Raw genomic sequence first — 56,097 nt, 5'->3', positions numbered from 1 at the left:
TCGCAACACCACCAGCGTCGCCACCAACCCCTCGCCAGGTATCAACGAGATGCGTTGCCTGAGGACACCTTTCGCCATCGGAACAACCCGATGGCGACGAGGGCGACGCCTATCACCAACATCGAGATTGGGCCCCACACTCTCAAGAGTGAGAGCACAAGTGCGTTTTTGCCAAGGGTGTGGGCGGCAGAAGCGACCTCCGAATCAGCGGTATGCAATTTGACTGTCGAAAGTGGGAGTACAGGGACATCCTTCCCGTCGACAGGAATCGATGCGTACATCCTTTGCGTCTGAACCGCCTTGAGCGGTGCACCGAACCGTCGATCTACTGCCACGTCTACGACGTTCTTGCTGGTAAAGTGAACATCCACCATTTCCGGAACTGACGACAGGCCGGCGGAAAGCGCTTCGCGAGAAGGCTCGGGCACTACGCCTGCCTGCAGAAGGGCAGCGACAGCAGCCTTCGGCAGCTGGCTGGGAAAGCTTTTGAACTGACCGAGAATGACAGGGCTCGCGATTGGCCCTCCCGCATCAACCCGGTATTCGTAGACATCCCGCCCTTCGAGCTTTGTCTCGGCGATGAACTTCGCTGGCTGCGCAGTCCGAGTAACCGGATCATAAAGAGTGGTACCGTCTTTCGGCGGATTCATGGGCCAACCGAGCACTACCCCCTCATGCTGTTCGAAGGTTGCTCTGTCGTCGCCGGACACCAGACCGCTTGCTTGTCCTTGACTGATATTTACGGGGGTATAGTCCACTCGACTGATTGCGTATGTGTGGACATCCGACTGCTTGGAGCCGTCGGGAAGCTTCATCAGCGCCTTGCTGGTGACGATTGCCGTGTCGCCATCGACAGTGTCGACCCGTAAGGAGCGATCCGCCGTGATAGGCATTTCCGGAGTCAACAGATGTGCGAGGTCGTTGGCCGCGAAAGCGGCAGGATCAACCGCTTGCATCGTGCCCTCATATTTCTGCGATTGATCAAGATCAGCGGGCAGCTTCATCAATCCTGGCAGCACCGCGAACCTGATGATGGCCGCTGCCAGAACGAGGACAACCCCCACCGCCAGGCACACAACGGATAGTTTACGGACAAGCATTGCCGAGCTCCTGATCTTGAATGGCTGCGCGTGACATCATGCGGCACGTCATCGGCCTCGATATTGTTTGAAAGTCACGGCGCAACGAGAGGCGATGAAAGGCCATCTCGCTAGAAATTCGCGCCGGACCAGTCTTATGACCGGGATCACCATATCTCATCGACACACATGAGTCGCCGGAACGCAGAAACTTTCCCATCGGTTTCTCGGAACGTTCAAGAGTCACTGCCAACGCCGTGACGGAAACTGCTCCTGCCGAGATACCCTGGCGGAGCACCGATGATTCCGTAATCCAGTGGCTGAATACGCTCGGAACTCCAGGTTCGGCAGCGTGCCGCAACGGCTATCTGCATCCAGGGGTAAACGGCGCTCGCAGCACACGCTGTTTACCCAGCCTGGATAGTGGACGTACCCGCACCGACCGCTCATGAATCAGCACTAACGCTACCCGCCGACGAAGCGAAACTCACCGCCCGCAGGCTGGTCGCGCAGATCATGTTCCTCGACGCGAAGCGGAGACCACATTGATTGCACGCGACACAAACTAAAATTCGTCACGCCACCCCTTCGAAACCGTCACGAAGAAGAGCGCGTACCTAGACGTCGGCCTCGGACAGCTCGGTCATCTTCGTTATTGTGGCGGGCCCCGACCACCCGCACGGCAGCGCACAGGAGCCGACGGTAGTCACCGTGACCCGACCGCTCGCGTCGTATCTCGCCACGATGAAAGCAGTTGCCGTGTAGCCACATTCGGGGCACACGCCGAAGTAGTTCAGTATTTCTCGCCTTCGTTCTTCCACAACGACGTCCGGCGACTCCGGGACAGCGTTGTCCGACCGAGTGTTCCCACGATGTTTCATACCCGTGTCCTCCACCCTCTCGAGATCACCCCCGCCATTCATACGCAGATAGCCTCGAACCGCCTCAAAGAAGGATTTCCGAGGCTCCGCCGCGCTTGCGTTCACCGGTTGTTCCCGAATTACAGAACAACTGTTCGCACGGCAAACGCGGGAGAGTACCGAGATCACAGGACGACTCAGTCACAACCTCGATCTCTTCCGAACGTTTGTACGCCCAGTCGGCGCAAAATGCCAGGGCTGCCGAGCGTGTGGCACGGAAATCGAGGGCCATACCTCCCAGCCAAATTCTGATCTGCACGTCATCGTCTAAAGTACGCATATCGAAGAAGCCATGGGTATTCACACTGCACTCATCGGCCTGTACCGCAAACGGCATAACGAGATAGCTTAGGGCAGCTACCGAAGTTGAATAATACGTTCACTGAACCGCCAGCCGTCGAACGTACGCACATACCTATCCGCGTACCGCGGAGATTCCCACAAAGTCCACGCATCGTTCACATTCTGAAGAAGGAGCATATCGAGGCTCCCGTGAGTCTCGCGGGAGCCCATCCAAACTGTGGGGGCGCCGCCGATGCGGAAAGTAGGCCGACACCGCATCCGCGGCTTCGTCAGTAGTGAACTGAACGTGCAATCGGCGTGACCTACGTGCCGCAGTTAGAGGTTAGGGAGGTTGGGCGCGACGGGGCACTTGCTGATGTCACCCGATCCGTCGTGCACCCATGCCGTCTGCTCGTCCAACTGCTTCGCTTCCATAGCGTCCGCGATGATGCGCTCGGCACGGCGTCGGGCGAAATCGACGGACGCAGGATTGGTGACGATCAGCTCGCGGCCAGCCAACAGCCCGTCGAACGCGATCCTCGCAACGTCGGCCGTCTCCTGTAGATATGGCGTGACGGCCGATGCGAAGTCGGGGGATGCCGCGATGAGATCGCGTATCTGCTCGGTGTGCACCCAGCTGGGGGCGAGCGTCGAAACGGCGACTCCGTCACCCTCGAGGTCGCGACGTGTCACCTCGCTGATCGCAAACTCTGCCTGCTTGCTCAGCGTGTAAGCGCTGATTGGCGCCACGTGGGGAGGAACCCCCAACGAATGCTCTGACCCGACATTGAGGATGTAGGCCGGGCGGTCGCTCGCGGCGCTCCGGCGCAGGTCTTCGGCGAAGGCCTGGATCATCCACACGTACCCGAGCACGTTCACGTCGATGATCTGGCGGAGTTCGTCGGCAGCGATGTCGGTGATCGCGCCTGCGGGGTTGCCGCTCGCGGCATTGTTCACGACGATGTTCACCGCACCGAAACGCTCGCGCGCGAAGGCGGCCAGACGGGTGACTTCATCGCGATCGGCGACGTCGACCCGGAACCATTCCGCCTCTCCTCCGGCGGAGCGGATTCGTTCGACGGCGTCGCTCGCGTCGGATCGCTCGGCGATGAGCACCCGCGACCCGCGCTTCGCCGCTTCCAACCCGAGCCCGAGTCCGAGGCCCCTTCCGCCGCCCGTGATGACGGTGACCGAGTTTCTTAGATCGTTCATTGCTGCCTCCTTGCAGGCGATGCTGATCGCAGGACGCGATGGCCGCAGGCGCATGCTATGACACCGATCACCCAAAATTCAACAGTTGAGTCAGTTATCGCGCAAGAAACGTCTATGTAGTGGCAAGACTTGAACTTCCTCCTTGACTCATGAGTTAATTACGACTGCCGGGTCGATCCGCGACCGGCAAGGACAAGGAGGTCCACGGATCATGCCTACTGTCGAATTCGTGCTGCCGGGCGGGGAGCGCCGCGTGGTGTCAGCCGATGAGGGGTCCACGGTCATGCAGACCGCTCTGAGCAACTTGATTTCCGGCATTGTCGGCGAGTGCGGCGGCGAGTTGTCGTGCGCCACCTGCCATGTCTTCGTGGATGAGACATGGATGCCCGTTGTCGGAGGTTGCGGCCCCGAAGAGACGGACATGCTCGAAGTGACAGCAGTCGAGCCCACCGAATTCAGTCGGCTGTCGTGCCAGATCCGCTGCACCGCCGAGACGGACGGCATCGTGGTGCACATTCCGGAGACGCAGTAATGACCATTGAGTCCCGAAGTCCAGACGTTGTCATCATCGGCGCCGGCCAGGCGGGGGTAGAGACCGCAGCGGCATTGCGCATGGCTGGCCACGACGGAGGGATCACCGTCATAGGCGAGGAGGCCGGCGCGCCCTACTTCCGCCCGCCGCTTTCGAAGGCCTTCCTGGCCGGAACGGCCGAGCCGGCCGAGCTCACCTTGCGTGGCACCGACTTCTACGAGCGCGAGCGTATCCATCTCCGCACGGGGGTCTCGGCCGCAACGGTGGACACTTCGAAAAGGACCGTCGTTCTCGCCGACGGGCAGCACATCCCGTTCGGCGCCCTCGTGCTCGCGACCGGTTCACGTGCACGGCTGCTCGTCGACGATTCCCTCGCGCAGGCGAGCAACGTGCTCTATCTGCGGACAATGAACGACGCAGCGGTGCTTCGCAATCGGCTCACCCCAGGTGTTCGGATCGCAATCATCGGTGGCGGGTACATCGGGCTCGAGATCGCATCGGCCGCGAAACAGGCCGGAGCCGAGGTCACTGTCATCGAGGCGGCGGATCGCGTACTCGCGCGTGTTACATCCGAGCCGGTGTCGGAGTTCTTCCAGCGGTTACACCGCGAGGAAGGGGTGGAAGTGATCACAGGGGCGCGCATTGGAGGCTACGGAATCGACGTCGCAGGCGACGTCTCCGCTGTGATGCTCACCGATGGACGCACCATCGAGGCCGATTTTCTTCTGGTCGGCATCGGGGTTGTCCCGCGCACTGAACTCGCAGAACAGATCGGCATCGAGGTCGACAATGGGATCGTCGTGGACGAATACCTACGCACATCGATGCCTGGCATTTACGCCGTCGGCGATGTCGCACGGTATCCGTGCCCGCAGCATGGCGGGTTGCGTCGGCTCGAATCGGCGCCGAATGCCTCGGAGCATGCCCGAACCGTCGCTCAGAACATTCTCGGGACGTCGACTCCGCTCACAGCCCTGCCGTGGTTCTGGTCGGATCAGTTCGGCCTCAAGCTGCAGTCCGTCGGGATGTCAGCGACCGCGGATACCGTGGTGAGCCGCGATCTCGAGGATCCACGCCGACTCGGCGTCTTCTATCTTCGGAACGGCCGGTTGATCGCAGCTGACCTCGTGGGCTTCGTTGCCGACTTCGCGGCCGCCAAACGTCTCATCGCAAGCGGCATCGCCGTCGACCCGGACCTCCTGGTCCGATCGGAGGTTCCGTTGAAGTCGCTGCTCAGCCCGGCTGCCGTATGATCGGCCGCGGCACCTCGTTGATCGGGGTGTAGATTGAAACGTCACCCGCTCCGCACCGAGACCCGCAGGGATGCCACTCATATGACAGCCTCCGCTCGTCGTCCTCGCGGTGAGAGCCGTCGCAAGGAGATTCTCGAAGCGGCGCTGCAGGAGTTCAGTCTTCGCGGGCTCCAGGCGGTCAACGTCGAGGACGTGGCGAAACGTGTCGGCTGCAACAAGTCGCTCGTCTATTACTACTTCGAGAGCAAAGACAAGCTCGGCGAAGCGGTCATGGATGAGATGATCACCTACACGCAGGCGTTGTGGGCGGACCTCCGATCGTATTCGTTTGCCGAGTGGGCGCGCACAACTACTGAGTGGTCTCGCTCGCATCCGCAAGATCCCTGGGTGCGCCTGCTGGTGCACGAGGGCCTCGCAGACGACGGACATGCTATCCGCGAAGCAGAACGGACGCGGAGCCTCGGTGAAGCTGTGCGGACGGTGGTGCGCGCGCAGGGGCGGGGCGAGATGGATTCGAGTCTCGACCCCGAGTTCGTCGCACTGCTCGTCCTGTTTCTCTCCATTAGCCCTGCCGTGGTACCGCATCTCGTGCGGATGATGACAGGCAGCTCCCCGGGCGAGTCCGCGTTCCACGACCGCTATGCCGTCTTCGTGGACGAACTCATTCGCAGGCTCGGCCCGATCCCGTGCGCCTGCGCGAACACGACCGACGCTACCGACGACGGCGGATCCGCACGCACCCGGAGCGCCCACTGATCAGCGGTGCCGCGTCGCGTCGTTGAGCGCACCCCGGCGACGGACAAGCCGTCGCCGGTCGGAGCAGCATCGCGGTCAAGACTCGCGATCCCGCCCATCAGGTCGATCCCGACGGTGACCGTAGCGTGGTCGGCGCCCGGATCGCGCAGTCGGCCGATCAATCTTCGATACTGTCCGGATCGTTGTCGACCCGTTGGGAGACAACGACTTTCCCGGTTTCGGCGACGACGATCGCGACCCAGTGGAACTCCTTGGCGACGTCGATTCCCACGACAAACTGCCATGTAACCCTCACTCGTTTCGGCGGGCGTGCGGTGCGCCCCCGCTCCGCCGGCAACGCCCTACACAGCGATGGGCCGCAGTGCCTAATCAGCGGTCGGAACAAGGGTGCGGGGCAGGGGGCCGAGCCTCCTGAGCCATCGAGGGCAGCATGCATGAAAGCCATCCCTGCCCCGCCTGCACACCCCGATCCTTCCGGACGACCGGGGGCACATCTGAAAGGTAGGGCAGTATGAACCACCGGGTATCCCATGGCGATCTCGACCAGCGACTGCTCCGGGGATCCGGCCGCCGCCGCCTCGGCGGCGACCAGGCGTTCGATGCCGTCGAGCATCATCGCGCGCGAGCTGTCGGAAAGGTGCGCAGTGTCATCAGTCAGCACTTCGGCGGAATCCGGAATGATGTTGGAGCGCGTGCCGCCGTGCAGCGCACCGACATTCAGCACGGGCGAGCCGGGCCGGGCCGTCTACCGGGCGGTCATGGACCGCAACCGCAGCAACAGCGATGCCGCCAAGGTCAGCGGGTCCACGGACAGATGCGGGCTGGAGCCTTGGCCGACGCCGTCGAGCACCACGCGGATCATATCGCAGGCCGCCATGATCGGCCCGCCCTTGCTCACGATCAGGCCCGCGGGCAACGGATTCACATGCTGGCCGAGCACGATGCGCGGGCGCGGAAACCGCTCCAGCAGACCGTCGTCGAGCATGTGGCGCGCACCGTCGCCACGCTCCTCGGCGGGCTGGAAGATCGCCACCACGGTGCCCGCGACGGGCTCGGCGGCCAGCCGCGCACGCGGGATCGCCGGATATCGGCAGCGGTAATGAGGGAGGGCAGGATTTCGACCGCGGGACGCCGTTCAGCGAACGGGATCTGGATTTGATCAAAGCCCTGTAGATCAATCCGTGCCCCCCGTGGGCCTTGATCGGCGCGTCCCCTCGGCCAGGACGCCACCGCGGTCGCGCGCCGTTGGCAGCAGCTCACCGCATCCGGCGTCGCCTGGATGACCGCCTACGCCCCGGAGCTCGCCACGGTCGTAAATCTGCGCGTGCGCTGTCGCCCCGACGTCATTGCCGCGCTGAGTGAACGGTTCTGCGCGTCCCCGTGCGTGCTCTCGGTCGAATACGTCACCGGCCGTTTCGATTTCTTCCTCACCGTGGCCGCCGCGTCGACGGGCGCGCTACACGATTTCGCGACGCGATGGCTGGCCGGGTCTGCTGGACCGGCTCGGTCAGCAGCGATCGCAGCACTGGACGGCCGGTGGTGACTTCAGCCTCACGGCCTTGGCCGCCACTCTCGCAGCTCGGCGACCGCAGTCGAGTGAGGAACGGCCTGCTCGGCGGTGGCCCCGCCCGAAATCGCGGAAATTCCCTCGCGAGTGCCGGTCACACGCAGATACGCCGTCGAATCGCGGCGTCGTGCGCTCATATCCACCGCCGCGACAATCAGCGCCGCCGAATCCGTTTCGGTGGTCCGCGCGGTGCGTAGCCGTTCGACGAGGGCGTGCTGCGCCAGCGTCGCCGACCGGTCCTGCCAGCGGCCGATGGGGATATTGCGGATATGGCGGCCCGTCGGGTCGAGCAGGTGGCCGCCGATCTTCAACGGCCACAGCGAGATCGCGCGATCGCGGATCGACAGGTCGCTGATCTCCGAGGCCAGCCGTTCCTCGAACGCCTGCAGATCCGGCATCGAGCGCAGCCAGACGGTGAAGACGAGATTGCGGGTGCCGGTCGCGGCCGAGCAGGACCGGGTCTCCCGCATGCCCGCGATCCGGGCGCCGACGTCGTTGATGCGCGCCAGAGGTACCGAACCCCAGAACGTCACGGTCAGTGGCCATCCCGAGGCGAATCTGGCCACCTCGCAGCTGAAGGCCAGGGCATTGTCGGCATCCAGGCGGGACAGCCTGCGCGAGACGGTGGTCGGGCTCATCCCGGTCCGTTCGGCCAGCGCCGTGACTGATTGGCGGGGGCCGTCGCCGAGTGCGCGGACCAGCGGCATGTCGTCGGAGCGGACGGAGCCGTGACCCGGTGCGCGCCGGGCGGACAGACCCAGCGCGTGAGCGTACTTGCTGCCCATGCGATCCAGCCGCCACCGGCTGCTGTCCTTGAACCGGGCGGTCGCCACCTGGGACCGGGTCGCCACGATGCCGTCCAGCGTGCCGAGCCGAAAGGTCAGGTAGCGGGCCAGCGTCTCCTGATCGGTGAACACCGCCCGGATCAGCAGATCCCGCGCGCCGGTGGTGTGATCGAGGGCGATCACATTGCCGTCCAGGGCGAGCTCGGCCGACACCTCGTCGATTCGTCCCGGCGCGCAGTCGATTTCGACGATGGCGGTCAGCGGCGCGATGCCGTCGACGGCCAGTGGATAGCAGCTCTGCCAGACCAGGCCCTCCTCGGTCAGCCGCGCCCAGCGTCGGGCGGCGGTGGAGCCGTCGACGCCGAGCACCCGCCCGATCTGCTGCCATTGCGCGCGCGGCGCGATCTGCAGGACAGCCGCGATTTCGTAGTCGATTTCATCGAGGGCGGTGAATTCTTGCAATGCAAAACCATTCTTTGATGAGTTTCTGTGTTTTTCGGGTCGCCGGGAACCTGGGCGGCATAGTGGTGCGACCGCGACCGGCACAGTGCCGCGCCCGCGGCTTCCACCTCGAAATATCGAGGGGTTTTAGGAATTTGGAAGGCAAGGGAATACCGATGATGAGGAAATCGACCGCTACCGCCGCGCTGGTCGCGGGCACGTTGTGTCTGACGGCCGGGGTCTCGAACGCCGAGCCGTCGTCCCCCGACCGGATCGACTTCACCTCCACCATTACCGACAAGAGGACCGTCATTCGCACCGACGGCGGTTCGATGGTGGTCGAGGACGGTGTCTTCAAGGTCAAGGCCGCCAACGGCGTCGTGCTCGGCGGGACCGAATTGTCGTTCCGGGTGGACGATTTCGTGTTTCCGATCGCGGCCGAGATCTCCGACCACACGGCCACGCTGACCCCGCAGCTCGACCTCGAGCACGCCGCGTACAAGCCGGTGGCGCTGCCGTACGAGGACCAGGCGCCGTGGAAGTCCCAATACGACCGTGAGCAGGCCGCCTGGTCCCGCATGGTCAGCACCATCACCATGGGTGCGACGGTCGGCACCATGGTCGGCGGTATCGCGGGCGCGGGCCTCGGCTGCCTGCTCGGCGGCGCGGTCGGACTTCCCCTCGGCGGCGCGCTGGGCCTGATGTTCGGCGCGCTGCCGGGCGCGGTGCTCGGCTGCATCGCCGGTATGGCCGTCACCGGCTTCCTCGGCACCATCGCGGGTGCGCTGTTCGTGACCGCGCCCGTCGCCATTCTGGCCGCGGCACAGTACTTCACCACCATCAACCAGCCCTTCACGCCGCCCACGGCCAAGTGACATTCCAGTAAGGGATCCCGATCCCGTTGCGCTGCTGGAGATCCCGGCCGCGCAATGGGATTCGGGACGGGATCACCCGTGCGCGGGTTCGGAGCGGGCAGCGACGACGATCGCCTGGACGGCGGTGGGCAGGGTCTGCTCCGGATCCGGCGCGAAGAACGGCGAGTGATTGACGGGCAGGCCCGGCGGCAACTGGTGGTCGTCGGCCATCAACGCCAGGTCTTGCTCGGTGTAGCGGTCAAGCGGATACGCGCCGACGAACCAGAACACCGACGGACAGCCCGCGGCCGTGGCGAACCTCCCGAAATCCTCACTGCCCGTTTGCGGATGTGCCATCGACGACTGATCGGGGCGGAGCAATGGAAGACGGCGCCGTCGGCGGCCTGTGTGCTGCGACCCGTCGATGATCATTCTGTATCGCCGTTCCGGTCCATCTCCGAGAAGGGTCGGGGCGGTGGTGGGTGCAGTCGTCATCGAGCGGGCTTTCTTCGATGCGGCTTGGGCAATCACAGCCACTTCAACCGCTTGGTTGATTTCGGGGCACTAGGGTCGGGGACCGTCCGCACCTCCACGGTGCGGTCGCCGGGAAAGACCACCGCGCCGACCGTCTCGTCGGCGGAGGAGGTGGATGCCGGGCGCCCCTCCGAGCCGTCCCGACGCCGGTACGCCGGGATGAGGAACACGGTGAGCGCCGCCGCCAGGGGAAGAAGGGCCCACAGGATGAAGTTCACCGCGGGGGGCAGGTTCGCGGCGGCGATGACACCACCCAGGGCGCCCGCCACGACGGCGGCGGCACGGCCGACCCCGAAGTCCACGCTGAGGATCGTACCGCGCAGGTGTGGCGGATACACGTTGGCCACGAGCCCGTTGAACATGAACGGGTTGTTCACGAGGCCGTAGCACAGCAGCAGCACGAGAATCAGCCAGAAAGGCGCGGCGAGCGCCAGGCCGATCGCGACGAGCGCCAGACCCGTCAGGAGGAGGAAGACCGCCACGACGATGCGCGGATTGCCACGGTCCTGCATCCGCCCGCCGACGAGACAGCCGACGATCGTTCCGAAGAAGACCAGCGCGGACAGTGCAAGGGCGTTGCTGAACCGCACTCCCCCCAGCACGAGGTAGTGCGGCAGCCAGGTGGGAAAGGCCGTGCACGAGCCGATGACGAACATCGCCGAGATCGCGATGAGGATGGTGCGTCCGCGATACTCGCGCGTGCAGAGGGTGCGCAGCTGCGGCCGATCACCCGAGGCCGGCACGTCGAGGTCGCCGAGCCCGAAGCGGGCGCGGAGGGATGCCGCCCGTTCGGGCTGACCGTGCGTCTGCAGGTACGCCCATGACTCGGGCATGATCGAGACGGCGACGGGGATGAGCAGCAGACCGACCACGCCGCCCATGATCCAGAGGATGCGAAAGTCCAGCCCCAGCCCTGCCAGGAGGGCCAGGCCGGTCAAGGGGGCGAGCATGCCCCCGATCGCGGTGCCGACCAGCATGATCGTGTTGTTGGCGAAGCGGCGTTCGCGCAGCGAGAACTCGGCCACGTAGGCGATGAGGGTCGGGGCCATACCGCCGATGCCGACTCCGGCGAGGGAACGGAAGACGAGGAACAAGGTCAAACCGGGGGCGATGGGCACCGCGAGAGTGAACACCGAGAAGAGGATGAGCGCGGCGAGCATCACCTTCTTCTTGCCGATCCGATCGGCGAGGATGCCGGCGACGATGGCGCCGACGAGCATGCCGAAGAGTTGGGCGCTGGCGACGGCGCCCGCCGTCTGGGGCGTGACACCGAATTCGCCTTTCGCGACGATCACGGGCAGCGTGACTCCGACGAGCGAACCGTCCAAACCGTCGGCGATCGCGAGGATCGTGGCGACGACAAGGAACCGACGACGCAGAACTTTCGCGCGGTCGGAGGTCGGCAGGGTGGTGGCGTTCATCGTCTGTCCTTCGTTACAGAGACCGGCCGGCGCGCAACGCGGCGACCCGGAGATAGTGGTGCGGCGTGAGCCGCGGGAAGACGAGGGGCCGGGCGCTTTCGCACCCGCCCCATCGCGAGACGGCTCAGACCGTCCGCGCGACGGCGGCGTCACTGACGACCGCTTTGCCCGCGAGGCGCCCGAAGGTCATCGACCGCAGGCCCGAGCTGCCCGAGAGGTACTCGTTGTAGAAGATGCCGGCGATCTCTTCCGCCGCGTACAGGCCGGGGATCGGCTTGCCCGCCGCGGTGAGCACGCGGCTCGAGCCGTCGACGCGGAGCCCCCGTGGGTGAAGCAGATGCGCAGGGCGATCGGCCCCGCCGAGTAGGGCCCCTCGCTGAGGGGCGCGGCGAAGTTGCTCTTGGCTGGCGACGGGCCGCGCGTGCCGATGCCATCCAGGGGCGTGAACGGGTTGATGGTGTTCCGTTCGCCCGCCGCGTTGAACTCCTCCACCGTCTGCCTGATGGCGGCGGCGTCGATACCCAGCAGACTTCCTCTGCAGTCACCGACCATGCCTGGTACGAGCTTCTCGACCGCCACAGTCATCACGGTTCGGCCCACATCGGCTGAGACAGTGACGCGTTCCCCGCTGGCTGCGTGAAGGTAACCTTGGGCATTTCAACTCTGATTGATGACGACGGACCAGCCGCGTTGCGGCTCACCGTCCAGCCCGAGCGAGAACCCGCGCTTCGACATGCCGGTGTGATCCAGCGTCTCGACCACCGAGCTGTGGCGGGGCGGGTCCGTGTGCATCAACAGGTCGGCGGTGGGGTTGAGCTGCGGATCAACCGGCAGGTTGGTGCCCGGCCACGCCGCGCCCGGGACGGAGCCGAAGAGGTCGGGTCGCGCTTCGATGTCGATAATGTCCTGGAACCGCGTAATGGCCCAGAAGCCGCCTTTCGCGACGCCGATCGACGCATCCTGCCAGTAGACGCCCGGCCGGCTTCGCATGTGGTCGAAGGCGCCGAATGGCACCGCATCCTGAAAACTTGCGGGTTCGGTCAGATCAGGCACAAGGGCCTGAGCGATCGTCGACATCGCATCCTCCTTGAGACGACGGGAGGCCTGCGTGTGACCTCCCACACATAGTGGATCAACTAATTGGTTGACGTCAATCGGGAACATCGACAGGGTGCGGCGTGCGCCACATGGCGCGATGGTCGGCTGGAGATCGCGCCACCTGGTCAGTGATTTCCACCAGACCGGTCCGCAATACTGACCGAGCGAAATGAATTGGACACGGGACGATTTCGTGGACGGCCATGGTGCTGTATCCATCCGGAAGTCCGCCGCAGGCATTCGAGTTCGAGGCTGCGAATCTGCCGTAGGGCGGTGATTGGAGACCACGTGCGCATTCCGACTCGAGAGCGATGTGATGCCGTCGCTATCGGAGAGCGTCCGCCCGGCAACCGCGTGGTCAACAGAACCGAATGGTGCCCGACCTGGCAGAAGCACCCGATGTTCCCGTTCGCATTCACCGCCCCGCCGGGATCGAGGGCGAGTTCCCGGGGCTCTTGTTCATCCACGGCGGCCGAACTCTCCGGAATCTGGCACGAACAAACCCATGAAAGGAACCCGCCATGGCAGGACGCGTAGCGGGCAAAGTCGCGCTCATCACCGGTGCGGCGCGCGGCCAAGGCCGGGCGCACGCAGCGCGGCTGGCCAGTGACGGCGCCGACATCATTGCTTTGGACCTGGCCGGCCCCCGCCTGGCGTGCCCTGCAACTCCCCACCCCGGATGATCTGAAGGAAACAGCGCGCCTGGAAAAGGAACGGGGCGGCAGAGTTATCACCTCCATCGCCGACGTGCGCGATATCGACACTCTGCGCGCCGAAACAGATGCCGCAGTCGCCGAACTGGGCCGACTCGATGTCGTCATCGCAAATGCCGGAATCTGCGTTCCCGACCCGCGGGACGCGATCAGCCCGCAGGAATTCCGCGATGTCATCGACACCAATGTGGTCGGCGTATGGAACACCGTCACGGTCGCGGCACCGCACCTCGTCGTCGGCGGGTGCGGCGGTTCGATCTTGCTGACCAGCTCTTATGCCGGTGCCGAGTCCCGGGTCCCGACGAGCTCGTTCCCAAGCCGTCGCCGTCGCTCTCGCGCCGTACGCGGACCGGGTCCGACGGCGCCTGGCGAATCTCCTCGTTCGACCCCGTCCGATTCGTAGAAACACAACCGCGTGAACCCGGTGAGCCCACACCAAAGCCTGACCCCCCAACACACTGTGATGGTCCGGGCGGCGAGTGATGCCGCCTGTCAGCGATTGCGGCGATGGCACGCAATCATGCCCACCATGACCGACGCCACCCCCTCGCGGTGATAGCGACCCTCGTTACACCTCGGACTCGGCGCCGTTCGCACCCGATAAAGTGTTACCGACTGATAACTGTTAGTCAGTACCAGTTGTTAGTCGAGCAAATCTTCCCTCGATGGGTGACACAGCTCGTCCTTCCTGCGTACAAGTAGCAGGTCCGCTGTGCGCACGATCGAATGCATTTCGAGTCCATACGGAAACGCCATCCCGCACCGGTCGTGCCGGAATTCCGGGCCATCGGTGCTCTCAGTCCGACCAGGTCACCGAGAGTTCATGGACTCCGTAGACAGCCATTTCGCCCTTGAAATCGAGCTTCTCCATCGGCTCGGTCAGTGCGAGGGTCGGGATGCGTTTATACAACGTGCCGTACACGACCTGCAACTCCAGGCGGGCCAGCGACTGGCCCAGGCACTGGTGCGGACCGAAACCGAAGGCGATGTGCCCGCTGGCATTTCGGGTGATATCGAGGCGGTCCGGATCGGGGAACACATCCGGATCACGATTGGCGATCTCCGCTGCCGCGATCACGCCGTCGCCCTGCCGGATCTCTTCGCCGCCGAATTCGAAACTGTCGGCGGCGACCCGGCGGCGGCCGATGTGCACGACCGTCAGGTATCGCAGCAGTTCATCGACGGCGCCGGCGATCACCTTCGGATCGTCGGTGTTCTGCAACAGCTCCAGTTCGCCCGGGTTGGACAGCAGCGCGACGGTGCCGAGCGCGATCATGTTGGCCGTCGTGTCGTGCCCCGCGACCAACAGCAGGCGCGCTATCTTCGCGACCTCGTCACGGGTCATGTGGCCGGCCTTGTATTCCTGGACCGCGAGACGGCTCAGCAGATCGTCGGCCGGATTCGCGGCCTTCTGCTCGATCAGATCCTCGAGGTAGGTGAGCAGATCCGTGATGGCCTGCGCAGCCTCTTCCGGTGGCACACTCTGGCTGTTGATCGTGGCGGCCAGTCGCTGGAACAGTTCGCGGTCGGTGTACGGCACACCGAGCAGTTCGCAGATCACCAGCGACGGCACCGGCAGCGCCAGCGCCTCCACGAGATCCACGGGTTTGGGGCCGGCCAGCATGTCATCGATGAGCCCATCGACGATCTGCTGCACCTTGGGCCGCAGACCTTCGACCTTCTTCACCATGAAGTCCGCGGTGAGTTTGCGGCGCTGCTCGGCGTGTTCGGGGCCATCGGTGTTGATGAACGTCTTCCCGCGCAACTGCCGCGCCTTCATGCCGGCGCTCATGTGCGGAAAATTGGGATGGAAGGTATCGGCACTGATCCGGGCATCCGAGAGGATCGCGCGGACATCGTCGTACCGAGTGAACAACCACGGAGTGCTGCCGTCCCACAAGGCCACCCGGGTGATCGGTGTTTCCTGCTGGATCCGGACCAATTCGGCCGGCGGATCGAGCGGACAGCGGTCCCGGGCGGTGGGATAAGCGGGACATCCGGCCACCGTGGTGCTGTCGGTTGCTTCGTTCGTCATGGTGCTCCTCGTCTGGGACTCAGCGGATACCGCTGGTGCCGGGCATTCCCTGCGGCGTCGCGACCTGCCCCATCAGACGGGCGGCCGTTGCTCCCGCGTCGACGATCAGGTTGATACCGGAGATGTAGCGGGCCGCGTCGCTGTTGAGGAACAGCAGTGCCTCCGCCTGCTCGACGGGGGTCGCGGGCCGGCCGGCCGGAAGCTCCCGACTGTCCCAGAACTCGGATCCGTAAAATTTGCGGAATTCCGATGTCATCGGGGTCGTGGTGTCGCCAGGGCTGATGCTGTTGATGCGTACGCCCCTACCGATCAACTCCGCGCTGCGGAACATCGTGTACATGATCACGCAGGCCTTGGAGAAGCGATAACCGGTGTCCACCTCGGCCGGGTGTTCAGCAATCCATTTCCTGCCGGCCGCGACATCGGGAGTATCCAGCAACTCGCGGATCGGTTCGGCCAGATCCGGCCAGCCGAGCCCGCCGACGGAGGCGATGTTCGCGATAGCGCCACCGGCCGGGATTCGCCCAACGAGAGTTTCGGTCAGGTGCCGCAATCCGAGGAAGTTGACCGCCATGACATCGGTCGGTCCGAAGGTCTGGGGCAGGCCGGCACAGTTGAACAGCACATCGATTCGGTCCGGCAGTTCGGCGGCGACTGCATCGATCTGCGCCGGATCGCGCAGGTCGACGTGGTGGCTGCTCGTCACGGCCGCGCCGACGTCCTTCACGTCGAGTGCGTGGACATTCGCGCCAGCGGCGACCAGCAGTTCCGTCGCGGCGCCGCCGATACCCGACGAGGCGCCGGTGATCACGGCGGTTTTGCCCTGATATGTGCTCATTCGGCGAGTTCCTTCAGCAAACTTGCGGTGTCCGTGTCGTCTTCCAGGTTCAGCACCCGCTCCGCGAATGCGCGCGCGGCCTTCTCACCGACCGGAGTTCGCGCGTACGCGGCGTTGACGACAAACTTGTCGATGATCTCGTCGCTGGTGAGGCGACTGTGCGGCCACACCCCTTTGGGCTGGTCGCAGCGGTATTCGTATTTCTTGCCATCGGTGGTGGTGACCGTGATCCGGGCGGGCAGCGCGGCCTTGCGGATGGCCAGGCTCGGATCGTCCACCGCGGTGATCTTCTCGGTCAGCGAGATGATCTCCTCGTCCTGCAGCCGCTCGGCGGCGAAATCCTCCAGGGTCACATTGCCCCGGACCGCGGCGACGGCGATCGAATAGGGAATGGAGAACTTGGCGTCCATCGGCGTCGGCGGGTGCCGCCGGACCTCGAGGGGAACGCACAGCCCGTAGGTGCCGCCCGTGGTGGCGACCACGATCTCGGAGACCGTTGCCGGGTCGATCTTGTTGTCCCCGAACACATGCAACGCGGCGTCGATGGCCGGATGGGAGCCACCGCACGCGGGCCACACCTTGAACGACGCTTCCACGCCACGGTAGTAGCTGCCGAGATCGCTGAGGACCTCCCGGCGGTCGTAGTCGTTGCCGAAATAGACGGGGTAGAGACCGCCGCGGCCCTCGAAGACGTTCTCGATCCCGCCCGCACCGCGTTCGGCCAGCAATGCCGACAGCACACCGGTCTCGTTGGGGGCGCCGCCGTTGAACGATGCGATGTTGGAGTTGGCGCTCCAGCGCATCTCCAGGGTTCCGGCGGCCCGGATGTAGGCCAGGCCGAGCGCCGCGTGCGTGCGTTCCGCGTCCAGGCCCAGCAACTTCGATGCCGTTGCCGTCGCGGCGAACACGCCGAACACCGGGGTGCCGAACCATGCTCCGCCGTTGGTCACCGACGCCGCGATCCGAACTCCGAGGTCGTTGCCCAGTGCGATCGCGGTCAGCAACTGCCGGCCGTCCACCCGGCCGGAGCGCTCTGCCAGTGCCAGCGCGGTCGGCACGGTCGGCGTGCTCGGGTGGTAGCCGACGTCCCGTACGAGGTCGTCGTAGTCCAATCCGTGTACCAGCGCACCGTTCAGCCACGCCGCATTCGGGGCGGACAGCCGATTCGGGAAACCGACCACCGAACACTCCGGCGCACCGCCCCGGATCTCGGCGACCTCGAGATAGGCGTCGACTCCGGGCGTCAGACCGGTCGATGCCAGCGTGACGCCGACCGTGTCGATCAGGCTCAGTTTGGTGGTGAGGACGGTCTCCTCGTCGAGGTCACCGAACGATGCACGTTCGATGTGCCGGCAGATGTCGTAGGCCAAATCCACTTGCGAGTCCAACTCTGCACTCAAGTTGCGTCTCCTGCTACTTTCGTTCTCCGCCAACGAGTCTCAGTTACTCAGCAAGATCGCCCGGGCAGGGCATACCAGTGCCGCCTGCTCGACTTCGGGCTCCTTGCCCTCCGACGGATTCTCGTCCAGCACGATCACGAGTCCGTCGTCCTCGTTCTGGTCGAATACGTCCGGTGCGGCGACTACGCACTGCCCGGAGCCGATGCAGGCGTGGGGTTTGATTTCGATGCGCATCTTCTGGTTCCTCACTGATTCCTCGGACTGCGATTGCCCAACAGCCCGTTTCGACGACGACCACCGATCTCGGATATGCGCTGAATGCTGCTGCAGTCGAGGGGCTGTCCGACATCCATCCGCCCACCCGCGGGACACAGGTGGCGATCCGCTGTCGACTGTCGAATCTTCACTGGCTTGCCGATCGTCGTGGCTGAGCATCGGGAGCCGATATCGACATTCTATGCCTAAAGCAGCATCGAGTGTCAAGACCTTGGCGACAAACCCGGCCCTGCTCACGCCTGGCCGAGACTGCGCGAAAGGCCTGGACCCGGGCAGCGCGCGTCTCCGATCGACCTTCTGACGCCAGGTTCGCCTTCCAATGCCGATCTGGTCACCGAGTGCCAAAAGAGGCAGTGCTAGCCTTGGCCGATGACGAGCTCGATATCGCTGCGAGAGCGGACACGCCAGGCCGTGACAGCCCAACTGACCGAGGTCGCGATGACGCTCTTCACACAGCAGGGCTACGACGAGACCACCATCGAGGAAGTCGCGCAGGCCGCCGGACTGTCCAAGCGAAGCTTCTTCCGATACTTCGCCTCCAAAGAGGACGTGGTCCTGCACAATCAGGAAGCGATCGGGAAGGAGCTCGCCGACGCATTGGCGGCCCGTCCCGTCACAGAGTCCCCCTGGCAGTCGCTGCGCCGGGCGTTCGACCTGATCACCGATCGGATGGACGCGGAGCCGGAGCGGTCGATCATCCGGCTGCGAATGATGAACGAGACCCGTTCGCTGATGGGAAGCTATACGGCGCGCCGAGCCCAGTGGCGGGATCTGCTCGTCCCCCATCTATTGCCGCACCTCGATCCTCAGGGTCGAGATGAGAACGACCTCCGAGCGATTGCGATCGCGGGCTCGGCATTGGCTTGTTACGAGGCGGTGCAGCAGATGTGGCTGACCCTCGAAGGCTCGGTCCCCATGTCGACGCTCCTCGACGAGGCGATGTCGGCGGTCATCCCATTGGACAGTTCCGAGACCGAGAACCGCTGAACATCTCGGTGCCGATGTCCCGACCGCGCCGGCCCGCACGACGGGTGGATAGATCGCTCGATATTACATATTTCGATTTGCTATTTTGAATGATGGTTGGCACAGTCCGCCTCGTTCCGGGCACTCATGTCCTCACGACGTGGCCCCTCCGCGGCCACCACGAGGCGGCGCGGCAACGCCGCCGACAGGAGGAGCAGCATGTCCGATACCCACTTCGTCACCGGAACGGATCCGACGCGGTGTCCGGCCTTCCCGATGCCGCGCAGCACGCAGGACCCGCTGGCCCCACCGCCGGGCATGATCGAACTACGCGACCATGCTCGGATCAGCCGCGTCCGCCTGTGGGACGGCAGCACTCCCTGGCTGATCACCGGATACGACGACCAGCGAAAAGTGCTGTCCGACGACCGCTTCAGCGCCGACATCCGGTTGGCGGGATTTCCGCAGAGCTCGCCGGCGACCGCCACCTGGTTCGAACGGGCCAGGCCCCTGATGACGATGGACGACCCCGAACACAGCACGTTGCGCCGGACCATGGCCGGCGCGTTCACCATCCGGCGCGTCGAATCGCTGCGCGACGACGTCGCCACGATCGTCGACGGGCTGATCGACCGAATGCTGGAGGCCGGGCCGCCGGTCGATCTCGTCGGCTCCTTCTCCCATCCCATCCCATCCCTGGTCATCTGCCGGATGCTGTCGGTGCCGTTCGACGATCACGAGTTCTTCCAGGCCACCGCGAAGACCGTGGTCTCCACGAGTTCGTCGGCCGCCGAGAGTTCGGCAGCGATCATCTCGTTGCGCGACTACATGGCCGATCTGATCCGGTCCGTGGCGGACAACCCACCCGAGGGCCTGCTCGGAGCGCTCATCGAGGAGCAGTACCGGGCCGGCAGGTACACCCTGTCGGAGACAGCGGCAATCGCACTGCAACTCCTGCTGGCAGGACACGACACGACCGCCAGCATGATCAGTCTCGGGGTGCTGGCCCTGCTGCGACACCCGGGCCAGTTCCAGCGCTTGGTCACCTCGGCCGGTCGGCAACCATGGGTGAACGCGGTGGAGGAACTACTGCGGTTCCTGACAATCGTGCACACCGGGCGACGCCGCGTCGCGCTGACGGACGTCGAGGTGTGCGGACAGCTGATCAAAGCAGGCGAAGGCATCATCGCGGCCAGCGATGTGAGCAACCGCGAGGCGGGCATCTTCGGCGATCCGGATCGGCTCGACGTGTCCCGGGAGGCAAGGCACCACCTGTCGTTCGGATTCGGGATCCACCAGTGCCTCGGCGCACCGCTGGCCCGAATGGAGATGCAGGAGGCGTACAGCCGACTGTTGCAGCGAATCCCCACCTTGGAACTCGCCGTCGCGCCGGAGGAATTGACGTTCCGCGATTCGGCGGTCGTCTACGGAGTGGACGAGCTCCCCGTGACCTGGAAGCCCTGACCACCAGCGATACGAGTGCCCGCGGGCCGGTCGGCCCGCGGGCACTTGTATTCGTATTCACAGCCGTCGCAACAGATTCGACGGCGATGCCGAATGCTCAGAACTGCGTGTGCACGGATTTGACCTCGAGGAACGGCAGGAGGCCCTCCGCACCGCCTTCACGGCCCAGGCCCGACTGTTTGTATCCACCGAAGGGGGTCGTGACGTGTGCCCCGACGAACCCGTTGAGCGAGACCGTCCCCGTGCGTAGCCGGCGAGCGACCTCGAACCCCTGCTCCGCGTCCGCCGAGAAGACCGCGCCGCCGAGCCCGTACGGGCTGTCGTTCGCGATGGCCACGGCATGATCGACATCCCGATAGGTGATGACGCTGACAACCGGACCGAAGATCTCCTCCTGCGCGATCCGCATCGAGTTCTCGACGTCCACGAGAATGGTCGGCTCGAAGAAGAATCCGCGCGGCAGGTGTGCAGGACGGATCCCACCTGCCGCGACCCGCGCCCCCTCCTCGATCGCCAGCGCGACATAGCTTTCGACCCGGTCACGGTGGCGCGGCCCGGCCAGTGGGCCGAATGTGGTGTTCGAGTCGTGCGAGTCACCCACGACGAAGGTCGAGGCCAGCTGGGCCTTCATCGCGTCGACGAGCTCGTCCCGGCGACGTTCCGACACGAGCACCCGGGTGAGGCCGAAACACGCCTGACCCGAATTGATCAGCCCACCAAGCAGCAACGACGTGACGGTCTCGTCCAACGGCGCGTCGTCGAGCACCAGAGCAGCCGATTTGCCGCCGAGTTCGAGTGTGACGCGGGCGATCCGTTCGCCTGCGGTCGCTACGATCTGCCGGGCGACCGCCGTACTGCCCGTGAAGGTGATCTTGTCGATGCGGGGATCCGCCACGAGCGCGGTGCTCCCCTCCACATCCGCGACGACCACGTTCACGACACCTGCGGGCAGCACCCCCGCAGCGGTGAGTTCACCCGCCACCTCCGCCAGAATATTGACGGCGAGCGGGGTTTCCGGCGAGGACTTGAGAACGACGGTGCAGCCGGCCGCGAGCGCCGGCGCGAGTTTCATGCACGCGACCGGAAAGGCACCATTGAAGGGAACGATCGCGGCGACCGGGCCGACCGGCTCGTGCAGCACGCGTGTCACCTTGCCGTCCTGACGCGGGCGGTCATCCCGGAACGGGAACGTCCGCACCATCTCCGCGTAGTACCGCAGATACCCGATCGCGGCGTCGCTGTGGGCGAGCCGGGACATCGTGATCGGCATCCCGATCTCGGCGGTACCCGCCTGCGCCAGGTCCTCGGATCGGGCGAGCAAGGCATCGGCGAACACGTCGAGAATGTCCGCACGCTCACCCGGGGAGGACGCCGCCCACGGCCCACCGTCGAACGCGGCCCGCGCCGCACCGACCGCGCGAGCCACGTCTGAGGCAGAGGCCTCACGCACCCGAGCCACGACCTCCTCGGTCGACGGATCGATGACCTGGAACGTCCGATCGCCCGTGGCCGGGACCCACTCCCCGTCGACGAACACCGTATCTCGATCGGAAAACCGCGGCCGGGAAGCGCTTTGCGTATCAAGGCTAGTCACACCGGGATGCTACCTCCACTTTGCACTACCAAACAAGTAGTCACTTTAGCGAACAAAAGTCTTGACAGACTGTGGTGGAGGTCACGTAGTTTCGTCCCAGGCTTCAACTCAGAAGGACATCGATGACCATCACGTTCGCCCTGCTGCATGGTGGCTGTCATCGCGCCGCGTGCTACGAGCGCCTGATTCCCGTGCTGCAGGAGAGGGATTACACGCCGTACCGAAGACGGAGCCGTCAGCCCCGAGTGGAGCAGGAGCGCTGCCGAACGAATCGCTGCGGCGGTGGTCGAGCTACCGGGAAGCTCGCACTCCCCGTTCGTTTCGCGCCCCGCAGAACTGGCGGACGTACTGCAGGCTCTCGCAAACGCCTGATACAGACGCCGCGAGATGACCCGCCACCCGCGCCGGCGCAGCTCCGGGGCGGCATCGCGACACCAATCAGCAAGCGCCACTTCGTATTCGAAGTCCACACGTCCTCGACAAATCAGGAGAACCAGTGAAATTACGCAACGGCGGCGTCGCCGCAGCCATCGGGCTCTGTCTGGTAGTCGCTCTGACAGCGTGTGGCAAGTCCACCGAATCCGGTGGAGCATCGGACAACTCCGGCAACACGTCGCAGGCCACCGCGAACGTTCAGCCTCCGGTCAAGCTCTTCTTCATCAACGCGCAGGGAGCCACCACCGGCGCCAGCTATCCCCAGGAGACGGTGGGCGCCAAAGCCGCGACCGCCTACATCAATGAACACGGCGGAATCGACGGTCACCCGCTCGAACTCGATACGTGCTTCACCGACGAGACCCCGGCGAGCACAACCAACTGCGCCAACCAGGCCGCCGCCGCGAATCCCATCGCCGTCGCGACCGGCACGCTGGCGGACGACAACAATGTCATCGCTGTCACGGCGAAGGCAGGCGTGCCGATCGTCAGTAACTTCGGCGCGACCGCAGACGTGCTGAAGGCAGAAGGCAAAGCGTACATCTTCAATGCCAATGGCCAGACTGCCGTGGCGGCCAACGGTGCGAAGATGAAGGAGCGGGGCGTCAAGAAGGTCGCCGTGATCTACGTCAACGTCCCCGCGGTAGTCAACGGGATCTACAACCTCGCTCAGGACCTCTACACGAAGAACGGAATCGGTTACACCGGCTACCCGGTCCCCTACCCCTCGCCCGACCTGACACCGACGCTGACCGCCGTGCAGCAGCAGCACCCCGACGCCGTCGTGTTGATCTCCGACGCGATCACCTGTGGCGCCGCGTTCAAGGCAGCACTCGCGACCGGGTTCGACAAGCCGTTTTACGTCCCCGGTCAGTGCAAGTCGAACGCGAACTCGGCATTGGTCGGATCGATGAAGCAGAACGTCTACATCAACCAGTTCTCCGATGTGCCCAACCCCGGCGATCCGGATGTCAAGACGTTCACGGACGCGATGAAGGCGCACGGCGGCGGCCAATTTCTCACCGACAGCTTCGCGATCGACGGATTCCAGGGAATCATGAACATCGCCGAAGCGATGCGAAAGGCTCCGAAGTCGCCCACCGGACCGACCCGCGAAGGCCTGATCTCGGCGCTGCAGGCCGGCGGAATCCACCAGTTCCTGATGGGACCGTCGACGACATTCACCTGCGATGGCAAGGCACTCCCCAGCATGCCCGCGATCTGCGCGATCAACGGGTACACCGGTACATGGAAGCCGAACGGTGTCGAGAACCTCGAGCTGGGGGCCGGCTCCCGATTCGTCAACGGGAACTGATCGGTCTCGGCGACCGGTCGGAGGCCCTGGTTCCGGCGTCGAGTGTCTGGACCAGGGCCACACTGCCACGCCCGGTCGAAGCGACCTACCCCGCCCTGGACCACGACGTCAGCATCATCGGCGCGGGTTTCGCCGGCATGTACATGCTCGAGAAGTTGCGCCGCTCGGGATTTTCGGCGCACATCTTCGAGACCGGCGACGATGTCGGCGGCACCTGGTACTGGAATCGGTACCCAGGGAGCCCGGTGCGACGTCGAAAGTCTCGTCTACTGCTACACGTTCGACGAGCAACTGCAGCAGGATTGCGCATGGAGCGAGCGGTATCCGGCGCAGGACCGCGTCCGGCGCAGAGGTCTCGAGCCGGTTCCTGCTGACCGCGGTGGGCTGCCTGTCAGCCGTGCGGGTCCCGGAATTCCCGGGGCTCGACACGTTCCGCGGCGAGTTGTACCACACGGGACAATGGCCGCACGAACCCGTCGATTTCGCGGGACGACGGAAATTTCAGCATTCCGGCCCGCGTGATCATCCCATCGGCGCCAAGCGGATCTGCGTGGACACAGTGGAGCGCCGGTCCCCGAACGTATCTCGGCCTCGCCGTCGCCGGGTTCCCGAACATGTTCACCATCACCGGACCTGGCAGTCCGTCGGTCCTGAGCAAGGTGGTCGTCTCGATCGAGCAGCATGTCGATTGGATCGACGGTCATCTGAATTATCTGCCCGACCAAGGTTTCCGCCGAACCGAGGCGGCGCCAGACGCGCAGGACGGCTGGGTCGATCACGTCAACGAGGTCGCGGCAGTCACGCTGTACCCGGCCACCGCCTCCTGGTACATGGGCGCCAACATCCCCGGCAAACCCCGAGTGCTCATGCCCTACACGGGCGGAGTCGGCGCCTACCGCACGATCTGCGACGACGTGGCGGCAAACGACTACCACGCATTCCTGTTCCGGTCCTGAACCGACGACACACACTCATGCCCCGACTAACGGCCGGTACGGGTTCGTGGCGATCCGCGCCCGGTGCTCGTCGGTGAATGCCTGTCGCAGAACGGGATCGGTGAAGATGTCGCAGGCCAACGTCGTCAGGGCCCGCGCGGCGCCCATCGCGGCCTTGTGCGCCGCCGGCGATCCGCAGGCGGCGGTCGCCCGCCCACGTGTGGATGGGTACGCCGATCGGCAGCGCCGTCATCCCGACTCCCATCGTGGGTACCAGCCTGCTCACGTCACCCACATCGGAGGTGCCACCGACCGATTCCTCCGCATAGGGCGCGGGCGTGCGGTCGAGTCCACTTCCGCGAGTCCGAGCCCGGTTGCCGGGAACACCTCGGAAGCGCCGTCGTCGAACTGTTCGTCGCCAACGCGTCCGACGATCAGGTCGCCGCTCTCGTCCGGCATTTCGCGGACACACCCGGCGCCAGGGACAACGCTGGCACCCCGCTGTCGAACCACGACGAAATTCGGTTCGCGAGCGCGGGAAACACACTCCTGCGACGGCTGTTCGAGCCGATCACAACTCGGATCGCGATCACGCAGAATCTCTCGATCCGCTCGCCGGGCAGAGCCGCGGAGAGCCGGCTGGAGGCCGAGCAAACCCTGACATGGATCAAGGTTCGCGACTCCGCCCGCGCGGCGGAATCCGCCCGACACCACATCAGGATGGCGAAAAAGTCCGCGCTGCGGGCACTTCGGGCGAAGATGGCCGAACCGACTGCAACACAGTTGCTCGGCTGACAGCCGGGTGGCACCTCGCATCCAGTTCGCCGATGCGCCGACAGCCAGACCGAGCAACCAGCCTACTCAGCTGGCACCACCGAGCGGTTGTCAACTCGGATTCGTGCGGGCTACCTACATTTTCAACGTCGGGTGAGGCGGGCGGGCAGCGATACCAGGCCGCGAGTCGGCACCGAATGGTACTGCGGTGCTTCGGTGAGCACGTCGATCCGATCGACTCGTTCGACGACCAGCGACAGCGCGGTGTGTAGTACGACCCGCGCAAGGTGGGAGCCGATACAACGGTGCATGCCGACCCCGAAGGCCAGGTGACGATTGGGCCTGCGATCGGCATCGAAGCGGTCCGGATCCGGGAATTCGGTCTCGTCGAAATTCGCCGACACATAGCTGAGTTCGATCTTATCTCCGGGATGTAGTTCTTTGCCGTGCACAGTGATCGGGCAGGTCACGGTCCGGCGGAGGTAGGTCGTCGGCGTGAACATCCGCAACGACTCCTCCGTCGCCGAATCGCGCAATGTCGGCTCGGAGCGCAGTTCGGCGATCAGGCCCGGCTCGATGGCGAGCTGGCGCAATATGCCGCCCAGCACCGCCGAGGTCGTCTCCAAGCCGCCCAGGACGAGCATCACCAGCACCGAGACCACATCGGACAGCGGCGCGCGCTCCCCATCGATCACAGTGTGCGCCGCCGCGCTCACTATGTCGTCGGTTTCCGGGCGCTCGACGGCTGCGGCGGCCAACGGCCGAACGAAACCCTCCAGATCGGCGAAGCCGGCCGCGGAGGCGGCCGGGTCGTGAGAGAACACAGCTCGCTCGACGATCTCGACACACTGCGCCGCCTGGTCGACGGGTAACCCCATGATCTCGGCGAAGAACACCCGCGCGGGCAATGCCGCGGCGAATCCAGCGACGAGATCCACCTCGTCGCCCGTCAACAGGGGCTCCATCAGTTCATCGGCGATCCGCCGGATCGCATCGACCTTGGCCCGCATCCGATCCCGGGACAGGAACGGGTTGAGGCGCCGACGCCACTGAGTGTGCTCCGGCGGGTCGGCCTCCAGCGGCAACAGCCGGTTCTTGCTACCCGCAGTTCCCGCGACCCCCTGAGCGGACGAGTAAACCTGCCAGTCCTGTAGCAACTGCCACACATCCGCGTAGCGGGAGATGAAGTACGTGTTCTCCAGCCTCAGATCGGCCGCGATCGGCGCGCGGTCCCGCAGCACCTGCAACGCGGCATGGAATTGCTCGTTGAAGCCTTCGCTGCCGAAGTGCACGCCGATCGGGCAGCCGTTGGCATCCGCGACCAGCGGTCCGTCGGCGGTGACCAGACCATCCGGTTCCGGGTGCGATGAGACAGATCCCGATTGACGCATAACGTGCCCTCCACTCAGCCCCGAGTCGCCAGAAGCGTGTTCGCAGTGTCGATCAACTGATTGCAGTGAGACTACGGTCACATCCTGGAAATGTCAAAGGTCACAATCGATCCATCCGCCGATCGACTTCCCCGCACACCTCAAGTCACCGAGCGAAATCCTCAGCACCAGTGGAGAAGTTCGGATAGGGTCAGGATTTCACAGGACGCACGAACACTTCACAGTCCACGCGTCCAGCCGGTCGAGCCAGCACGATCAGTCCGGAACGGATGCCCGAACTCGGGGTTAGCCACTCCATTTATCGAACGCTATAGCAAACGGTTGGACGCTTAATAGTCTTATGGCCTTGCATGATTGCCAGAACGGCTGGGCGATGCCGACTTCGCAGTTCTTCCAGAGCCTCGGCGACCCGTCGTGATTCGGCCGGGCCCGGGCCGTCGTCCACCACCGCCCGATCCCGACCCGAACCGGTTCTGCTCCAGCAGGTTTCGCCCGCGTCGGTCGCCGCTACCGTCAATCGCCGGCGAACCAGGTGGACAGCAGAGCGCGCAGCACGGTGACCAAGGCCAGCGGCTGCTCGAGCATCGGATTGTGCCCGCATGCCGAATTTCGACATATGACCGGCACCGCGACGAGATCGCGCATCTCCGTTGTTGATGCTCCGGAACCTGTCGATGCGGACACCCGGCCGGGCCGAGGAGAGCCGCCGCGAGGCCAAGCAGACGATGGCGGCGATTCGGCCTCGTGATGTGGACCGCGCGGTGGACGCAGCCCGTCACCACGTGCGGATGGCGAAACAATCCGCGCTGCACGCACTTCGGGCCCGGATGGGCGAAACCGGCTGACCGGATGCGCCCCTCGGTGCGCTCAGTGCGACCCGCTCGGCGATGCCTCGGCCGATGCGGTCGCCGCTGCCCGCGATCGATCAGTCCGCCGCGGCCAGGTCCGAGATCGGATCGGTCTGTACGGCAAGCACTTCCGGGCGGCGGAGGAAGTCGAAGTCGCAACCCTCGTCGGCTTGGAGGACGTGGCGGACGTACAGGGCCTCGTAGCCGCGCACAGCGGTCGGGGCCGGGGCATGCCAATCCGCCGCTCGGCGCTCCAGTTCGGCCGGATCGACCAGGAGGTCCAGAGTGCCCGCCACGATGTCGAGACGGATCGGATCCCCGTCCCGGACCAGAGCGAGCGGGCCGCCGATCGCGGCCTCGGGGACGGCGTGCAGAACCACGGTGCCGCGCTGGGTTCCGCTCATCCGTGCATCGGAGACTCGGACGATATCGGTCACACCGGCCTGGAACAGCTTGTTGGGCACAGGAATACCGCCCGCCTCGGGCATGCCCGGCCCACCCCGCGGTCCCGCGCCGCGCAGCACCAGCACGGTGTCCGGGGTGACCGGCAGCTCCGGGTCGTGGATACGGGCGAGCAGGTCGGCCTTGCCCTCGAAGACCAGTGCGGGTCCGGTGTGCTGCCACAGGGTTCGGTCGGCGGCGGAACTCTTGATCAGCGCGCCGCGGGGGGCGAGCGAGCCGCGCAGGACGGTCAGGCCACCGTCGGCCCGCACCGGCGCGGCCGGCGCGCGGACCACCGTTCCGTCGGGTTCCGGTGCGGCATCGAGCAATTCGCCGAGGGTGCGGCCCGTGACGGTGAGGACTTCCCGGTCGAGCAGGGGCACGAGGCCGCGCAGCAACGCGGGGACGCCGCCGGCGTGTTCGAATTCGCTCAGTAGATGCGGCCCCGACGGCCGGACGCCGACCAGTACCGGGGTAGACGCCACGAGTTCGGCGACCCGGTCGAGCCCGAGCCGCAGCCCGAGCCGGCCCGCGATCGCCTCGAGGTGGATGACCGCGTTGGTCGAACCGGCCACCGCCAGGACGACCCGCAGCGCGTTGTCGAACGCGCCCGGGGTCAGGATGCGTTCCGGCGTCAGCCCGGCGGCGACCGCGGCGACCGCGGCGAATCCGGTCGCCTCGGCATGTTGCAGCCGCCGACCGTCGACCGCCGGAATCAGGGCCGCGCCGGGCAGGGACAGGCCCAGCGCCTCGGCGACGATGGCCATCGTGGTGGCGGTGCCCATTACGTTGCAGGTGCCGGGCGAGGTGTTGAGACAGGTCTCCAGGCAGGCCCATTCCGCGGCGGGCAGGGTGCCCGCGGTACGTTCGGCCGACAGGTCCCAGTAGTCGTCGGTCACCAGGGGGCGGCCTCGGAACCGGCTCTCCAGCCTCGGCCCGGCAGGCACGATCAAGGCCGGCTTCCCGGCACTGGCCGCACCCATCATCTGGGCGGGCAGCGTCTTGTCGCAGCCGCCGAGCAGGACGACCCCGTCGACCGGGCTGCGATTGAGCATCTCCTCGACGTCCATCGCCATGAGGTTCCGCAACAGCATCGCGGTGGGCGACAGGAAGTTCTCGCCGAGGCTGATAGTCGGGAACTCCAGCGGCAGACCACCGGCGCGCAGTACGCCGCGTTTGACCGCGGCGGCCACATCGCGCAGGCCCGCGTTGCAGGGATTGAGTTCACTCCAGCTGGAACAGATTCCGATCACCGGACGCGCGGATGCCGAGTCACCGAATCCCTCGGCGTGCAGCCAGGTGCGCAGCACCAAACCGCCGGCGTCGCCGTCGAGCCGCGCGCTCGGCCGGGCCGCGCTCATCGGCGGGCCACCCGGCCGGACAGGGTCAGCAGCCGGGTGGCGACCGACCGATAGACCGCCGATTCGGCCGGCGACCCGGATCGAAGGTGACCGGTTCGTCGAATCACTGCGATCCCCTCACTCATACCCGAGAGCCAAACAGCACTGTTTGTATTGTTGACCATTCAGTTGCAGAAAGACTACGACCCGGTCCCCGGGGGGTCAAAGGCCGGATTCGATTCGGCTCACTCGCCTGCGTCGAGCGAAGCCGGAGACCTCCACCGGGCGACAGCACCGCGCCGCAGCCGCTGTGAGCGGCTGCGGCGCAACTGTGAATCTCGGTCAGCGAGCGCCGGGGATCAGGACGGACGTTGGACATGCGGACGGTTTGTGACTCACGACACTTGTGACCTTTGACATACATCGATCGGCGAAGATATTCTCCAGGCGACCGAGTGTTTGCTAACACAAACATTCGATGTGCAGTATTACCGACCAGCGGAGGACGCTGATGCCCTCTCATGTCTCCCGGAAATCCCACGACACCGGTATGTCGAATGAATAATCCTGTCTCGCAACCGATTTCCCAGGACGAGGCGCCACTCTCGGTCGAACACCTGACCGTTCGCTACGGCGCGGTCGTAGCGGTGAACGATGTGAGCCTGCGCGTCGAGGGCGGCGCGATCACCGGCCTCATCGGCCCCAACGGAGCGGGGAAGACGACGTTCATCGACGCCGTCTCCGGCTTCGTCCCGGCCGCCGGTCGAATTCGGCTGTCCGGCAACCCACTCGAACGCTACCGGCCACACCGGCGGCAACGATCGGGACTGTCGCGGACCTTTCAATCCCTCGAACTGTTCGATGATCTCACCGTCGAGCAGAACCTGCTGGCCAGCCGGTTCGCCTCGGGCTGGGATCTGGCCCGGGAAGTGGTGCTCGGCCGCCGCGCCCCGGTGCCGGCCCACATCGACACGCTGCTGGACCGCTTCGAACTGTCGGAGTTCCGGCACGACACAGTCGCGAATCTCTCCCAGGGCCACCGCAAGATCGTCACGATCGCCCGCGCCATGGCCGGGGATCCCACGGTCCTACTCCTCGACGAGCCCGCCGCCGGGCTGGATAGCACCGAAAGCCGTTGGCTGCGTGATCATCTGATCGCACTGGCGGAGACGGGAACCTCGATCCTGCTCGTGGAGCACGATATGGATCTCGTGCTCAGCGCGTGCCACCACCTCTACGTCCTGGACTTCGGCACGCTGATCGCCGAGGGCACCCCGGCCGAGATCAGCAGACATCCCGCGGTGCGGACGGCCTACCTCGGCGCACCGGCACCCGAGCCGGCGGAGGAAACCCTGTGACGGAGACATTGTTACGGTGCCGGCAGCTCTACGCCGGCTACGGCAAACAGGCCGTCGTCCGCGCGCTGGACCTGGAGGCCCGCGCCGGCGAGGTGCTCGCCCTGCTCGGGCCCAACGGCGCCGGCAAGACCACCACGCTCACCACGATCGCCGGCCTGCAAGCGCCGATCGGCGGTGCCGTCGAGATCCTCGGAGAACCGCTGTCGGCCCGGGCGCCACACCGGGTGGCGCGGCGCGGACTGTCCTTCGTGCCTGACGATCGCGCGCTGTTCGGCGCCCTGACCGTCCGGGAGAACATGCGCGTGGCCAGCCGCTCGGCCGGCGCGCTGGACCTCGCGCTCGAGTATTTCCCGGCGCTGGAGCCGCGGCTCGACGTGCGGGCCGGTGCGCTCTCCGGCGGCGAGCAGCAGATGCTGGCCATCGCCCGCGGCCTGGTATCACAGCCGCGCATCCTGATGATCGACGAGCTGAGTATGGGCCTGGCCCCGGCGGTCGCGGCCCGGGTGCTCCAGGCGGTCCGGCGGATCGCGACCGATATCGGCGCCGCTGTCATCCTCGTTGAACAGCATGTTCGACAGGCCCTGGAGATCGCCGACCGCGCGGTCGTCCTCGTCCACGGCGACGTCCGGATGGCCGAATCCGCCGCCGCGCTCCGCGCGGATCCCGAACTACTGGAGCAGGCGTACCTCGGCAGCACGGCCGAGCAGACTGATCCGCTGGGAGCAATCTCGTGACATACCTGACCTTTCTGCTGCTCGGCCTCGGCGCAGGTGCGATCTATGCCGCGCTGGGCATCAGCGTCGTGCAGACCTATCGCAGTTCCGGCGTCATCAATTTCGCCACCGGCGCGGTGGCCACCTACACCGCGTACGTGTACTCCTCGCTGCGCGCCGAGGGCGGATACTTCGTCCCGATTCCCGGTCTGCCGAAGCTGATTTCGCTCGGTTCCCCGATGGCGTTGTGGCCGGCGCTGACCATCGCACTGGTGACGGCCGCATTGCTGGGCCTCGGGATGTACTGGATCGTGTTCCGCTGGTTGCTGAATGCCCTGCCGCTCGCGAGAATCGTTGCGTCCCTTGGCGTGATGATCGTGCTCTCCGGCGCGATCGGCATCCGGTACGGAACCGCGGCCGTGCAGGTCGACGCGATCTTCCCCACCGGCGTGATCGGTGGCGGCAGCTTCATCCTGCCCAAGGACCGGCTGTATCTCGCGGGCACAGTGGTGCTGATCGCGGCCGCACTGTGGGCGATGACCCGATTCACCCGGTTCGGCCTGACCACCCGCGCCGCCGCCGACAATGAGAAGGGCGCGATGCTGGTCGGGATCTCCCCACACCGGATCGCCTCGCTCAACTGGGTGATCGGCGCGGTGATCACCGGCCTGGCCGGCATCCTGATCTCGCCGATCGTTCCGCTCACCCCCGGCGGCTACACGCTGTTCATCGTGCCGGCCCTCGCCGCGGCACTGGTCGGCAGGCTGTCCTCGGTCGGCCCGACGCTGCTGGCGGGTCTGCTGATCGGCGCGCTCCAGTCGGAGATCACGAAACTCCAGACCTTCTCGTGGTTCCCGTCCACCGGCCTCGGCGACGCGGTCCCGGTCGTGATCATCATCATCGTGTTGTTCCTGCGGGGCAGGAGCATTCCGCAGCGCGGACTCGTCTTCAACCCGTCGCTGCCGCGGTCCCCGCTGCCGCGGGCGGTCGTCCCCACGGCAGTCGGTGCACTCGTGATACTCACTGCGGCAAGCTATCTGCTGACCGCGCAGTACCGGGTCGGTCTCATGACCACGATGACGATGGCGATCATCGCGCTGTCCTGGGTCGTCATCGCCGGCTACATCGGGCAGATTTCGATCGCGCAGTTGTCGCTCGCAGGTGTCAGCGCCTTCACCCTGAGCACCGTCACCACCGGCTGGCACATCCCGTTCCCACTCTCGATCATCGTGGCGGCGCTCGCCGCGACCGTGGTCGGCGTCGTGATCGGCTTGCCCGCCTTGCGAATTCGTGGCGTCAACCTCGCGGTGGTGACACTCGGCGCCGGGGTGGCCCTGCAATCGGTGTGGTTCCTCAACAGCCGCTTCAACGGCGGGGTGAACGGCGCGCGGGTGGACAGCCCCCGGCTGTTCGGCCTCGATCTGGGCCTCGGATCCGGCGCGGCCTATCCCCGCGTCGAATTCTCCCTCGTGGTGACCGTCGTCCTGGTGCTGGTATCGCTGCTGGTGGCCTCGATCCGGCGCAGCCGGCTCGGCGGGCAGATGCTCGCCGTCCGGGTCAACGACCGGGCCGCGGCAGCGGGTGGGATCAATGTGCCGCGGCTCAAACTCGTCACCTTCGCCATCGCCTCGTTCATCGCCGGAATCGGCGGATCGCTGATGGCGTATCAGGCGGGCAGCGTCGCGGCGCCCTCGTTCGACGTCTTCATCGGGCTCAGCCTGTTCGCGGTCGTCTATCTGGCCGGTATCACGTCGATGACGGGCGCGATGATCGCCGGAATCTTCGCGCCGGGCGGCCTCTTCTACGTATTCCTGAGCCAATTCTTCGATCTCGGCGGCTATTTCCAGCTCATCACCGGCATCCTGCTGATCGACGCCGCGATCCGCCAGCCGGACGGTTTCTCGGGACGAATCCGGCAGCAGGTCACCGCCCTGGCCCGGAGGCTGCGGCCGGCGCGGCAACCGGAGGTCCCCAGCCATCCCGGGCCGATGTTCTCACCGCCGTTCCGCGACTCGGACGACGCACTGTCCCGCTCGTGAACCAGAACCAGTCCGACACCAGTAAGACCGGCGCCGCCGACACCGGCCTCACTCCCCGGCCTCATCGGGCCACGCTTCATGCTCGATGAGGCCGTCGAATTGCTCCTCCGGAATCGAGGAGTGGTCGCGAACTCGAACACGCAGGGCCGCGAGAGTTTCCGGCACAGACTGACTACAGCGAATCGATGTCGGCCGCCGGCCAAGCCCCGATCACCGCTTGGCCGGAGCAGCTTCAGCCCAACGTCAGTCCACGCACCGCACTACCACCGCCGTCCACCGGCAGGGTCACGCCGGTGATCGCACCGGCTTCGTCCGACGCCAGGAACAGAACGGCGTTGGCGACGTCCAGCGTCGTCGGCATCCGTGTCAGATGCATGGCCTGAAACCGTTCTCGGACAACCGGATCCAGGTCGCCGACCCGCTCCTTGCCGGTGATGAACCCGGGCGCCACGGCATTGCAGCGGACTCCGGCGCGTGAATAGTCCATCGCGACGGAACGGGTCAGCCCCTCCAGGGCCGCCTTGCTGGCCGAATAGGCGGCCAGGTCGGGTGTGCCGCGCAAGGCGGTCCGGGAGGTCACGTTCACGATCGATCCCTGGCCGGCCTGCGTCATGTGCGCGACGGCCTCCTGGCACAACCACATCGCCGCGGTGGCGTTGATCCGGAACATCTCGTCCCAGATGTCCTCGCCGACTGTGCCGACCGGGCCGTCGGCGCCGGTGCGCAGCGACACCGCGCAGTTGACCAGAATCGACAGCCCGCCCAGCTCGTTCACGCAGGTGGTGACGAGCCGGGAGCAGTCCTGCCGGACGGTGAGATCGGCGGGCACGAAAACCGCTGTGTGGCCTTCGTTTCGAAGTTCTTCGGCCAGCTTGCCACCGCGTTCGGCGGACCGGCCGGTCACCGCCACCGCCGCGCCCTCCCGCGCGAACAACCTGGCGATCTCGGCGCCCAGCCCTCCGCCGCTGCTGCCCGTCACCAGGGCGATCTCACCGCTGAGCCTGTTCATCGGTCTCCTACTTGTCGATGGTCAACACGTTGGGCAGCACGAGATCGGCCGGGACCAGCTTCGTCTTGGCATCGAGCTGGCCGGTCCTGGTCATGTAGTCGATCGTGGCCTGGACCTGTGCCGGCGTGAATCGCGCGCGTAGCAGCGCGGCGAATCTGGTCAGTGCGGCGTCCAGCTGCGAATCGTCAGGGATCCCCGACACCTGGACCGCGATCCGGTGCAGCTCGGGCAGATTGGCGGGGTCCTGGAAGTAGCGGCGGGTCTCGTCCATCGCGGCCTCCCAGCGGACCGCGAAGTCCGGGTGGGAATCGAGGTAGCGCTGCGAGGAGAGATTGCCGGACCAGGCCTGTTCGGTCAGCCACTGCGGTCCGTCGGCGGTCATGTCGAATACCTCGTGCCCGCCTGCCTTCGCCTGGAGGGACAGCGCGGTGCCGATGTCGGCGAAGACGGCGTCGACCTGACCGCTCTGCAGCGCCGCGATCTCCCCGCCGCCGTGTGCGACGTTGACGTTGGCGAAATCGGTCGGGGCGAGCCCGGCGTCGGTGAACAGCGCCTTGAGGATCACGTCGAACGCGGTGCCCGGCCCGGAGGCGGCGACGGTGGCGCCCTTCAGCGCGCGGATCGTGGCCTGCCAGTTGTCGGCGCCAGGCGATGCCTTCGGTGTGCCGGCTCGCTTACCGCCGACGACCAGCAGGTACGGCACGCCCGCGCTCTGCGCCGAGATCATCGGAAGGGAGGCGCCCTGCTGCTTCGCCTGGGCCGAGCCCGAGACGGTCTGCGCGGCCACGTCGACGGAACCGCTGCTCAGAGCAGAGATGACTGCGGCTCCGCCGCGCAGCGAGGTGATGAGGGTGGCGTTGATGCCGTACCGGGCGAAGATCCCGGTCTCCTTGGCCACGATCGGTGGCAAGCCTGGAATCGAGCCGGCGGTGGCGGACACGGTGACAGCGCCGCCGTCACGATTTCCGAAGGTGGCGCAGCCGGACACGGCGAGGCCGAGCGCGACGACGACGGCCAGCAACCGGCCGATCCGGTGGCTGTGCGCTGGGACGGGGCTCATCGAACGATGCCTTCTGAGATGGCGAAATGACGTCATGACGGGAATCCGCGGCCTCACGACCGGTCGGGCATCCAGCGCAGCAGCCTGCTCTCGATCAGGCGCAGCACTGCCGAGAACAACGCCGAGACGACGGCCAGGATCGCGAGCACGGCGAACAGGCCGTCCGGCTTCAGTAACTGGCTGTAGACGACCACGTCGAGCCCCAGTCCGCGCCGGGCCGCGATCATCTCGCTGCCAACGACACCGAGGATCGAGAACATCAGGGCCAGCCGCAGACCGGCGAACAACACCGGAACCGCCCCCGGCAGTACCACTTTGACGAAGACCTGCCGCGAGTTCGCGCCCAGTAGGGTCGCGACCGTCCGCAGCTCCGAGTCGACGCTCCGGACGCCGGCGAGCGTATTGAACAGGACGACGAAGAAGACGATCGAGACCGCGAGCACGACTTTGGCCAGATCGGTGATGCCGAACCACAGCAGGAACAGCGGCGCGAGCGCGATACGCGGCAGGCTCGCCAGCACGTTCATCACCGGGTCGAAGGTCCGCTCGAGGAATTCGTATCGACCGAAAAGCAGCCCGACCAGGATGCCGCTGCCGGCGCCGGCGACGAACCCCAGGGCCGCGGCGTAGATCGTGGATACCGCGTTGCCCGCGAGGTGGTCCCGCTGCGTCCACAGGAAGTTCGCCACACCGCTGGGCCGACCGTAGAAGAGATCCGCATTCGGTAGAACTCCTGCGCGGGACAACAACTCCCACAATCCGAGCAGGATCACGACGAGCGCGAGCTGGGCCACCCGGACGGCGACCGTATGGTTGCGCTTGCTGCGACGTGCCGATCGCACGGCGGCGTGCATGCGCTGTTCATGGGTCGACGACGGCCCGAAGGTCGCTGTCACCTTGATCGTGTCGGTCACGCGCGTCCTCCTTGCTGAGCGTCCAGCAGCCGGTCGTACAGCTCGCGGTTGAGGTCGGCGAACTCGGTGCTGAACCGCAGTTCATCCAGCCGACGCGGCCGCTCGAACGGGATCTCGATGTCGTGGGCGAGGTAGCCCTGGCCCATCACCAGCACCCGGTCGGCCAGCAGCGCGGCCTCGGTCAGATCGTGGGTGACGTAGACGACGGTCCGCGGCTGTTCTTCCCAGATGGTGCAGAACTCTTGCTGCAGAACGGCTTTCGTCTGAGCATCGAGTGCCGAGAACGGCTCGTCCATGAGCAGGAAGCCCGGCTCGGTGCACAGCAGGCGCGCGAGGTTGCCGCGCTGGCGCATGCCGTGCGACAACTGCCGCGGGAATTTGTTCTCGCTGCCGGCCAGGCCGACCAGATCGATGTAGCGCTGCGCGCGGTCCCGCCGCTGCGACTTCGGCACGCCGCGGACCTCCACCCCGAACTCGACGTTGCGCCGGAGCGTGCGCCACGGCAGCAGGGTGTCCCGGGCCCACATGTAGCCGAGTCGGTTCGACGGCAGACCCAGCGGCTCACCGCCGATGCGCACCTCGACGCTGCCCTCGCTCGGCCGGATCAGCCCGGCGACCATGTTGAGCGCGGTCGTCTTCCCGCATCCGCTGCCGCCGACGATCGCGACGAACTGCCGCTCGGGTACCCGGAAGGTCAGATCCTCGACCACGAGCCTGGCCTCCTTGTCGGAGACGAACCAGTGGGAGACGTGATCGAAAACCAGGCCGTCCGCACCAGGCGGGTCGGTGGCGATCCGCGACCGCGAAACGGGCACTTCGGTGTGCATTGCGTCAACTCCGAGCTCGACGTGCGGGGCACCGCGAAGGAGGACGGGCCTGTCGCACGGCGATCCGGGAAGCAGCACCCCACCGTCATTGTTTGCAAATATGATTGCTTGTTCGCCATAACATAACAGCGGCGAACGTGACCGTCAACACTGCGGCAGCCTTATAGAGGCCGACTACCAGCAAGAGCTTGACAGCCCGTAGACGAGTGACCATTCTATTCGATATAGCAAACTGCCGTTCGCATAATGATAGTTCGAGGAGGTCCGATGGCGTACGATCTGAAGATTCGTGGCGGCACAATCGTTGATGGAACCGGTCGGCCGCGCTTCACCGGCGACATCGGCGTCAAGGACGGCAAGATCGTTGCCGTCGGCACGGCTCCGGAGCCGGCCGAGCAGGAGATCGACGCCACCGGCAAGATCGTCTGCCCCGGATTCATCGACATCCACACGCACTACGACGTGCAGATCCTGTGGGATCGGATGCTGACGTTCTCGCCCAATCACGGCGTGACGACGGTGGTCATGGGCAACTGCGGATTCGGCATCGCGCCCTGTCGCACCAAGGACCGGGAGTTCATGCTCCGGACGCTGCAGGATGTCGAGGGCATGTCGTTCCGCTCGACCATGGCCGGGCTCGGCGACGACTGGGGTTACGAGACCTACCCGGAGTACCTGGACCTGCTCGACCAACGTGGTGTGGCGATCAACGTCGCCACCATGATCGGTCACACCGGTGTGCGGGTGTGGGTCATGGGTGAAGAGGCCGCCGACCGCCAGCCCACCCACGAGGAGCTGGCCGAGATGCACCGCATCGTCGAGGAGGCGTTCGACGCCGGCGCCGCCGGTTTCTCCACCTCCAACAGCCCGGCCCACACCGGCCACGGTGGCAAGCCGGTCCCGAGCCGGGTGACCAGCATGGAGGAGCTCATCTCCTTCGGCAAGCTGATCGAGAAGCGCGGGCACGGCTCCTACCAGCTCACGTGGGGACCCGAGGTCACCCCGGACAACGTGCTGCACATCCTGGAGCACGCCAACGTGCCGATCACCGACCCGGGCATCGCGTCCCGCGGCGGCCAGGAGGATGCCCGCATCGCGGCGGTCGAGGAGGCTTGGGCCCGCGGCTTCAAGTGGTACCCGCAGGTTTCCGCGCTGCCCAACACCTTCGAGGTCGGCCTGGCCCGGCCGTTCATGTTCGTCCTGGACCAGCCGGCCGGCGTCATGAACTGCAAGCCGATGCACGAGCTGTTCGACCCGATCAGCGATCTGGAAACTCCGGAGGAGCGGCTGGTCGCGTACCGGAAGCCGGGCTTCCGTGAGGCGTTCATCGCGCACACCGAGCGCGAGGACTGGAAGGCCAACTACTGGCCGTGGCTGCTGGTCGGCAACGCGCCTGGCCACTCCGAGTGGGAGGGCCGCCGGGTCCTCGACGTCGCCGCCGAATTAGGCCTTCCCCCCGGTGAATTCGTCTGGGACCAGTCGATCGCCACCGAGCTCGAGTTCGCGCTGCTGGCGCTGTCCGGCAACCGAGTGCCCGAGGGCCACCTGAGACTGCTCGAGCACCCGAATCTGCGGATCGGCCTGGCCGATTCCGGGGCGCACAACGGTGAGATCTGCGACTACCGCTACCCCACCTACTTCCTGTCGCACTGGGTCCGCGACCGCGGCTTCGCACTCGAGGAGGCCATCAAGAAGATGACCACCGACGAGGCGGAGTGCTACGGCATCGTCGACCGCGGCTCGCTGACCGAGGGCCTGGCCGCCGACATCGTGGTCTTCGACCCCGACACCGTGCGCTCCGGCCGGATGCATCAGGTCCACGACCTGCCCGCGGGTGCGCGCCGGCTGCGCAGCGACTCCGAGGGCATCGACTACGTCATCGTCAACGGCACCATCCTGCGGGACGCGAAGGGCGATGTCCTCGATCCCGAAGGCCCGCTGCCCGGCAAGGTCCTGCGCGAGTTCGCGCGGCACTCCTGATCCGGAAGAGGAGGAAAACGCTATGCCACTGAGCCCCAACACGAAACCCATCTCCGTCGACGATCACCTGGTCGAGCACCCGCGGCTATGGCTGGACCGGCTGCCCCAGAAGTGGCACGAGATGGCCCCGCACGTCGTCGAGGTCGAGGGCGGCGAGCAGTGGTGCTTCGAAGGCATCGTCAACGGCATGACCGGGCTGTCCGCGGTGGTCGGCACGGATCTGAAGGAACGCGGCCTGGATCCGGGCCGGTTCTCCGACATGCGCCGGGGCTGTTGGGATTCCGCGGCGCGGCTCGCCGACATGGACACCGACGGCGTGTGGGCACAGCTGTGCTTCCCGAACTACTCCGGCTTCGCCGGCGGCCGGTTCTACCGGGCCAAGGACAAGGAACTCGCGCTGCTGTGCGTGCAGGCCTACAACGACTACGTCATCGAGGAGTGGTGTGCCGCAGCGCCGGATCGCTACATCCCGCTGATGATCCTGCCGCTGTGGGACGTCGAACTGTCGGCGGCGGAGATCGATCGGTGTGCCCCGAAAGGGTTCCGCTCCATCGCATTTCCCGACAACCCCGCGATCCTGGGTGAGTCGTCGTTCCAGAGCGGCGACTGGGATCCGGTGTTCGCGCGAGCAGCCGAAGCGCAGATGCCACTGTCCATGCATTTCGGCGGATCCGGTCTGGTGCCGCCGATCTCGAAGGACGCTCCCCTCGCGGTGCAGACCACGGTCATGGGCGCGACCCTGTTCGGATCGATGACCGAACTGCTGCTGTCGCCGGTGCTGCACAACCACCCGGGCCTGAAGGTGTGCTACTCGGAAGGCCAGATCGGCTGGCTCCCTTACGCATTGCAGCGCATCGACCAAGTCTGGGTCGACTACCGGCACTTCAAGATCCAGCCGACGATCAACGCCGACGTGCGGCCCTCGGACCTGTTCCGCAAGCACGTCTTCGGCTGCTTCATCGACGACCAGGTGGGTATCGATCTGCGGCACGAGATCGGGGTCGAGAACATCCTGTGGGAGTCGGACTACCCGCACGCCGACTCGCTGTGGCCCAACAGTCGGGTCAAGCTGGAGAAGATGCTCTCCGACGTGCCCGAGGACGAGGCCCACAAGATCGCCGAGACCAACGCGCGGGCCCTGTTCCGCATGTGATCACCGCGCACCCCCCGACCGCCGGTTCCCGACCGGCGCCGGGGGGTGCCGTATGACCGGGCCGTCCCGAAAGCTGAGGATTCACATGAACATTCGCGCGGATATCGACGCGGACGTGATCACCGAGTACGCCGAGGGCGTCGCGGTGATCACGATCAACCGGCCGCACGCGCGCAACGCCGTCACCGCAGAGGTCGCCGCGGCGATCGCGGACGCGGTGGACACCCTGGAGCAGCGGGACGACCTCTCGGTCGGCATTCTCACCGGCGCCGGCGGGGTGTTCTGCGCGGGAATGGATCTCAAGGCCTTCGCGCGCGGTGAGTCGCCGAGCATCCCTGGCCGCGGCTTCGGCGGGCTGACCGAATCACCGCCGACGAAACCTCTGATCACCGCGATCGAGGGCTGGGCCCTGGCCGGTGGTTGCGAGCTCGCGCTCAGCGCGGACATCATCGTTGCGGCCCGGACCGCGCGGTTCGGACTGCCCGAGGTCAAGCGCGGCCTGGTCGCCGCGGCCGGCGGGTTGCTGCGGCTGCCCAAGGCTCTGCCGTATCCGGTGGCGATGCGGCTCGCGCTCACCGGCGATCCCCTCGACGCTGTCGAGGCCGAGCGCTTCGGCCTGGTCTCCGTGCTGACCGACGAAGGCGCGGCACTGAAGACCGCACGCGAACTCGCCGCGACGATCGCCGCGAACGGGCCGCTGGCGGTCCGCGCGACCAAGCGGATCGTCAGCGAGGCCGCCGCGTGGACCGACCTCGCAGCCTTCGAAACGCAGCGCGCCATCGCCGGTCCGGTCATGAAATCCGCCGACGCCCGGGAAGGCGCAGTGGCCTTCGCCGAGAAGCGGGCACCCGTCTGGCGAGGCGTGTGAGCGTGCCTGGACACCACCGAACCGACAACGCTCTCGAACGGAGTACCCATGGCTCGCCTCGCTGAGACGCACGGATTGACCGAGATCCAATCGGAGATCCTCGCCACCGTCCGCGCCTACGTGGACAAGGAGATCATTCCGAACGCTCAGGAGCTGGAGCATTCGGACACCTACCCCACGGCCATCGTCGAGGCCATGAAGGAGATGGGCCTGTTCGGCCTGACCATCCCGGACGAGTATGGGGGTCTCGGCGAATCGCTGCTGACCTACGCCCTGGTCGTCGAACAGATCGCGCGCGGCTGGATGAGCGTCTCCGGTGTGATCAACACCCACTTCATCGTCGCGCACATGATCAAGCGCCACGGCACGCCGGAGCAGAAGCGGTACTACCTGCCGAAGATGGCGACCGGCGAGATCCGTGGCTCGTTCTCGATGTCGGAGCCGGATCTCGGTTCCGATGTCGCCGCCATCAAGACCCGCGCGCGGGCCGACGGCAGCGAGTACGTGATCGACGGCGCCAAGATGTGGCTGACCAACGGCGCGACCTCGAATCTGACCGCGGTGCTGGTCAAGACCGATCTCGGCGCGGCGAAGGCGCACGAGAACCTCACGACCTTCCTGGTGGAGAAGCCCACCGGTTTCGGGGAAGTTCTTCCCGGACTGACCATTCCGCGCAAAATCGACAAGATGGGGTATAAGGGCGTGGACACCACCGAGGCGGTGTTCGACGGCTTCCGCACCTCATCGGACGCCATTCTCGGCGGCACGCCCGGACGCGGCTTCGGGCACATGATGGACGGCATCGAGGTGGGCCGGGTCAACGTCGCGGCCCGCGCCTGCGGCATCGCGATCCGGGCCTTCGAACTCGCCGCCGACTACTCCCAGCGGCGCCGGACCTTCGGCAAGCCCATCGCCGAGCACCAGGCGATCGCCTTCAAGCTGGCCGATATGGCCACCAAGGTCGAAGCGGCCCACCTGCTGATGGTCAACGCCGCCCGGCTCAAGGATTCCGGCGAGCGCAACGATGTGGCGGCGGGCATGGCCAAACTGCTCGCGTCCGAATACTGCGCGGAGGTCACCCAGGAGTCGTTCCGCATCCACGGTGGCTTCGGCTACTCGAAGGAAGCGGAGATCGAGCGCCTTATGCGGGAGGCTCCGTTTCTCCTGATCGGCGAGGGCACCAGCGAGATCCAGAAGACGATCATCAGCCGCGGGCTGCTGCGCGAATACCAGACTCGCGGCTGAGGTCGCGACCGTTCGATCAGGAGGAATTCAGTGCGAGAGGCCGTCATCTGCGAGCCGCTGCGGACACCCGTCGGCGGCTTCGGCGGAGCGCTGCGCGATGTACCGGCACATACCTTGGCGGCGACCGTGATTCGCGCGCTGCTGGACCGGACGGGCATCCCACCGGAAACGATCGACGACGTCTTGCTCGGGAACTGCTATCCGAGCATGGATGCGCCGGCGATCGGGCGGGTCGCGGCGTTGGACGCGGGCCTGCCGGTGACTGTGACCGGCCTGCAGATCGATCGCCGCTGCGGATCGGGTCTGCAGGCCGTGCTCTACGCGGCGATGCAGGTACAGCTCGGTACGTCGGAGGTCGTCCTGGCCGGTGGCGCCGAGTCCATGAGCAACGCGCCCTTCTACTCCACCTCGGTGCGCTGGGGTGTCCGGGGCCAGGCCGCCGCGTTCGACGATGCGCTGGCCCGCGGCCGGGTGACGGCGGGCGGCGTCAATCATCCGGTCCCCGGCGGCATGCTGGAGACGGCCGAGAATCTGCGCCGCGAATACGGCATCTCCCGGCAGGAGCAGGACGAACTCGCCCTGCACAGCCATCAGCGGGCCGCCGCCGCGGCCGCGGCCGGACTGTTCGACGACGAGATCGTGCCAGTAACCGTCCCCGGCCGCAAGGGTGACGTCGTCGTCAACCGCGACGAGCACATCCGTCCCGATTCGTCGCCGGAGAAACTGGCGAAGCTGCGGCCGGTGCTGCTCGGCGCGGATCCGGAGGCCACCGTGACCGCTGGCAACGCCAGTGGGCAGAACGACGGTGCCGCGATCTGCGTGGTCACCCACCCCGACAAGGCCGGCGAGCTCGGGCTGCGGCCGATCGCCCGGCTGGTGTCGTGGGCGACCGGCGGCGTGCCACCGGAGACCATGGGCATCGGCCCGGTACCCGCCGTCACCGGCGCGCTCGGCCGGGCCGGGCTGGCGCTGAAGGACATCGACCTCATCGAACTGAACGAAGCGTTCGCGGCGCAGGTCCTCGCCTGCACCCGCGAGTGGGGTTTCACACCGACGGACTTCGACCGGCTCAACGTCAACGGTTCCGGCATCTCGCTGGGGCATCCGGTCGGCGCCACCGGTGGCCGCATTCTCGCCACTCTCACCCGGGAGATGGCCCGCCGCGACGCGCGCTACGGCCTGGAGACGATGTGCATCGGCGGTGGGCAGGGCCTGGCCGCGATTTTCGAAAAAGCCTGACCGACTTTCCCTTTCACACAACAAGGAGTACCAGAAATGACCACCTCCGCACGTGTCGCCATTGTGACGGGCGCTGCACGGGGCATCGGCGCCGCGACCGCCGAGCGTCTGGCCGCCGACGGATTCGCCGTCGCCGTCCTGGACCTGACCGAGGAATCGGCGAAGACCACCGTCGAGACCATCGAAGCCGCCGGCGGCCGCGCGCTCGCCGTCGGCGCCGACGTCTCGAACCCGGACCAGGTCGCCGCGGCGGTCGCCCGGATCGCCGACGAGTTGGGCGCCCCGACCACCCTGGTCAACAACGCGGGCATCACCCGTGACAACCTGCTGTTCAAGATGTCCGCGGACGAGTGGGACATGGTCCTGAACGTGCACCTGCGCGGCTCCTTCCTGATGACCAAGGAAGTCCAGCAGCACATGGTCGCGGCGAAATACGGCCGCATCGTGAACATTTCGAGCACCTCCGCGCTCGGCAACCGCGGCCAGGCCAACTACTCCACTGCCAAGGCCGGTCTGCAGGGCTTCACCAAGACCGTCGCCATCGAGCTGGGTCGCTACGGCGTGACCGTGAACTCCGTCGCGCCGGGCTTCATCGTCAGCGACATGACCCGCGCGACCGCCGAGCGGATCGGCGAGGACTGGGAGACCTATCTGGCCGCGCGCGCGAAGGCGATCCCGGTCGCCCGCGCGGGTCAGCCGCAGGACATCGCGCACACGGTGTCCTTCCTCGTCAGCGAGGGCGCCGGATTCGTCTCCGGACAGGTGATCTACGTGGCCGGCGGCCCGAAGGCATGACCGATCCCGTCGCCACGAAACCCGAAGCGGCCGAGACGAATACACGCCCGATGATCGTCTCCGGCGTCGAGGGCCTGCACGCCCTGGTCGGCGTGCCCGTCGGCCCCACCGATTGGGAGACGATCACCCAGGAGCAGGTGAACAAGTTCGCCGACGCCACCGGCGACCACCAGTGGATCCATGTCGACGTCGAACGGGCCACCCGAGAGAGCGCCTACGGCGGGCCCATCGCCCACGGCTATTTGACGCTGTCGCTGATCCCGCGGCTCATGGCGCGGCTCATGACCATCCAAGGGTTCACCATGGGCGTGAACTACGGGTGCGAGAAGGTCCGTTTCCCGGCGCCGGTGCCAGTCGGCAGCCGGTTGCGCGCCCGCGCGGTCGTCGACGAGGTGAGCGATGTCGCCGGCGGCGTCCAGATGCGGCTGACGATCACGATCGAGATCGAGAACTCCACGAAACCGGCGTGTGTCGCCGTGGTGCTGCTACGCCGCTACCTCTGAGCAGCGGGCAGGCGGAACCCGAAACCGCCGCGCCGCGAGGGACTTCGAGCCGTCCGCCAGGGCCGGAGATCCCACCCCGTCGTCCCGTCCAGTGTACGAGCCTCGGCCGTACCTGGGCGGGACGACTGCGTTCTATCCACGATCAATGACCGCTATCGCCATTGTCGATAGGTTGGTGGTTGATCTCAGGCGGTCTGTTGCCGAATTTCCAGGGAATCGCCGAGGTGGACGATCGGCGATCCGCTCCGTCGACCGGCAGACGCGAGTTCCCCTCGAACAGCGCTGATTCCTCTAGCAATACTGCTGTCGCAGTTGCGACTTGCGCAATTTGCCCGTCTCGGTCCTGGGCAGGCTGTCGACGAAACGGACGCTGCGGGGTGCTTTGTAGCGGGCCAGCCGGTTGCGGACGAAGGCGATGATCTCCTCCTCCAACTGCGGGCCGGGCAGCGCCCCGTCCGCCGGTTGCACGAAGGCGGCGACGGATTCGCCCATGACTTCGTCGGGCAGCCCGATGACCGCGACATCGAAGACCGCGGGGTGCAGTGCGAGCGCGTTCTCGACTTCCTGCGGATAGATGTTCACCCCACCGGAAATTATCATGAACGACTTGCGGTCGGTGAGGTAGAGGAATCCGTCATCGTCCACGTACCCCACGTCACCGACGGTCGTCCACGCGGGTCGGATCGGATGCCTTGCGGCAGCCGTCTTTTCGGGATCGTTGTGGTAGACGACCCGATAATCCGGACGGTCACCGTAAACAGTGCCGATGTGCCCGACCGGCAGCTCCGTTCCTTCGTCGTCACAGATATGTACGGCTCCCAGGACCGGGCGGCCGACTGTGCCCGGATGCTCGAGCCAGGTGGGGCTGTCCACCAGCGTGAAGCAGTTTCCCTCGGTGCTGGAGTAGTACTCCCAGACTATGGGCCCCCACCACTCGATCATGCGCTGCTTGACCTCTCCCGGGCAGGGCGCGGCAGCATGGATGGCGTAACGCAGCGAGGACAGGTCGTGAGCGAACCGGATCTCCTCGGGCAGCCGCAACATCCGCACCAGCATCGTCGGCACGAATTGCGCATGGGTGACCCGTAATTCGTCGATCGCGCGCAATGCGCGTTCGGCGTCGAAGCGCCGCATCACCGCGACCGTGCCTCCCAGTGCCTGGACCGCCCCCGACCAGCGCAACGGGGCGGCATGATAGAGCGGCGCCGGCGAGAGGTAGACGGTGTCGCGGCCGCCGAGGTATCGGCCGGCCAGCCGGACGATGGAGTCGCCGTGCGGGTCACCGACCCGGCAGCGGGGCAGCTCAGGTCGCACCCCCTTCGGGAAACCTGTTGTGCCGGAAGAGTAGAGCATCGTCGCCCCGTGCGGCTGGTCCTCCGGCGGGACCGCCGACGACGCGGCGAGACGGTCCTCGTAACTGTCGTGACCCACGATGGCGCCGTCGTAGGCCAGCCGGATCCGGACTCCTGGAGTGGTGTCGACGACGGCCGCCGCCGTCCCGGCGATCTCGGGTGTCGCACCCGACGCCACGATGGCAGTCGCACCCGAGTCGTTGACGATGTAGGCGCATTCGCGCGGGGTGAGCGAGGAATTCACCGCGGTCAGGTAGAGGCCGGAACGCATTGCGGCCCAATAGACTTCGAAAATGTGGAGATTGTTCTCGGAGAGCAGGGCCACGACATCCCCACGCCGGAGCCCCGCCGCGCGCAGGGCAGCGGCCAACCGCACCGACCGGTCCTCCAACTCGCCGTACGTGAGCACCTGTCCGCTCTCCACCATCACGGCCGCGGCCCGATCGGGCGTCTCGGCCGCGTACGTCGCGGGATACAGCATTTCTCGTCCTTCGCTCGCGATCCACGAATGGTTGGACAACGATACTTCACGTTCACCGAATGGAATCCTGGATTCAGGAATCCTATCTTCTCGTCTTTTGCTAAATCGAATGATCGTTCACCTATCCAAATTCGCGATGTAGCATTGGGGAAGCGCGCCAGACGCCACGACTCCCCGGGGCCGCTGGCACGTCCGGAACGCGACTACAGTCGTCTCCTACCGGCAATGTTGCATCGGAGGTGCCAGATGGTTCGACAGGCGAACCTTCGACTCGTCCCGACTCAGGAGCCCGGCTCCGAGTCGGCGCACGATGCGGTCGTTACCGCAGCCTGGTCGAGGTTCCTGGCGAACGGTTACGCCCAGACCACGCTCGCCGATATCGCCCGCGACGCCCGCATCTCACCCGACCGCCTCCATGCCGAATTCCGGAACAAGCGCCAGATCCTGGTCGCGGTCCGTGCGGCCTGGTTGCGCGAAGCGGGATTCGAACAATGGCTGGACCAGGCCCTGAGCGAATCGGACGCGGTACGCCGGCTCGACCTGCTCGCCCATTGGACGCGCCGTCATCACGAGGCCGGCGGCGAGCTCTCGATCATGATCGATGAGGCCGCCCGCACCGATCCCGCGGTAGCCCAGATGTGGAATGCCCTGCAACTGGCTCTGGACGATCGGGCGACGACGCTGATCAGCGGCATCGCGGATCAGCTGGCGCCGTGGGTCACTGTGCGCTCGGCGGTTGATGTCATGTCCGCGCTCGCCCGGGCCGCGACCTATCGCCAGCTCGTACACCGCCAGCACTGGAGCTCGCAGCGCTACGAGCGGTGGCTGGCCATGGGCCTGCGTCAGCAACTGCTGGACGACCGTACCGCCCGTCCGGCGGACCGGAATCCGATGAACAGCGTTCCCGACGTCGGCTGATCGGGACGTCAGCCGATCGCCCGGCGCTCCGACTTCGCCCGATCGTCGTCCACGAGAATCTGCAACAGCTCGACGGTCGCCGCGATGTGCCGCTCGGCCGCCCGCTCCGCGGCCGCCGAATCGCGCTGGGCGATCGCGACGAGGATCTCGCGATGTTGCCGACGGTCCGCCTCGATCACCCTGCGCACTACGTCCGAGCGATCGTCACCGCCGCGCTGCAGATACCTGGTCAGCTGTATCTGCGTCGACACCCGGACCAGCGACTCGAATTCGTGCAACCGGGAATTGCCCGACTCCGCCCCCACCGAGAGGTGGAAATCGGCATGTGCCACGCCGTATTCCGCCAAGTCGGGGCCGCCGGTCCGGTCGGCGGCCGCCGCCATGCGGTCCATCGACAGCTCCAGGCGCCGGGACGCGGCCTCCGACAGCCCCTGCCGCGCGGCGAGCCGGGCCGCCAGACCGTCGATGACCTCGCGCACCTGATAGGTCTCGATCAGCTTTTCCGGATCGACGTCGACGACCTCGACGGTCTTGTTGCCGTTGGAGATTCGCAACAGGCCGTCCTGTTCGAGCAGCCGAAAGGCCTCCCGCAGCGGAGTACGGCTGACGCCCAGCCGCTCGGCGAGCTGAATCTGCAACAGCTGCTGACCCGGGCGCAACTCACCCTGCAGGATGAGCCGACGGAGAACCTCGGCGATCTCGTCCGCCAACCGGGTCGGAGCCCGGGAAAGCAAGCCCGAAGAGAACGTTTCCCGCGCCGACTCGACCACGTACGACTCCTTCACCAGCCCGGACACCTGGATTCAGGATACCAGTGCGCAGCCCGAAGCCGGCCCTGCCCTGGGCAGCACAAACCAGGGCGGGACCCTTACTTCCCCTCCGCCAGCCGGGACAGCGGAGCCCATTCCGACCAGGTCCGCAGGCGCTGATCGTAGATCTGCGGCACGATGAGGGTGGGCATTTCACCGAAAAAGACTCGCAGCGGCGGATTTTCGCTGTCCACCAGGTCCAGGATCGCCGGGCCGAAACCGACCGGCTTCGGCAGGGTCGTGCCGGCCTGTTGCTGCGCCATCGCGGCGCGGATCGCATCGTAGGCCGGATTCGGCTCGGCGAAGGTGGCCGAGGCGCCGGACCAGTCGGTGTCGAAACCGCCCGGTTCGACCAGCGTGACCTTGACGCCGAACCCCGCGGCCTCCTGTGCGAGCGATTCACTCAAACCCTCCAGCGCCCACTTGGACGCATGGTAGCCACCCAGGTATGGGAAGGCCGCGACGCCGCCGATCGTCGAGATCTGGACGATGTGACCACTACCTTGCTCCCGCAAGATCGGCAGCACCGCCTGGGTGACGTGGAGGACGCCGAACAAATTGGTCTCCAACTGATCCCGCAACTGCTGTTCAGTGATCTCTTCCACGGCACCGAACAGGCCGTAGCCGGCATTGTTGACCACAACGTCGATCCGGCCGAACCGCTCCTTCGTCGCCGCCACGGCTTCGAAGACCGCAGCGCGATCCGTGACGTCCAGCGTCAGGGGGAATACCGAATCCTCGTAGCGGCGAGCCAGATCGGCCAGGGCCGCGAGATTCCGCGCTGTCGCGGCGACCTTGTCGCCCCGCTCCAGTGCGGCCTCCGCGAACTCGCGGCCGAATCCCTTCGACGTGCCGGTGATGAACCAGACCTTTGTCATGTCCTACTCCTTCGCATCCGAACGTTTCCACGCCACTATAGGACGAAACTGGCACTCGGTGGCAATTGCACCACCGACTGGTAGGGTTGCGGGATGCCCCCGTCCGATTCCGTTCCCGTTCGCGAGCGCGCGCGCCGCGCCATCCGCGCGGAAGTGACGGTGCTCGCGCAGGGGTTGTTCGCCGCCAACGGCTACGACCGGACCACCGTCGACGACATCGCCGCGGCGGCCGGGATGCACCGTCGGACGTTCTTCCGGTACTTCACCTCCAAAGAGGACCTCGTACTGGCCAAGTACGAGGTCCTCGGCGACCGGCTGACCGAAGCGTTCACCGCGCGACCGCCGGAAGAGCCGCTGTGGCAGGCGCTTCGGCGTTCCTTCGATCTCGTGGCCGGCTACTACGACGACGAGACGAAGCGGTCCGGGGCCCTCGCGATGGAGCGCACGATCCGCGACAATCCGGCGCTGACCGCCGGCGAGCTGGAACGGATCTCGCGGATCCAGCGGCAACTCACCGAGGCGGTCCGCCTCCGTAGCGGACGTGCGGACCCGCTCGATCCGGAGCCGGAGGCCGTGGTCGGTGCGGCCCTGAGCTGCCTGATCGCCGCGAAAGCCGCCTGGGCTCAGCCGAATCAGCGGCGCCGCTTCGCCGATCTGCTCGACAGCGCCATGGCCGCGCTCGAGCCGCGTTCCTGATCGCCCCGCTGGTCTGCGCCGCTCCGAGCGCGACGTTCTGGACGGGTTCCCGAATCGACCGCGCCACCTCGAAATCGGTCTCGCGGATGTAGCGGAAGCTGGAATCGACTCCTCGGCCAGTTGCGAAACGCCCTTCAGCGCATCGAATTCCGCGGCGAGGCCGATGACAGGCCTCGGCCCGTTGCGATACGTCGCGACGAACGCGGTCGCCATTCCTGCCGCACCCCTGTGCACCTCGAATCCGCCGGCCCCGCAACCGCTGCTGCAACAGCGCTGGACTCTCATGTTCTCGAAGTCGGCTTCTGCGAGAGCCCAGATCGCTTCAGCAATCCGGACGACCGTGTCGGCCTCAGCGGCGACCGCCGCGTGGATACGGTCCCGGCCGTCCAGACCCGATTCGCACGACCGGCCCGCTGTCCATCAGGACTCATGATGACTCCTGACTGCCGTTCGTGGATGGGACGACCGGCAGCGCAACAACGATCGGTTCCGGGGCCGGTTAGGCGCGCGTGACCGGGAGTTCGTTGAGTTGGTTGATGAAGTTGGACCAGCCACGCTTCGGGGCACCGTTGAGCCGCAACCGGAGTCCGGAGGCCCGCAGTTCCTCCCACAGGATCCGCACCTCGAGCTTGGCCAGGTTGGACCCGATGCACCGATGCACACCACTACCGAAGGCCAGCGTCTCGGTCTCGGTGCGCCACGGGTCGAAACGGTCCGGCTCGGCGAACACCGCCGGATCCCGATTGGCCGCAACGTAATACATCACCAGCACATCGCCCTCACGCAACTGCTGACCGTGGAACTCGACATCCCGGACGGCGGTCCGTGCCATCTGCATCGGCGGGCTGATCATCCGGACGAACTCGTCCACGGCCCGATCGACCACACCCTCGTCCACCGCACGATCGGTAGCCGCCTGGACCTCAGGATCGGTCAGATACATGCACATCGACTGCCCGATCGCGGTATGCGTCGTCTCGTAACCGGCACCCATCATCAACGTCATCCAGTTCAGGAACTCCGACTGGGTGATCTCACCGCGCTCGACACAACCGTTCAGCACCCATGTCATCCGCCGGATTCTCCCGCTTGATCTGCTGAATCTCCGTCGCATACGCCCGCATCTGTCCGAGCACGCCCTGCAGGTTGGCGACCGCGCCCTCACCCTGCGCGAGGTTGTCGGTCGCTGAGTGGCCGCGAACAGTGCCGTGGTCCATATGGTGTTCATCGAGCGGGATATCCACCGCACCTATTCCCGCGCCACACCGGCGATGGCGATCACCTTGTCCTGCAGACGCTTTGTCCTACTTCGCCTATCCAGCCAGCGCCTCGGACCCGCAGTCCTTCAGCGCGATGTCGGGGTCCGCCGCACGCGCCGGATCGATCGGGCGCCCGGCGGCGATCAGCCGCTTCGCGGTCGCGAAATCGGCGGGATGGTTGATCACGTCGGCCGCGACGACGACATCCTCGCGCAGGTACAGCACCGTGAGCCGCCGGCCCGCGGCCGGGTCGCGGCGGACGACGATCCGGTCGCAATCCTCGGCCAAGCCCGCGACCTTGAGTTTGAGGTCGAACTGATCCGACCAGAACCACGGCAGCGCGTCGAGCGCACGCGGTTTTCCCGTGATCGCGGCCGCCACACAGCGGGCATGCTCGGAGGCATTGGGTACCGATTCGAGCCGACGGCTGCCGCCGGACCGCATATCGGCGAACCGGGCCACATCGCCGACCGCGAAGATATCGGGGTCGGAGGTGCGGAGAAACTCGTCGACGACGATGCCGTTGTCGACCTCCAGCCCCGCGGCCTCGGCCAGTTCCGTGCGGGGCGCGATCCCGACGCCGAGCAGGATGAAATCGGTCTCCACCACCGTGCCGTCAGCGAGTTCGACCGCCGTGGCTTCGCCGGACGTGCCGGTCACGAAGCGCTCGATGCGCGCCTCCAGCAGGATCCGTACCCCCTCCTCCCGGTGCACCCGCTGGAAGAATTCGGATACGACCGGCGAGGTGACCCGCGCGAGCACCCGCGGGGCCACCTCCAGCACAGTCACCGCGACCCCCAACTGCGTTGCGGAAGCGGCGAATTCGAGACCGATATAGCCCGCCCCGAGGACCACTGCACGAGCCCCCGGCACGCAATGCTCGCGGAGCGCGGTCGCATCCGCCAGGGTCCGCAGGGTGTGCACATTGGGCGCGGAAGTCAGGTCGGGGCGGTCCAGCCGGCGCGGCCGACCGCCGGTCGCGAGTACCAGCCGGTCGTAGCCGACACGATCACCGTCCGACAGCAGCACTTCGTGCGCGCGGACGTCGAGCGAGACGGCCGTGACGCCGGTCCGCACCTCGATGCGCTCCCGGTCGTAGATCTCACCGCCTCGCAGCAGCAGATCCTCCGCGGTCGACGCACCCTTCAGATACGCCTTCGACAACGGCGGGCGATAGTACGGCAGCGACGGCTCCTCGCCGATCATCACGATCGGGCCCCGGAAGCCGTCCAGGCGCAGCGCGGTGGCCGTATCGGCGCCGGCCTGGCCGGTACCGATCACGACGACAGTCTCCGAGATCCCCGAATCCTCCAGCACAGCAGGCTCTTTCACTGTTCTTCCGGAAGGTGGACGATCACGCCGCTGGTCTCGGCGGTGCACACCAGCTGACAGGCCAGCCGGCTGAACTTGGTCGGCTCCGCCGCGGTCGCCTCGAGCATGTCAGCCTCGTAGGCGGTGACGGCCGGGAACCGATCGAACCACTCCTCGTCCACGAAGACATGGCAAGTGGCGCACGACATCTCCCCGCCGCACTCCCCGATGATGCCGGGCACCAGATTGCCGACGGCGGCATGCATCACATCGCTGCCCTCCACCGCCTCGACGCTCCGGCGCTCGCCTGTCGGGGACACGTAGACGATTTCTGGCACTGACAACTCCTGATCACCCGGGCCACGGGACAGACTCTGGTCCGGCCCTAGCCGTCGACAACGATCGAGTTGCACATGCCTCGACCAATTTTACATCCTACATCCTGTATACAGGATTTCATGAGGGCTCCGTACACTGCGGCTCGCCGACTCCCACTCGGCCGTCGCCACCCGCTCAGCGGTGGGCGCAGCACCGGAGCCGACCGGCACCAGCAGGGGCGCCGGTGCGCAGGTCACATCCTCCAGATGCCGGGCACACTCGAAGGCGCGCTTCACCCCTTCGTAGACCCGGACGGCCACCCGGATCAGCGTCGCCCCCTCGAAGGGATCCAGCACACCCAGATCCGACCAGCCGGCGGGGCCGGACTGCGACTCACCGCGGGATCCGCGTTCAACACCGTCGAATGCCACTGTCGCTCCTTGACTTTCGAGGACCTCGATAAATCCGCGCAGTGCCGCACCACGATAGGTACGGATCCCGGCATTCGGACGGCAGCGCCGCAGACGCATCCTGCACGCGCCAAAAAAACTACATGCTGGATACAGGTGTGCCAAAGGCCACATCGTCCTAGACTGCATTCGCCCGGTAGATCCGCGCAATCAACTCGTCGGCGCCCGCCACCCGGTCAGCGCAGCATCCAACCGCTCGCCCGTCGGCCGCTCCGATGCGGAGTATCCATCCGACGGTGATCAGGTGGATTCGATTGCCCGGAATTCACATTAGATTCGGGCGGAGAAGTGGAGTGCGATGCGAATCAACGTACCGGGCGAACCGAGCCTGCTCCAGGTGGTCGAGTTTTTCGATGAATTGCTGGTACGGGGCAGCGACCTCGACACGGTACTCGACAGCGCCGCACGATTCGCCGAATGCTCGGTGGGATACCGATCGGCGGACAAAACCATCGATATCGCCGCACATTCGGGTGAGCCTGTCACCGGGAGCCCGGATCTGGGCGGCGCCTCGATGCGGCGGCTGCCGTCCGGTGACGAGATATGGCTCGCGCGACGGGACGGTACGACCCCGCTTGACGAGGTGATTCTCAAGCGGCTGGCGGCCACCTGCGTGGCGGCGCTGCGCCACCGCTACCGGGAGCTGCTGCGGCTCGGCGATCCGGCGCTGGTCGAGTTGGTGGTCAGTGAGGCCGCGGGTGAGGCCGAGCGCGCGCGGGCCCTCAAGCTGCTCGGCTACAGTCCGTCGGCTCGGCTGCGGACGGTGGCGATCGGCGGCAGCGCGGAGGGTGCGCAGACGATCGCCGCGCGACTGGGTGGCCCGTCCGCCGGAGTCCGGCTCGCCTCGCTGGATCGCATCCACATTCTGACGACCACTCTCGAGGTACCGAACGATCTGGCCGTTCCGATCGGGAGCCACGTCGCCGTCGGCCCCGAGGTACTCGGGATCGACGCGCCGCTGTCGTGGCGGGAGGCCCGGAGCATTCTCCGGTTCACGCTTCCGAGCACCCACGACGCGCCGCCCTATCGGCTGGGCGAGGCGGCCATCACGGATGCCCGCCGGGTCGGATGTTTCGTTCTGCTGGCGCATCATCTGACGCCGGAAGCGATTTCGACGGCGGTCGAGGTGTCGGCTCTGGACGTGCTGACCGCGGAGCCCGGCGGCGCGGATATGTTGCGCACTCTCGAAATGGTGGCCGCGACCGAGTCGCTGCGGAAAGCCGCGGTGATGCTGCACAAGCATCACAACTCCGTCGGCCATCGGGTCGCTCGCGCGGAACGGCAGCTCGGTTTCGAGATCAGCGCGCCCTACGGACGCGTGCGGCTGATGCTGGCCCTCGTGCTGCGTCGGCTCCGCGACTCGCGGACGCCCCAGTGACCCCGCACCGATTGGCGCGCCGATTGCCCTGAATTCTCGCCAGCTGCCCAGTGACCCAGGTCATAAGAAATTGCATCCTGGAAAACGAGCCAGGCCCGATCCACGGCCCGGACTCGGAAAGCAGGAATGAGAACTTCATGGCTCTCGACGAGGCGACACTGTCGTTCCTCATGGAGATGGCCGCGAGTGGCGGCATACCCGTGTTCCAGCGGACCCCCAATTTCAGTGTCCCCGGCATGGAATCGGCCATTGGAGCCCGCCGAGCAGGAGCGGGTGAAGGCCGACTACCCGGCCTTGTCGGCCGAGGCCTGGATGAGTTCTGGTGGCATCGCCACGTTCCGACACGATGGTGAGCCTCGAGCCCAACGCGGTCTCCGCGGACTACGTCCGGGCCAGGATCCGGGAGATCGTGTCCGACCGAGAAACCGCGGAACTGCTCTGCCCGAACGATCACCCCATCGGCGCCAAGCGCACCCGTGGCGACACCGATTACTACGCCACCTACAACCGGCCGAGCGTGGACCCTGTCGATGTCTGCGCCGACCCGATCCACCGATTCACGCCGCACGGATTGCGGGCCGGCGAACAGGAATACGAGCTCGACGCGGTCGTCCTCGCCACCGGTGACGACGCGATGACCAGCCCGCTGAACGGATCGATATCAGGGACGCGGCGGGAAATTCGCTGCGCGAGAACTGGCAGGCCGGTCCCCGGACCTACCTCGGCCTCGCCGTCGCGGGCTTCCCGAACATGTTCACCATCACCGGACCTGGCAGTCCGTCGGTCCTGAGCAAGGTGGTCGTCTCGATCGAGCAGCATGTCGATTGGATCGACGGTCATCTGAATTATCTGCCCGACCAAGGTTTCCGCCGAACCGAGGCGGCGCCAGACGCGCAGGACGGCTGGGTCGATCACGTCAACGAGGTCGCGGCAGCCACGCTGTACCCGGCCACCGCCTCCTGGTACATGGGCGCCAACATCCCCGGCAAACCCCGAGTGCTCATGCCCTACACGGGCGGAGTCGG

56 protein-coding genes and 2 pseudogenes (1 of these 58 cut by a window edge) are annotated in these 56,097 nt (G+C 66.2%); 28 read left to right on the top strand and 30 right to left on the bottom strand.

The features are described 5' to 3' along the window. Positions 1 to 41: 41 nt before the first annotated feature. From ACFYOW_RS42255 to ACFYOW_RS42245, 3 genes are all read right to left on the bottom strand, one after another. On the bottom strand, positions 42 to 1,100 hold the full coding sequence (locus ACFYOW_RS42255) for a porin PorA family protein (RefSeq protein ID WP_387296485.1): 1,059 nt from the start codon (positions 1,098 to 1,100) through the stop codon (positions 42 to 44). Positions 1,101 to 2,024: 924 nt separating this feature from the next. Continuing rightward, positions 2,025 to 2,303 (bottom strand): hypothetical protein, encoded by a 279-nt coding sequence (locus ACFYOW_RS42250; RefSeq protein ID WP_387296483.1) that lies wholly within the window; start codon positions 2,301 to 2,303, stop codon positions 2,025 to 2,027. 314 nt (positions 2,304 to 2,617) lie between these two features. Then, a complete protein-coding gene (locus ACFYOW_RS42245; RefSeq protein WP_387296482.1) occupies positions 2,618 to 3,547 on the bottom strand; it encodes an SDR family NAD(P)-dependent oxidoreductase in 930 nt (309 codons plus the stop codon). A gap of 157 nt (positions 3,548 to 3,704) precedes the next feature. Between ACFYOW_RS42245 and ACFYOW_RS42240 the strand changes: the two genes are divergently transcribed. From ACFYOW_RS42240 to ACFYOW_RS42230, 3 genes are all read left to right on the top strand, one after another. Continuing rightward, the gene (locus ACFYOW_RS42240; protein ID WP_387296480.1) at positions 3,705 to 4,025 is read left to right on the top strand and encodes a 2Fe-2S iron-sulfur cluster-binding protein; all 321 of its coding nucleotides are present in this window, start codon (positions 3,705 to 3,707) and stop codon (positions 4,023 to 4,025) included. Beyond that, complete coding sequence (locus tag ACFYOW_RS42235) at positions 4,025 to 5,278, top strand: NAD(P)/FAD-dependent oxidoreductase (RefSeq protein WP_387296478.1); 1,254 nt, start codon at positions 4,025 to 4,027, stop codon at positions 5,276 to 5,278. Before ACFYOW_RS42240 ends, ACFYOW_RS42235 begins: the two co-directional genes overlap by 1 nt. Positions 5,279 to 5,359: 81 nt before the next feature. Further along, a complete protein-coding gene (locus ACFYOW_RS42230) occupies positions 5,360 to 6,034 on the top strand; it encodes a TetR/AcrR family transcriptional regulator (RefSeq protein WP_387296477.1) in 675 nt (224 codons plus the stop codon). 157 nt (positions 6,035 to 6,191) lie between these two features. Here the strand turns inward: ACFYOW_RS42230 and ACFYOW_RS42225 are convergent, their stop codons facing one another. Both ACFYOW_RS42225 and ACFYOW_RS42220 read right to left on the bottom strand, forming a co-directional pair. After that, a complete protein-coding gene (locus tag ACFYOW_RS42225) occupies positions 6,192 to 6,758 on the bottom strand; it encodes a hypothetical protein (protein ID WP_387296475.1) in 567 nt (188 codons plus the stop codon). 21 nt (positions 6,759 to 6,779) lie between these two features. Then, entirely contained in the window at positions 6,780 to 7,070 is a 291-nt protein-coding gene (locus tag ACFYOW_RS42220) for a hypothetical protein (protein WP_387296473.1), read from the bottom strand. Positions 7,071 to 7,313: 243 nt separating this feature from the next. Between ACFYOW_RS42220 and ACFYOW_RS42215 the strand changes: the two genes are divergently transcribed. After that, a complete protein-coding gene (locus ACFYOW_RS42215; protein WP_387296471.1) occupies positions 7,314 to 7,577 on the top strand; it encodes an Lrp/AsnC ligand binding domain-containing protein in 264 nt (87 codons plus the stop codon). A gap of 8 nt (positions 7,578 to 7,585) precedes the next feature. Here ACFYOW_RS42215 and ACFYOW_RS42210 read toward each other — a convergent pair whose 3' ends face one another. Then, complete coding sequence (locus ACFYOW_RS42210; protein ID WP_387296469.1) at positions 7,586 to 8,848, bottom strand: Lrp/AsnC family transcriptional regulator; 1,263 nt, start codon at positions 8,846 to 8,848, stop codon at positions 7,586 to 7,588. Positions 8,849 to 9,003: 155 nt separating this feature from the next. Here ACFYOW_RS42210 and ACFYOW_RS42205 point away from each other — a divergent pair, with 155 nt between their 5' ends. After that, positions 9,004 to 9,702, top strand: coding sequence for a hypothetical protein (locus tag ACFYOW_RS42205; protein ID WP_387296467.1), 699 nt, complete (start codon positions 9,004 to 9,006; stop codon positions 9,700 to 9,702). A 72-nt stretch (positions 9,703 to 9,774) separates the two neighbouring features. Here ACFYOW_RS42205 and ACFYOW_RS42200 read toward each other — a convergent pair whose 3' ends face one another. The 3 genes from ACFYOW_RS42200 to ACFYOW_RS42190 form a co-directional block, all read right to left on the bottom strand. Further along, positions 9,775 to 10,038, bottom strand: coding sequence for a hypothetical protein (locus tag ACFYOW_RS42200; protein WP_387296465.1), 264 nt, complete (start codon positions 10,036 to 10,038; stop codon positions 9,775 to 9,777). A 170-nt stretch (positions 10,039 to 10,208) separates the two neighbouring features. Continuing rightward, positions 10,209 to 11,636, bottom strand: coding sequence for an MFS transporter (locus ACFYOW_RS42195; RefSeq protein ID WP_387296463.1), 1,428 nt, complete (start codon positions 11,634 to 11,636; stop codon positions 10,209 to 10,211). Between the two features lie 124 nt (positions 11,637 to 11,760). Next, positions 11,761 to 11,973, bottom strand: a complete 213-nt coding sequence (locus ACFYOW_RS42190; RefSeq protein ID WP_387296582.1) for an FAD-binding protein — start codon at positions 11,971 to 11,973, stop codon at positions 11,761 to 11,763. On the opposite strand from ACFYOW_RS42190, the gene ACFYOW_RS42185 reads away from it, so the two are divergent. After that, on the top strand, positions 11,961 to 12,245 hold the full coding sequence (locus ACFYOW_RS42185; protein ID WP_387296461.1) for a hypothetical protein: 285 nt from the start codon (positions 11,961 to 11,963) through the stop codon (positions 12,243 to 12,245). The two genes, ACFYOW_RS42190 and ACFYOW_RS42185, sit on opposite strands and share 13 nt — an antisense overlap. Positions 12,246 to 12,293: 48 nt before the next feature. On the opposite strand, the gene ACFYOW_RS42180 is transcribed toward ACFYOW_RS42185, so the two are convergent. Beyond that, entirely contained in the window at positions 12,294 to 12,713 is a 420-nt protein-coding gene (locus ACFYOW_RS42180) for a hypothetical protein (protein ID WP_387296459.1), read from the bottom strand. A 542-nt stretch (positions 12,714 to 13,255) separates the two neighbouring features. Here ACFYOW_RS42180 and ACFYOW_RS42175 point away from each other — a divergent pair. Beyond that, positions 13,256 to 13,730, top strand: a pseudogene (locus ACFYOW_RS42175) (SDR family NAD(P)-dependent oxidoreductase); the annotation flags it as partial. A gap of 513 nt (positions 13,731 to 14,243) precedes the next feature. Here the strand turns inward: ACFYOW_RS42175 and ACFYOW_RS42170 are convergent. The 4 genes from ACFYOW_RS42170 to ACFYOW_RS42155 are packed head-to-tail and all read right to left on the bottom strand — an operon-like array spanning position 14,244 to position 17,954. Continuing rightward, on the bottom strand, positions 14,244 to 15,482 hold the full coding sequence (locus tag ACFYOW_RS42170) for a cytochrome P450 (RefSeq protein WP_387296457.1): 1,239 nt from the start codon (positions 15,480 to 15,482) through the stop codon (positions 14,244 to 14,246). A 19-nt stretch (positions 15,483 to 15,501) separates the two neighbouring features. Beyond that, positions 15,502 to 16,320 (bottom strand): coniferyl-alcohol dehydrogenase, encoded by an 819-nt coding sequence (locus ACFYOW_RS42165; protein WP_387296455.1) that lies wholly within the window; start codon positions 16,318 to 16,320, stop codon positions 15,502 to 15,504. After that, a complete protein-coding gene (locus tag ACFYOW_RS42160) occupies positions 16,317 to 17,720 on the bottom strand; it encodes an MmgE/PrpD family protein (RefSeq protein WP_387296454.1) in 1,404 nt (467 codons plus the stop codon). Before ACFYOW_RS42160 ends, ACFYOW_RS42165 begins: the two co-directional genes overlap by 4 nt. Positions 17,721 to 17,759: 39 nt before the next feature. Continuing rightward, positions 17,760 to 17,954, bottom strand: coding sequence for a ferredoxin (locus ACFYOW_RS42155; RefSeq protein ID WP_387296452.1), 195 nt, complete (start codon positions 17,952 to 17,954; stop codon positions 17,760 to 17,762). Between the two features lie 411 nt (positions 17,955 to 18,365). Here ACFYOW_RS42155 and ACFYOW_RS42150 point away from each other — a divergent pair, with 411 nt between their 5' ends. Next, positions 18,366 to 18,983, top strand: coding sequence for a TetR/AcrR family transcriptional regulator (locus tag ACFYOW_RS42150; protein ID WP_387296450.1), 618 nt, complete (start codon positions 18,366 to 18,368; stop codon positions 18,981 to 18,983). Positions 18,984 to 19,181: 198 nt separating this feature from the next. Then, entirely contained in the window at positions 19,182 to 20,426 is a 1,245-nt protein-coding gene (locus ACFYOW_RS42145) for a cytochrome P450 (protein ID WP_387296448.1), read from the top strand. Between the two features lie 97 nt (positions 20,427 to 20,523). Here ACFYOW_RS42145 and ACFYOW_RS42140 read toward each other — a convergent pair whose 3' ends face one another. Next, positions 20,524 to 22,020, bottom strand: a complete 1,497-nt coding sequence (locus ACFYOW_RS42140; protein WP_387296446.1) for an aldehyde dehydrogenase — start codon at positions 22,018 to 22,020, stop codon at positions 20,524 to 20,526. Between the two features lie 496 nt (positions 22,021 to 22,516). Between ACFYOW_RS42140 and ACFYOW_RS42135 the strand changes: the two genes are divergently transcribed. The 3 genes and pseudogenes from ACFYOW_RS42135 to ACFYOW_RS42125 all read left to right on the top strand — a co-directional run bounded on the left by ACFYOW_RS42135 (position 22,517) and on the right by ACFYOW_RS42125 (position 25,500). Next, positions 22,517 to 23,770, top strand: coding sequence for an ABC transporter substrate-binding protein (locus ACFYOW_RS42135; protein WP_387296444.1), 1,254 nt, complete (start codon positions 22,517 to 22,519; stop codon positions 23,768 to 23,770). 95 nt (positions 23,771 to 23,865) lie between these two features. Continuing rightward, positions 23,866 to 24,726 (top strand): annotated as a pseudogene (locus tag ACFYOW_RS42130) (flavin-containing monooxygenase). 63 nt (positions 24,727 to 24,789) lie between these two features. Beyond that, complete coding sequence (locus tag ACFYOW_RS42125; RefSeq protein WP_387296442.1) at positions 24,790 to 25,500, top strand: FCD domain-containing protein; 711 nt, start codon at positions 24,790 to 24,792, stop codon at positions 25,498 to 25,500. 122 nt (positions 25,501 to 25,622) lie between these two features. On the opposite strand, the gene ACFYOW_RS42120 is transcribed toward ACFYOW_RS42125, so the two are convergent. Together ACFYOW_RS42120 and ACFYOW_RS42115 are read right to left on the bottom strand one after the other, a co-directional pair. Then, a complete protein-coding gene (locus ACFYOW_RS42120; RefSeq protein WP_387296440.1) occupies positions 25,623 to 26,870 on the bottom strand; it encodes a cytochrome P450 in 1,248 nt (415 codons plus the stop codon). A gap of 513 nt (positions 26,871 to 27,383) precedes the next feature. Further along, a complete protein-coding gene (locus ACFYOW_RS42115; RefSeq protein ID WP_387296438.1) occupies positions 27,384 to 27,515 on the bottom strand; it encodes a hypothetical protein in 132 nt (43 codons plus the stop codon). Between the two features lie 11 nt (positions 27,516 to 27,526). Here ACFYOW_RS42115 and ACFYOW_RS42110 point away from each other — a divergent pair, with 11 nt between their 5' ends. Next, positions 27,527 to 27,715 (top strand): FCD domain-containing protein, encoded by a 189-nt coding sequence (locus ACFYOW_RS42110; RefSeq protein WP_387296436.1) that lies wholly within the window; start codon positions 27,527 to 27,529, stop codon positions 27,713 to 27,715. A gap of 80 nt (positions 27,716 to 27,795) precedes the next feature. On the opposite strand, the gene ACFYOW_RS42105 is transcribed toward ACFYOW_RS42110, so the two are convergent. After that, positions 27,796 to 29,520, bottom strand: coding sequence for a dihydroxy-acid dehydratase (locus ACFYOW_RS42105; protein ID WP_387296434.1), 1,725 nt, complete (start codon positions 29,518 to 29,520; stop codon positions 27,796 to 27,798). A gap of 536 nt (positions 29,521 to 30,056) precedes the next feature. Between ACFYOW_RS42105 and ACFYOW_RS42100 the strand changes: the two genes are divergently transcribed. Genes ACFYOW_RS42100 through ACFYOW_RS42090 form a run of 3 tightly spaced genes read left to right on the top strand, consistent with a single transcriptional unit; the run spans position 30,057 to position 33,609 of the window. Next, positions 30,057 to 30,857 (top strand): ABC transporter ATP-binding protein, encoded by an 801-nt coding sequence (locus ACFYOW_RS42100; protein WP_387296433.1) that lies wholly within the window; start codon positions 30,057 to 30,059, stop codon positions 30,855 to 30,857. Beyond that, positions 30,854 to 31,591, top strand: a complete 738-nt coding sequence (locus ACFYOW_RS42095) for an ABC transporter ATP-binding protein (RefSeq protein WP_387296431.1) — start codon at positions 30,854 to 30,856, stop codon at positions 31,589 to 31,591. The genes ACFYOW_RS42100 and ACFYOW_RS42095 overlap by 4 nt, the downstream gene beginning before the upstream one ends. Then, the gene (locus tag ACFYOW_RS42090; RefSeq protein WP_387296429.1) at positions 31,588 to 33,609 is read left to right on the top strand and encodes an ABC transporter permease; all 2,022 of its coding nucleotides are present in this window, start codon (positions 31,588 to 31,590) and stop codon (positions 33,607 to 33,609) included. Before ACFYOW_RS42095 ends, ACFYOW_RS42090 begins: the two co-directional genes overlap by 4 nt. A 232-nt stretch (positions 33,610 to 33,841) precedes the next feature. On the opposite strand, the gene ACFYOW_RS42085 is transcribed toward ACFYOW_RS42090, so the two are convergent. Genes ACFYOW_RS42085 through ACFYOW_RS42070 form a run of 4 tightly spaced genes read right to left on the bottom strand, consistent with a single transcriptional unit; the run spans position 33,842 to position 37,419 of the window. Continuing rightward, positions 33,842 to 34,618, bottom strand: a complete 777-nt coding sequence (locus tag ACFYOW_RS42085; protein WP_387296427.1) for an SDR family NAD(P)-dependent oxidoreductase — start codon at positions 34,616 to 34,618, stop codon at positions 33,842 to 33,844. A 7-nt stretch (positions 34,619 to 34,625) separates the two neighbouring features. Further along, positions 34,626 to 35,678, bottom strand: coding sequence for an ABC transporter substrate-binding protein (locus tag ACFYOW_RS42080; protein ID WP_387296425.1), 1,053 nt, complete (start codon positions 35,676 to 35,678; stop codon positions 34,626 to 34,628). Positions 35,679 to 35,731: 53 nt separating this feature from the next. Then, entirely contained in the window at positions 35,732 to 36,592 is an 861-nt protein-coding gene (locus ACFYOW_RS42075; protein ID WP_387296423.1) for an ABC transporter permease, read from the bottom strand. Continuing rightward, positions 36,589 to 37,419 (bottom strand): ABC transporter ATP-binding protein, encoded by an 831-nt coding sequence (locus tag ACFYOW_RS42070; RefSeq protein ID WP_387296421.1) that lies wholly within the window; start codon positions 37,417 to 37,419, stop codon positions 36,589 to 36,591. The genes ACFYOW_RS42075 and ACFYOW_RS42070 overlap by 4 nt, the downstream gene beginning before the upstream one ends. A 267-nt stretch (positions 37,420 to 37,686) precedes the next feature. Here ACFYOW_RS42070 and ACFYOW_RS42065 point away from each other — a divergent pair, with 267 nt between their 5' ends. The 7 genes from ACFYOW_RS42065 to ACFYOW_RS42035 all read left to right on the top strand — a co-directional run bounded on the left by ACFYOW_RS42065 (position 37,687) and on the right by ACFYOW_RS42035 (position 45,202). Beyond that, a complete protein-coding gene (locus tag ACFYOW_RS42065; protein WP_387296419.1) occupies positions 37,687 to 39,399 on the top strand; it encodes an amidohydrolase family protein in 1,713 nt (570 codons plus the stop codon). Between the two features lie 22 nt (positions 39,400 to 39,421). Beyond that, positions 39,422 to 40,552, top strand: a complete 1,131-nt coding sequence (locus ACFYOW_RS42060) for an amidohydrolase family protein (protein WP_387296417.1) — start codon at positions 39,422 to 39,424, stop codon at positions 40,550 to 40,552. Positions 40,553 to 40,637: 85 nt separating this feature from the next. Then, complete coding sequence (locus ACFYOW_RS42055; RefSeq protein WP_387296415.1) at positions 40,638 to 41,420, top strand: crotonase/enoyl-CoA hydratase family protein; 783 nt, start codon at positions 40,638 to 40,640, stop codon at positions 41,418 to 41,420. Positions 41,421 to 41,468: 48 nt separating this feature from the next. Next, positions 41,469 to 42,665 carry an acyl-CoA dehydrogenase family protein gene (locus ACFYOW_RS42050; protein WP_387296413.1) on the top strand — a complete coding sequence of 399 codons (1,197 nt, stop codon included), beginning with the start codon at positions 41,469 to 41,471 and terminating at the stop codon, positions 42,663 to 42,665. A 30-nt stretch (positions 42,666 to 42,695) separates the two neighbouring features. Further along, positions 42,696 to 43,904 carry an acetyl-CoA C-acetyltransferase gene (locus tag ACFYOW_RS42045; RefSeq protein WP_387296411.1) on the top strand — a complete coding sequence of 403 codons (1,209 nt, stop codon included), beginning with the start codon at positions 42,696 to 42,698 and terminating at the stop codon, positions 43,902 to 43,904. Between the two features lie 36 nt (positions 43,905 to 43,940). After that, positions 43,941 to 44,699 carry a 3-oxoacyl-ACP reductase FabG gene (fabG, locus tag ACFYOW_RS42040; protein ID WP_387296409.1) on the top strand — a complete coding sequence of 253 codons (759 nt, stop codon included), beginning with the start codon at positions 43,941 to 43,943 and terminating at the stop codon, positions 44,697 to 44,699. Positions 44,700 to 44,749: 50 nt separating this feature from the next. Continuing rightward, positions 44,750 to 45,202 (top strand): MaoC family dehydratase, encoded by a 453-nt coding sequence (locus ACFYOW_RS42035; RefSeq protein ID WP_387296580.1) that lies wholly within the window; start codon positions 44,750 to 44,752, stop codon positions 45,200 to 45,202. A gap of 291 nt (positions 45,203 to 45,493) precedes the next feature. Here ACFYOW_RS42035 and ACFYOW_RS42030 read toward each other — a convergent pair whose 3' ends face one another. Then, positions 45,494 to 47,032 (bottom strand): acyl-CoA synthetase, encoded by a 1,539-nt coding sequence (locus tag ACFYOW_RS42030; RefSeq protein ID WP_387296578.1) that lies wholly within the window; start codon positions 47,030 to 47,032, stop codon positions 45,494 to 45,496. A 249-nt stretch (positions 47,033 to 47,281) separates the two neighbouring features. Here ACFYOW_RS42030 and ACFYOW_RS42025 point away from each other — a divergent pair, with 249 nt between their 5' ends. Then, a complete protein-coding gene (locus ACFYOW_RS42025) occupies positions 47,282 to 47,953 on the top strand; it encodes a TetR/AcrR family transcriptional regulator (RefSeq protein ID WP_387296407.1) in 672 nt (223 codons plus the stop codon). An 8-nt stretch (positions 47,954 to 47,961) separates the two neighbouring features. Here the strand turns inward: ACFYOW_RS42025 and ACFYOW_RS42020 are convergent, their stop codons facing one another. Beyond that, entirely contained in the window at positions 47,962 to 48,750 is a 789-nt protein-coding gene (locus ACFYOW_RS42020) for a GntR family transcriptional regulator (RefSeq protein ID WP_387296405.1), read from the bottom strand. Positions 48,751 to 48,821: 71 nt separating this feature from the next. Then, positions 48,822 to 49,640 (bottom strand): SDR family oxidoreductase, encoded by an 819-nt coding sequence (locus ACFYOW_RS42015; RefSeq protein WP_387296403.1) that lies wholly within the window; start codon positions 49,638 to 49,640, stop codon positions 48,822 to 48,824. 93 nt (positions 49,641 to 49,733) lie between these two features. Between ACFYOW_RS42015 and ACFYOW_RS42010 the strand changes: the two genes are divergently transcribed. Further along, positions 49,734 to 50,336: a TetR family transcriptional regulator gene (locus ACFYOW_RS42010; protein ID WP_387296401.1), complete on the top strand. Its 603-nt coding sequence runs from the start codon at positions 49,734 to 49,736 to the stop codon at positions 50,334 to 50,336. Positions 50,337 to 50,835: 499 nt separating this feature from the next. On the opposite strand, the gene ACFYOW_RS42005 is transcribed toward ACFYOW_RS42010, so the two are convergent. The 5 genes from ACFYOW_RS42005 to ACFYOW_RS41985 form a co-directional block, all read right to left on the bottom strand. Next, positions 50,836 to 51,408 (bottom strand): cytochrome P450, encoded by a 573-nt coding sequence (locus ACFYOW_RS42005; protein ID WP_387296399.1) that lies wholly within the window; start codon positions 51,406 to 51,408, stop codon positions 50,836 to 50,838. After that, entirely contained in the window at positions 51,371 to 51,580 is a 210-nt protein-coding gene (locus ACFYOW_RS42000; RefSeq protein WP_387296397.1) for a hypothetical protein, read from the bottom strand. Before ACFYOW_RS42000 ends, ACFYOW_RS42005 begins: the two co-directional genes overlap by 38 nt. A 69-nt stretch (positions 51,581 to 51,649) precedes the next feature. Further along, positions 51,650 to 52,927: an NAD(P)/FAD-dependent oxidoreductase gene (locus ACFYOW_RS41995; RefSeq protein WP_387296395.1), complete on the bottom strand. Its 1,278-nt coding sequence runs from the start codon at positions 52,925 to 52,927 to the stop codon at positions 51,650 to 51,652. Continuing rightward, positions 52,924 to 53,244 (bottom strand): 2Fe-2S iron-sulfur cluster-binding protein, encoded by a 321-nt coding sequence (locus ACFYOW_RS41990; RefSeq protein ID WP_387296393.1) that lies wholly within the window; start codon positions 53,242 to 53,244, stop codon positions 52,924 to 52,926. The genes ACFYOW_RS41995 and ACFYOW_RS41990 overlap by 4 nt, the downstream gene beginning before the upstream one ends. Before the next feature lie 90 nt (positions 53,245 to 53,334). Further along, positions 53,335 to 53,655 (bottom strand): hypothetical protein, encoded by a 321-nt coding sequence (locus tag ACFYOW_RS41985; protein ID WP_387296392.1) that lies wholly within the window; start codon positions 53,653 to 53,655, stop codon positions 53,335 to 53,337. A gap of 337 nt (positions 53,656 to 53,992) precedes the next feature. On the opposite strand from ACFYOW_RS41985, the gene ACFYOW_RS41980 reads away from it, so the two are divergent. From ACFYOW_RS41980 to ACFYOW_RS41970, 3 genes are all read left to right on the top strand, one after another. Beyond that, a complete protein-coding gene (locus ACFYOW_RS41980; RefSeq protein ID WP_387296390.1) occupies positions 53,993 to 55,072 on the top strand; it encodes a helix-turn-helix domain-containing protein in 1,080 nt (359 codons plus the stop codon). 322 nt (positions 55,073 to 55,394) lie between these two features. Further along, the gene (locus tag ACFYOW_RS41975) at positions 55,395 to 55,862 is read left to right on the top strand and encodes a hypothetical protein (protein ID WP_387296388.1); all 468 of its coding nucleotides are present in this window, start codon (positions 55,395 to 55,397) and stop codon (positions 55,860 to 55,862) included. Beyond that, positions 55,823 to 56,097 carry the 5' portion of a hypothetical protein gene (locus ACFYOW_RS41970; RefSeq protein ID WP_387296386.1) on the top strand. The gene runs 67 nt beyond the window's last position, so the window shows 275 of its 342 coding nt (coding positions 1-275); the start codon lies at positions 55,823 to 55,825; its stop codon lies off the right edge, out of view. Before ACFYOW_RS41975 ends, ACFYOW_RS41970 begins: the two co-directional genes overlap by 40 nt.

Source organism: Nocardia sp. NPDC006982 (genome assembly GCF_042869435.1).
Lineage (GTDB): Bacteria > Actinomycetota > Actinomycetes > Mycobacteriales > Mycobacteriaceae > Nocardia.
This window is presented reverse-complemented; position numbering and strand designations above follow the sequence as displayed.

Coding starts and splice junctions, on each gene's coding strand:
- ACFYOW_RS42240 (WP_387296480.1), top strand. CDS start 3,705: ATGCCTACTGTCGAATTCGTGCTGCCGGGCGGGGAGCGCCGCGTGGTG.
- ACFYOW_RS42015 (WP_387296403.1), bottom strand. CDS start 49,640: ATGACAAAGGTCTGGTTCATCACCGGCACGTCGAAGGGATTCGGCCGC.
- ACFYOW_RS42105 (WP_387296434.1), bottom strand. CDS start 29,520: ATGAGCGCGGCCCGGCCGAGCGCGCGGCTCGACGGCGACGCCGGCGGT.
- ACFYOW_RS42055 (WP_387296415.1), top strand. CDS start 40,638: ATGAACATTCGCGCGGATATCGACGCGGACGTGATCACCGAGTACGCC.
- ACFYOW_RS42115 (WP_387296438.1), bottom strand. CDS start 27,515: ATGCGCGATCTCGTCGCGGTGCCGGTCATATGTCGAAATTCGGCATGC.
- ACFYOW_RS42255 (WP_387296485.1), bottom strand. CDS start 1,100: ATGCTTGTCCGTAAACTATCCGTTGTGTGCCTGGCGGTGGGGGTTGTC.
- ACFYOW_RS42085 (WP_387296427.1), bottom strand. CDS start 34,618: ATGAACAGGCTCAGCGGTGAGATCGCCCTGGTGACGGGCAGCAGCGGC.
- ACFYOW_RS42010 (WP_387296401.1), top strand. CDS start 49,734: ATGCCCCCGTCCGATTCCGTTCCCGTTCGCGAGCGCGCGCGCCGCGCC.
- ACFYOW_RS42110 (WP_387296436.1), top strand. CDS start 27,527: ATGCTCCGGAACCTGTCGATGCGGACACCCGGCCGGGCCGAGGAGAGC.
- ACFYOW_RS42205 (WP_387296467.1), top strand. CDS start 9,004: ATGATGAGGAAATCGACCGCTACCGCCGCGCTGGTCGCGGGCACGTTG.
- ACFYOW_RS42235 (WP_387296478.1), top strand. CDS start 4,025: ATGACCATTGAGTCCCGAAGTCCAGACGTTGTCATCATCGGCGCCGGC.
- ACFYOW_RS41980 (WP_387296390.1), top strand. CDS start 53,993: ATGCGAATCAACGTACCGGGCGAACCGAGCCTGCTCCAGGTGGTCGAG.
- ACFYOW_RS42035 (WP_387296580.1), top strand. CDS start 44,750: ATGATCGTCTCCGGCGTCGAGGGCCTGCACGCCCTGGTCGGCGTGCCC.
- ACFYOW_RS42165 (WP_387296455.1), bottom strand. CDS start 16,320: ATGAGCACATATCAGGGCAAAACCGCCGTGATCACCGGCGCCTCGTCG.
- ACFYOW_RS42180 (WP_387296459.1), bottom strand. CDS start 12,713: ATGTCGACGATCGCTCAGGCCCTTGTGCCTGATCTGACCGAACCCGCA.
- ACFYOW_RS42145 (WP_387296448.1), top strand. CDS start 19,182: ATGTCCGATACCCACTTCGTCACCGGAACGGATCCGACGCGGTGTCCG.
- ACFYOW_RS42080 (WP_387296425.1), bottom strand. CDS start 35,678: ATGAGCCCCGTCCCAGCGCACAGCCACCGGATCGGCCGGTTGCTGGCC.
- ACFYOW_RS42200 (WP_387296465.1), bottom strand. CDS start 10,038: ATGGCACATCCGCAAACGGGCAGTGAGGATTTCGGGAGGTTCGCCACG.
- ACFYOW_RS42070 (WP_387296421.1), bottom strand. CDS start 37,419: ATGCACACCGAAGTGCCCGTTTCGCGGTCGCGGATCGCCACCGACCCG.
- ACFYOW_RS42245 (WP_387296482.1), bottom strand. CDS start 3,547: ATGCGCCTGCGGCCATCGCGTCCTGCGATCAGCATCGCCTGCAAGGAG.
- ACFYOW_RS42230 (WP_387296477.1), top strand. CDS start 5,360: ATGACAGCCTCCGCTCGTCGTCCTCGCGGTGAGAGCCGTCGCAAGGAG.
- ACFYOW_RS42170 (WP_387296457.1), bottom strand. CDS start 15,482: ATGACGAACGAAGCAACCGACAGCACCACGGTGGCCGGATGTCCCGCT.
- ACFYOW_RS42005 (WP_387296399.1), bottom strand. CDS start 51,408: ATGACATGGGTGCTGAACGGTTGTGTCGAGCGCGGTGAGATCACCCAG.
- fabG (WP_387296409.1), top strand. CDS start 43,941: ATGACCACCTCCGCACGTGTCGCCATTGTGACGGGCGCTGCACGGGGC.
- ACFYOW_RS42065 (WP_387296419.1), top strand. CDS start 37,687: ATGGCGTACGATCTGAAGATTCGTGGCGGCACAATCGTTGATGGAACC.
- ACFYOW_RS42215 (WP_387296471.1), top strand. CDS start 7,314: ATGACCGCCTACGCCCCGGAGCTCGCCACGGTCGTAAATCTGCGCGTG.
- ACFYOW_RS42050 (WP_387296413.1), top strand. CDS start 41,469: ATGGCTCGCCTCGCTGAGACGCACGGATTGACCGAGATCCAATCGGAG.
- ACFYOW_RS42155 (WP_387296452.1), bottom strand. CDS start 17,954: ATGCGCATCGAAATCAAACCCCACGCCTGCATCGGCTCCGGGCAGTGC.
- ACFYOW_RS42100 (WP_387296433.1), top strand. CDS start 30,057: ATGAATAATCCTGTCTCGCAACCGATTTCCCAGGACGAGGCGCCACTC.
- ACFYOW_RS42120 (WP_387296440.1), bottom strand. CDS start 26,870: ATGCGTCAATCGGGATCTGTCTCATCGCACCCGGAACCGGATGGTCTG.
- ACFYOW_RS42150 (WP_387296450.1), top strand. CDS start 18,366: ATGACGAGCTCGATATCGCTGCGAGAGCGGACACGCCAGGCCGTGACA.
- ACFYOW_RS42195 (WP_387296463.1), bottom strand. CDS start 11,636: ATGAACGCCACCACCCTGCCGACCTCCGACCGCGCGAAAGTTCTGCGT.
- ACFYOW_RS42025 (WP_387296407.1), top strand. CDS start 47,282: ATGGTTCGACAGGCGAACCTTCGACTCGTCCCGACTCAGGAGCCCGGC.
- ACFYOW_RS42060 (WP_387296417.1), top strand. CDS start 39,422: ATGCCACTGAGCCCCAACACGAAACCCATCTCCGTCGACGATCACCTG.